This window comes from Acetobacter sp. P1H12_c (assembly GCF_018811975.1).
Classification (GTDB): Bacteria; Pseudomonadota; Alphaproteobacteria; order Acetobacterales; family Acetobacteraceae; genus Acetobacter; species Acetobacter persici.
Genome location: NZ_JACRVR010000025.1, coordinates 1 through 44,968, shown reverse-complemented (window position 1 = coordinate 44,968; position 44,968 = coordinate 1). Strand labels below are relative to the sequence as shown.

Below are 44,968 nucleotides of genomic sequence, written 5' to 3'. Positions count from 1 at the left end.
GAAGCGGTCTGGCCGGATGTCATTCAGCCGGTCCTTTCATAAAGCCGGGGGGCATGGGGAGTAAGGGGGAGGTCAGGGCCATGACCCGGAAAAGATGCCCCATCTTTTCCGGTGCGGCCAGTCTGTCCGCGCCGCTGCGCAGAGCGTCCGCGTCCTGCGGGCTGGCATGGGCGGCAAGCTGCTCCGTGCGTTCCATCAGCCCTAAAGCACGCAAAAACGCCCCTTGTGTGACAGCGCCCCAGATGGTCGCTCCCGCCTGCCGGGCAGCGGCAGCAAAAGCGGTAAAATCCACATGGGTGGTCAGGTCGGCCTCTCCTGCCGCGTCCAGAGGTCTGGCAGGGCGGGCGTGGCGCAGGGCTTGCAGAGAATCCCCGGTCAGACTGGAGTTGTGGCCGTAATCCAGAAAGAGGGCAGCGCCCGGCGTGTGCGCAAAACGCTGCCCGAGCAGGCGGCCGATGTCCAGTGCGGGTTCACACAGTTCCACCACGCAGTCCGGGTCCAGCGCGCGGCCATCCGGCAACTGGGGAGCCGGGCAGGGCACGCCGCAAAAGGTGGCATCCTGCACGTAATGTTCCTGCCAGCCTGCGGGTGTGTGCAGAAACTGGCGGATAGGCAGGGCATCCAGAAATTCATTGGCAACCAGAATCAGCGGACCATCCGGCAGACTGTCCAGCCCGGTATGCCAGACTGGCGCTAGTCCCGGCACACGGGCTGCAAAAGGCGCCAGCGCCTTTGCCTGCGCCTCCCGCATCAGGGGGGAGGTTTCAACCAGATGCACCTCAAGCGCGTGTGCAAAGGCGGGCACGCGGGAGGTAATCAGCCGGAGCATGTCGGCCATCAGCGTGCCGCGCCCCGGCCCGGCTTCGGCAAAGATCACACGGCTGGGGCAGCCCATACTGGCCCAGACAGTTGCGGCCCATGCGCCCAGAAGTTCCCCGAAAACCTGAGAGATTTCCGGCGCGGTAATAAAGTCACTCAGCAGAGGATGCGTTGCGTAATACCGGGCATTGGCCCGCGCCATAAAATGGTCCAGCCGCTCCGCCCCTGCCGGGGGCGCGGAGGGAGCAGGCGAGGACTGCGGATCGGGCGGGTACGTGGGCATGACGCGTGCCTCTTCAGGCCCCGGCGTCTGACGAGGGAGCCGGGTCCTGCAGGCCGGTATAAGCCGGGCTGCGGCGGGCATGCAGCATCAGCGCCACACCGGCGGCCAGCATGGGGACGCACAATACCTGCCCCATGGTTACTCCGCCGGGCAGGAAGCCCAGAAACGCATCCGGTTCCCGGAAAAATTCGCAAAAGCTGCGCGCGCAGGCATAGCCCGCCAGAAACAGCCCGGCCAGAAAGCCCGGACGTTCCCGCACGCTCTGCCTGCGGGAGACAAGAAACATGACACTGAAGAGCAGCAGCCCTTCCGTCAGTGCTTCATACAGTTCGGACGGGTGGCGGGGAATGGGCCCGGCATTGGGGAAGATCATCGCCCAGGGCAGGCTGGCGGGGGCTTCCCGCCCCCACAGTTCCCCGTTGATAAAGTTGGCAATACGCCCCAGCCCCAGCCCGACGGGCACAGCCACCGTCACGCGGTCCGCAAAGGCCAGAAAATTGATCTTGTTGCGCCAGGCAAACAGCGCCATGGCCACAATCACGCCCAGCGCACCGCCGTGGAAGGACATGCCGCCTTTCCAGACCTGCAGGATACTCAGCGGATGCGTCAGGTAATAGCCCGGCTGATAAAACAGCACATAGCCCAGCCGTCCGCCCAGCAGCACGCCAAGCGTCACCCAGCCGAGAAAATCATCCGCCTGTTCCGTCGTGGCGGCGCGGGGGGCAAGCGGCACCAGCCTGCGCAGAAGGGAAACCCCCAGCACAATGCCCACAATGTAGGACAGCGCATACCACCGGATGGCCAGCGGCCCCAGATGCACCAGCACCGGGTCAAATTGCGGGAAGAGAAGAACTGGCAGCATGCAGGGTCCTGTGGGGGCGAAAGATCAGAGGGCTGTCAGGCGGAAAAACCCGGCCGTACAACAGATTAAGTGGGTCAGCAGGCGCACTCAGAGATACGGGTTCTCCGTTGCCAGATAGTTTTGCACATACTGGCGGATGCCGTCTTCCAGCGTGGTGAACGTGCCTGTATAGCCCGCCGCCCGCAGGCGCGTGAGGTCCGCCTGCGTGTAGGACTGATACTGCCCGCGCAGGCTGTCCGGCATGGCAATAAATTCGACGCGGCGGGGGCAGCCTGCGGCATCACACACCGCATGGGCCAGATCCAGATAGGACCGGGCAACGCCGCTGCCGCAGTTGAAAAGCCCGGAGACGGAGGGCGTGTCATACAGCCAGAGCATGACGTCCACCACGTCGCCCACCCAGATAAAGTCCCGCATCTGCTGGCCGTCGGCAATGTCCGGGCGGTCGGAGCGGAAGAGACGGGCCGGGTTGCCCGCTTTCACCTCATCATACTTCACCTTCACCACAGAGATCATCTTGCCTTTGTGGTATTCATTCGGGCCGTAGACGTTAAAGAACTTCAGCCCGGCCCATTGCGGGGGCTGCGGGGCGTGCTTCTTCAGCCCGGCCATCACATGCTGGTCAAATGTATGTTTGGACCAGCCATAGAGGTTGAGCGGGGTCAGCCGGTCCAGCGTCGCCGGATCATCCGAGAACAGCTCCGGCCTGTCGGCGGCGCCATAGGTCGCGGCGGAGGAGGCATAGATAAAGCGGGTGTCCGTGCGGGCGCACCAGTCCCATAGAGTCTGGGTCAGGGCGACATTGGTCCGCCAGACAAGGTCGGCGTCCCGTGCCGTGGTCTCGCTGATCGCGCCCATATGGAACACGGCGTCCACTTTCGGGCCGGTGGCCAGAAACGCCTCAAGCTCTTCCGGTGCGATAACGCGGGAGGGAGCATGGGCTGCCAGATTCCGCCATTTCAAGCCAGAACCCAGCCAGTCCACCACCACGGTTTCCACGCCCCGCTGTGCGAGGGAAGCCTGAAGGCATGAGCCAATGAAACCGGCGCCACCGGTGATGATAATCATGGGCGGGAATTATAAAGAACGCGGCCTCTCCCTCCAAGATGTGAGACGGATTTTCCCCTGTTCTTTTTACCGTGCAGGAAATATTTCGCATCTGGCGGATGTTTTCGCGTAAAGAGAAGCAACACACAGAACCGTGAGGGGGTATAGGCTCCTCTGGAATGGATCTGTTCTGATGCGTTTACCAAGGATTTCCTGATGAAGAAGCTTCTCATCCCAGCGATTCTGATTGTTGGCCTTCTGGCCATTTTCGGGTCCAGCTATAACCGCTTCATGGCGGCGGACCAGAATGTGCTGGAGCAGACAGGCCAGTTGCAGAACGAGGTGCAGCGCCAGTCTGACCTGATCCCCAATCTGGTCAACACCGTAAAGGGCTATGCCACGCATGAGCATGACACCCTGACAGACTACGCCTCCGCCCGTTCCGGTGAAACGCCGCTGAGCCGGATTGACCCGCGCACCGTGGACAACGCCACCCTCCAGCAGAAAATTCTGGAAGCCCAGACCCGCAACGCCAAGGAAATCAGCGCGATTAACGCCGTTGTGGAACAGTCCCCGCAGTTGCAGGCCAATCAGGACTTCACGCGCCTGATGGTGCAGCTTGAAGGCTCCCAGAACCGCATTACGGTGGCGCGCCAGCGTTTGCAGCAGGCTATTCTGTCTTATAACCAAACGGTCATGCACTTCCCCGGTAATCTGGTGGCGGGCATCATGGGGTACCATGCGCGCGTCTATTATCAGGCCACGCCGGAAGCTCAGACCCCGCCGGTTGTTGATTTCTCCAAACACTGAAAACCAGCGCGTTGAGGCATAACAGCATGCGGCAGGATCATCCCATGTTCCGCTGGCCAGAAGGGGGCGGACTGCGGCGCGCCTCCCGTGTCCGTCTGTTCGGGCTGGTGGCCCTTCTGGGGCTGGTCCTGTTCGGGGCGGGGCCTGCCCCGTTTGTCTTTGCCGATGCGCGTGCGGAGGCCCCGGCAGACAATGGTGTGCTGCTGCGCCAGTGGGTGACGGACCCGCAAGGCGTTCTCTCTGCGGATGAGAACGCAGCCCTGTCCCACAAACTGTTCCAGCTTTCCCAGACGCTCCCCGGTAATCCGCAGATTCTGGTCTCTCTGCCCGGCCATGTGGATGATATCAGCCTGTATGCCAATGAGGCCTTCCACAAGACCGGCATTGGCAAAAAGGGCGTGGATAACGGCCTGCTGGTGGTGCTGGATATCCCGGACCGTCAGTCCCGCATTGAGGTCGGGTACGGGCTGGAAGGTGTGCTGACTGACCTGCAAACGCATGACATTCTGCAAGCTGCCAAACCCGACCTTCAGGCGGGCCATTATGCTCAGGCTGTCAATGGTATTGTAGACGCTCTGGCGGATGTGCTGGCGCATGCTGACCCGGCCGATATCGGCGGGACTGCGGCTGCCAGCCAGCAGCCGGATTCCCGGACCGATGCTCTGGAGGCCCTGACGGGTCTGGTCGTGCTGGGCCTGCTGTTTGTCCTCCTGCCTGTCTGGCTGATCCGCCGTGCGCGCCGCCGCGCAGCCCTGTATCCGGGGGGCTATGTGCCGCCCGACGTGCAGGCCGAGCGGAGTGCTAAATGGAGCTTTTTCCTGAATCTCGGCCTCAATATCCTGTCCGCCATTCTGCAAAGTCGTGGCGGCGGGCGTGGAGGCGGTGGCGGCTCCTTTGGCGGGGGCGGAAACGGCGGCGGATTTAGCGGCGGCGGTGGAGATTCCGGCGGCGGTGGCTCACAGAGTTCCTGGTAAAAGGGGCTGACTTTTAGCCCCATCGTCTTACACTGAGCCTGCTCTGAAAATTAAGACCGACCTGAGTGGAGGAGAAACCCATGAGTGAAGAAATTACCGTCGTTGCTTTTCTGAAAGCCAAACCGGGTGCGGAGCAGCAGGTGGCGGACGCCATGAAGGCCTGTATCGCCCCGACGCTGACGGAAGAGAGCAACCTGTCCTACGTGCCGCAGCAGGATCAGGATGATCCGCAGACATTTGTGTTTGTGGAGCGCTGGACCAGCCGTCAGGGCCTGAATGACCATATGGAAACCCCGCACTTCAAAACGCTGATCGCCAGCGTGCAGGGCCTTCTGGAAGCGCCTCCCGCCGTGCATGTGCTGAAGCCGCTGACCGCGCTCTGACACTCCACCAAGTTCTGACCGCTTCAAAAACCGGGATGGCCTTACGGCTCTCCCGGTTTTTTTGTGCCTGCCTGCCTGCCTGCCTGCCTGCCTGCCTGCCTGCCTGCCTGTTTGCGCCCTGTGCGAAACGCATATCCGATTCGGGGGGAACGCAACCCTTAAAGCGTATACGATATCTGATAAAAGCAGGTTTGGTATGATAAAAATGCATAGCTTTCGTTTCACGTATGACGTGGAAGAGGCGAAGTGTGTCAGAAATGTATCATTTCAGATGCAAAATATTGCACAGTTCTATTTTGGGGCTTTCGGTTTCGGGGCAAAAACGATTTTAAAAGTATTACGACTTTTATAAAAAATGTTTCACGCTTCTCCATGTTGGGATCAGATTTGATGGCGCACGGACATCGCAAGCTTGTAAAACGAGGTTTTTCTAAAAAAGACCGTGCTTCCCTGTCTTTTTCACTGCTCTATGTTGTGCCTGTTCTCGCCGCGGGTTTTCCCGTTCTGGCTCAGGCGGCGCAGGGTGCCTCTGCTACGGCACAGGTCACTCCGTCTCATGCCAAGGCAGCTAAAAAAACAGCAGCCCGGACCAAGGCTGTTAAAACATCCGCTCCCGTTGCAGCACCGGTCTCTGCGCCTGCGGCTACAGGCGCGGTACCTCTGAGTGCATCCCAGACCAAAACCGCCCGCGCCGCTCTGGCTCAGGCCAACACGTCTGCGACGGAAGCGGGCAAGCCGGAAAGCGTTACGGTTCTCGGGTCACTTTTTAAAGACCCCAACCTTAAAAGCATGTCGCCCATTACGCATATTTCGCGTCAGGATATGCAGCGCCGCGGCTTTGCCAACGTGACGGACGCTTTGCAGTCCCTCTCGTCCAACGGCGCCGGGACCCTCTCAAACGCCTTCTCTGCAAATGGCGCGTTTGCTGGCGGTGCGTCTGCTCCGTCTCTGCGTGGCCTTTCAACCGATTCAACACTGGTGCTGATGGACGGCATGCGTCTGTCTTACTATCCGTTGTCTGATGACGGTGAACGCAACTTTGTTGATACCAACTGGATGCCGTCTTCCATCATGGAATCTGTTGATACCATGGAAGACGCCGGATCATCTCTTTACGGTGCTGACGCGGTCGCAGGCGTTATCAATTACAACACCCGTAAAGAAATCAAAGGGTTTGAAGGCAACGCGGAAGGTGGTCTGGCACAGGGCGGTTTTGGTGGCCACCAGAAGCTGTACGCCACCTACGGCGTGGGTGATCTGCACCGCGATGGGTATAACTTCTACGTCAACTCTGAATATCAGCAGGATGACGCCATCTATAACCGTCAGCTTGGATATCCCTATAATACGTCAGACCTTTCCGGAATTGGCGGGATTAACGGCATCACAAACGTTTCTGATGGCGCAGGCAACATCAATAACTTTGGACCCACGCCTGTGGCGCTTGTCCGCCCCAGTAATGGTGGGACGAGTGGTGTCGGCGCCTGGCAGCTTGCCAATCAGTCCGCCGGGTGCGGAAAATACGGGTCTGTTGTGACGGGGGCCGTTGCGGGGGCTGCCGGCACCAGTCAGGCCTGCTCTCAGAATTCTGAGAATGATTACGGCCAGATTTCGCCGTCTCTGCGCCGTATCAGCGCCACGGCGCATCTGACAGTGGATGTCACGCCCCGGTCTCAGCTGACATCAATGTTCATGTATTCTCAGGCGCTGTCTGAATATACAGGCACATCTTATGCCGCGCGTGCACGCTCACAGTCCCGCAATGCGGATACGCTGAGCACTCCCATCCCGGTTACTCTGCCTGATGGTTCTCCCAACCCGAATAATACGTTGGGTGTGCCAGAACAGGTTTATTACACATTTGGTGATCTGCTTCCGACAACACAGCAGTTCAGCCAGAACTTCCGTGGTGCTGTGCGCTATAACGGCACGGCGGCTTCTCACTGGGGCTCAGACTGGAATTATGACGTCAACTTTACCGGCATGAACACCATGTTGCAGCAGACCATCACGGGTGCGCCAACAATTGCCGGTATCAAAAACGCCATTATCAACGGAACCTATAACTTCCTTGACCCGACGCAGAACAGTCAGGAAGTTCTGAATTCCATTGCGCCGAAAAACGTCATGAATGCCCGTTCTCAGGAATATTCGGGTGACATGCATGTGTCCAAAGGGCTGTTCCGCCTGCCCGGCGGTATGGCAAATCTCGCAATTGGCGGGAATATCCGGTACGAAGCTCTGAACGACCCGAGCGCCAACCCCTATGACCGCAATAACCCGGACGCACAGTATGTCGGGTATATCAACCCGTTTAACGCTGCTGGCAGCCGCTGGGTTGAAGCCGGGTACTGGGAACTGGGTCTGCCGTTCCACAAAATGGTACAGGCCGATATTTCCGGCCGGTATGACCATTACGCACAGGGGAGCGGGTTTGGCCGTTATTCTCCTAAAGCGGGCCTGTCCTTCACGCCGGTACGCCAGCTGACGCTGCGTGGCACGTTCTCCCGTGGCTTCCGTGTGCCCAGCTTTGCTGAAACCAACGGGATGAATGTTGCTTACACAACCTACAACGTGACCAACCAGAACTTCATCAACCAGCATCTGAACGCAAACGGCACGGCAAACAGCTATGCACAGGCTTACAGCCTTGGGCAGAATACGGCTGGTAACCCGAACCTGAAGCCGGAAATTTCAACCAACTTTACGGGGGCTGCTGTTATCCGCCCCACAGACTGGCTGAACTTCACATTTGGATATTACTACATCAAAAAGAGCAACTACATTGCACCGAACCCGCTTGGCGCTACGGCTATCGCCAATGCGTGGCTGAGCGGCGGGGATGCCGCTGTTCCAGCAGGCACCAGCGTCACGCCTGACGTGATCGATACCCAGAACCCCACAGGGCAGGTCCGCCCTTACATGGTTAATCTGGCCTATCTGAACACCCGCAGTCTGGTAACAGATGGTGTGGATATGAAGGTAAATGCCAATGTGCGTCTTCCGGGCTTCCTGCGGGATGTTCGCCTGATCAGCACGGGGCAGGCTACGTATGTTCGCTCCTTTAACCTTACTATGCCTGATGGTCAGGTGCAGCACTGGGCTGGTACTCTGGCACCGTATAACGCGGTTTCGGCTTCCGGCACGCCGCGCTGGCGCGCCAACTGGTCCAACACCTTTATCTGGAAAAACCTCTCTGTTACGCCGACGGTTTACTACACCAGCGGGTACAAGAACGTGGCAGAAGACACCAACGGTGTTGGTACCCGGAGCTGCGCTGATAGCGCTAACCTTCTGGTTGGCAGCGCCTATGCCCCGAGCAACCAGTGCCACATTAAAAACTGGTGGGATGTGGACCTGAACGTGACGTACCGTATCAACGACAGATGGCGCGTTTACACCACAGTGTATAACCTGCTGGGCTTCCGTGCCCCTGCCGATTACGGGACGTATGGCTCCTATCTTTATAACTCTTCATGGGCTGAAAAAGGTGCCATCATGCGCTCCTTCCAGTTTGGCGTAAACGTCACTCTGTAAGACAAGAAAAGAGAGTTTCCGGATGCCGTAAACAGTATCCGGTAATCTCTCCATCAGCGCAGACCTGCGGGGTCGCAAAGTTGCCAGAGGAAAGAGCCATCTTTCCTCTGGTTTTTTTATGGACCATTCAGGATGTTTTTTAATGCACACCCTGCCTGTCGCGAGGCTGCTCTGTGCAAACATCCCCTTTGCGTCCTGCGTCAAACGAAAAGACCCTGAGCGCACCCTGCTTACAGGTGTTTGTCAGGAGAGTGTCTTTCTCTTTTTGCGTAATTCTTTTGCGTAAAAATGATCGTGCCGATCGTCCTGCCAAGAGCAAGACAATCAGTTATTCACGCCCCACGCGGCCGGAATGAAGGAGTGAAGCAGCACGCTCTGCCAACTCCTTCACCACTAGCTTTGCACTGCGACTGTGCAGGATAGGAAGCTGCTGTGTGGTGGCTGGAGCTATCGAGGCGTTTGCTAAAGAGTATTTACTGCACAGGAAAGTTATCGTCAGGTTCAGTCAGGATACGGCCTGCACCCGACAGAGAGACGCCCCTGTGGCAGGTAGTCCTTTCTCGACCTCTCACAGTGTTTGATGATCTGTGTGATGGTCAGCAAAAAAGCCAGAGGAAAGAGATGTCTTCCCACTGGCTTTTTTATAGCCTTTCCGGGGTATCAGGCGGTGAGACCCCGGACGATGAAGAAGCAGATTACCGCATCACAAACTGCTGCACCGCCACCATGATGCCAAGGCAGATGGTCAGGAACAGGCTGTGTTTAAATGTGCGGGCCAGCACAACGCCTTCCTGCCCTTTGAGGGAGGTCACGGCCACCCCGGTGGTGATGTTCTGCGGGGAGATCATTTTCCCCATTACACCGCCGGAAGAGTTGGCGGAGGCAAACACCACAGGGTCCAGAGAAAGCTGATGCGCCGCCGCCACCTGAAGGTTGCCGAACAGGGCGTTGCCGGAGGTGTCGCTGCCGGTCAGGAACACGGCAATCCAGCCAAGGAACACGGATACAAACGGGAACAGGACCCCGGTGGACGCCACGGCGTAGCCCAGTGTGTACGTCATGCCGGAATAGTTCATCAGAAACGCCAGACCAATCGTCAGCGCTACTGTGACGACGGCCAGCCAGCCCTGCCGTGCGGTCGTGACCAGCGCTGCCCAGATTTTACGCGGGGCAAGGCGGGTGAACAGGGCTGTCAGCAATGCAGAGAGCAGGATGGCTGTGCCAGTGCCCAGCGGCTCAAAGTTCCAGACTGCCGCATAGGGTTTCTGATACAGGGAGATAAAGACCTGATGGTCCAGCCCCGGCCATTTGATGGGCATGGCGCCAATTTTGGCAATGTGCAGCGCATCCCACACTACAACAACCAGAACAACCGTGATCCACGGAATCCAGCCCTGCCAGTGCGGGCCGTTCCAGTCGCCCTCTTTGCGCGGAGCCTGTTGCAGAATGGCGGCGTCAATCGCATGCGCCGGGTCAGGCGTGGGCTGCCAGAGTTTCAGGAAGACAATGGTCGCCAGAAGAGAAACGCAGGAGGAGAGCACGTTGGTCAGGCTGTACGTCACCCAGCTTGATGTCACCACCAGTGTCAGCGCAAAGCTGCCGCTGGCAACCACCAGCACCGGCCAGATCTGCCGCAGGGTGGACCAGCCCGCATACAGCACCATCACATAAAACGGGATGAAGAACGCAAACGGCGCAATCTGGTGGCCAATGGTCGCGCCCAGTGTATCAGCGGGCAGGCCGGTGATGGAGGCAAGCACGGTAATAGGGATCCCCAGTCCGCCGAAGGCCACCGGAGCGGAATTGAAAATCAGTACATAGGTCAGGGCTTCCAGCGCGGGAAAGCCGAGCATGATCAGCAGGGCGCTGGTAATGGCGACAGGCGTTCCAAACCCTGCCACCCCTTCCAGCGCTGCGCTGAAGCAGAAGCCCAGCACCACAAGCATAATGCGGCGGTCATTGGGCAGATGCGTGATGATCCATTGCCGGAAGGCATCAAACCTCCCGCTTTCCTTGGCAATGTTGAAAAGGAACAGCGCCGTAAGCGCAATCCACATAACCGGCAGGAAAGAAAAAATGACCCCGTTGCTGATACTGGCGACGGCCAGTGACGCTGGCAGCCCCCAGACAGTAAGAGCCATAATCACCCCGACAGTCAGTCCCCCCAGCGTGGCCTGCCACGCCGGCCTGCGCAGCACACCCATCAGAACCAGTGTCGTGAGAATGGGGGCGGCAGCAAGGATAAAGGAAAGAACCAGAGAGTGACCTGCGGGCACGAGAGGCTGAATAAACATGATCGTCTCTTTAGACAGGATTAATTCCCAGAGTGGGATGGTCCTATGCGTAACGCGCAAGGCTGCCAGATGCGGACTCACGTTTGAGTGTAGGCGGCTGCTCAGCCGCCGGAAGATGTGACGGAAGGCTGAGAAGAGCCGTTTTCATTAAAATGACATAATAGTAACCTTATCACTATTCCTGATGTTTTAGTGGCCGCAGACGGTTTTCCGGCGGAGCAGGCAATCCACAGGCGCGGCCAGAGGCCCCATGGTCCGGGCGCGCAAGGTATGAGGCAGAGTGTGCGGAATCGACCATCCAGACGTGTAGTGTGGATGCTGGCTACAGCCTTCGGGCTCGGGGCCGGTGGGCTTCTGCCTGCGCAGGCCCGCTCCTACCACGCTGTGTATGACCCGAATGCCGCCTATGACCCGGACGCTATTTATGACATGGGCACCGTCCAGACCGCGCATCCGGCCTATCGGGCTCCCGGCCCGGCGGAAGACCCGTGGGGGCCTTATATCCGTCAGGCGGCCCGGCGTTTCGCGATCCCGGAAACGTGGATCAGAGCCGTCATGCAGCAGGAATCCGGCGGCAAACAATATCTCAATGGCGGGCTGACAACCTCCGGAGCCGGAGCCATGGGGCTGATGCAGCTTATGCCCGCCACCTACGCGGATATGCAGAGCCAGTACGGTCTGGGGGAGGACCCTTATAACCCGAAAGACAATATTCAGGCCGGGGCCGCCTATATCCGCCTGATGTATGACCGCTACGGCGCGCCGGGCTTTCTGGCAGCCTATAATGCCGGGCCGGACCGGGTGGATGATTACCTGAATAATGGCCGCCATCTGCCGGATGAAACGGTGAACTATGTCGCGGCCATCACACCGCATCTGGGCGGCGGTGTGGCCGTGCGGGGTAAATGGGCGCCGGTTCCGGTGCAGAGTATAACGCAGGTCGCGTCTTCCGATGCCTATTATGCCAAAGCTGACCTCTCCCGCACGGCGGATGGCTGCCTGAGAGACCCCGATGCCGCGTATGATCCCTCAGCCCCCTGCCTGATGGACCGGGATACCCCGCACCCTGACCCTGTGCCCGAAGCACCTGACCCGGCCCCCGTTGCGGTCGCGCAGGTGGAAACGCCCCAGCCGGCGGAGCCTGCGCCGCCGGCTCCTGTCCAGACGGCAGCGTTATCGTCTGACATCCAGCCAGCCATGAGGGGACGCAACGCGTCGCCGTCCTTCACGCAGAGCAGCAGTCTGCCGCCTGCGCGCGTGCAAAATGCAGTTTATACGACGACAGCATCCTCTTCGGACCATATGTTGAGGCTGCCCGCCTCCTATTCGACCGCCGCTGGAGCCAGCCGCCCACCGGTGCTGTCTTCCGCAGTCGTAACGCGCCCTTTGCAGACGCCGTCGCCTAACGGAAAAGGGGGAACGGTGCAGGTCGGCGCATTTGCGTCCTATGCGGAAGCACGCCACGCGGCGGAACGTGTTAACCGTGTTCTGGCGTCGCGCTCCATGCAGGCAACTCCCACAGTGCAGCCGGTCTCTGTGTCTGGAAAGGCCATGTATCGCGCACAACTTATTGCCAGTGGCGGTGCGCAGGCATCCGGTGTCTGTCAGATTCTGCGTGCCCGGTCCATGCCGTGCTTTCCGGTGCGCAATAGCTGAGCAGAAAAGATTTTAGAAAGCTAATTTTCTTAAAAAACAGTTTTCAGAATTTCCCGGTATCCGGGAGCGTTGAAATGCCTTTTCATCGCCCCCGGATACGGTATTAGAAAATCTTACTTTACCTGATCGTCCGGGTTGTTTTTGTTATAGGAGGCGGTCAGGGCAGCCAGAGTGTCTGCGTCGGGCTCGCCTAGCGGCATCTGGTAGAGTGTTTTGCCGTAGCGGCGGGAGAGTAACCCCCATGTCGCCTTGTCCTTGTCAGAAAATACAACATCCAGTTGATTGTCTGCACAATCATGCGGTTTGCACAAATGCCCGACCAGATATGTCTTGCCGTTCTGCTTAAGCGTTTCCGCAGGAGACGAGGTGGCGGCAGCGCGCGTCACCCACTCCGGTAGCGTTGTCATGCTCTGATAAGCATGGCGATAGTGAGCAGTTTTTGCCAGATCGGCTGAGGTCTGTGTGCTCTGGGCAAAGGCGGGTGTTGCAAGGCAAAAAGCCAGCATCATAAAGGGAAGTTTCTTCATTCTTATTGCTCCTGTCAAAACGCTGTAAGACGGTGACGCCATGACTATAAACCGGTTACACTCAAACACAGAGTATAAAACGCGGATATGGAAAATCTGATGAACACTTATGCGGGACTGGTCACAGTCCTTAACAGTCTGAACCAGCGTGCCCATACCGCGTTTGATACATTGCGGCAGGGGCCGGACTGGCAGGTGCGTTCTGACGTCACCATTCCAGCGCTCCGGCATGCGGCTTTACTGATGCTGGTGAAAGATGAGGCTGATTGTCTGGGGCTGAATTTACGGCACCATTATCGGCTGGGGTTCCGGCGGTTTTTTATTCTCGATAATAACAGCACGGATGGCACTGATCAGGTCATCGCGCATTTCCGAAAAGATGCTCCTCAGGCGGATATTTTTTACGCGCAGGATTATCAGAAGCCCTATTATCAGGCGGCAAAAATGCAGGCCCTGCACCAGTTTGCAGAAACCTACCTGCGGCATGATGCCAACCCGCCAGACTGGATATTTTTTGTTGATGCCGATGAATTTATCACCTGCTGCCATCGGGGCCAGAATGCTGCGGAAGATTTTACGCGCATGGTGACGGACCCGGAGGCGCGGCTGCTGATGTTCCACTGGGCGCAGGCCGCACTGGTCACCAGCACACGGCCTTATCGGCTTACGTCTTTTGGAGGCTCTCTGGCGGAAACAGAGTGTGTAGTCTGGCCCGCAATGCGGGAGGAGGTGACAAAGGTGGCCTTCCGGACCGGTTTTGGTCTGACAACAGGGCAGGGCAACCATTTTGTCGAGCAGCCTGATCTGGTGGAGGGCCATACCCGGCTGATGATGGATGTGGGGTTTTGTATGCTGCATTTTCCGTACCGTTCCATGCCGCAGATTGAGAGAAAGCTGCTGAATGGCATGGACGCTTTGCGGGCAAGCCATTTGCCACCGGAAATGGGCCAGCACTGGCGTGTGCAGTATGAGCAGTATCAGCAGGGTGGTCAGGAGGCTTTACGCAGAATACTCGCACAGCATCTGGCTCTTTGCCTGACGACCGGGCAGGAGCAGGCCCCGGAGAGCCGTTAAGTTTTCAGAAATTTTGGGAAGAGCGGGAGAAGGCTGCTTTTTGCCAGGGATGCCGCGATCGGAAGTCTGGAGCGAGAGAAGCCTTAAGCCGCAAAACAGGATGCAGGCTCACAGACTTTAAAAAGAAGATTTCCAGATCGTCTGCATTCGGCACAAGCCGTAAAGGCCAGAGCCCGCGCTTTATTTCCAGAACAAAATCTGGATCTTAGCGGCATCACAATTTAAAAAGGAAAGTGGTGCACCCGAAGAGACTCGAACTCCTAACCCCCAGATTCGTAGTCTGGTGCTCTATCCAGTTGAGCTACGGGTGCGCCTTGACGCGGTGTTTAGCCGAGGGCGCGGGGGGTGGCAACCCCCAAAATTCACACCGGGCGATTTTTTTTAATCATTCCCCATAAAGTTCTTCCAGGCCCGGCCTTCGGGGCGCTTCAGCGTGACATGCGCCCGGCATTCCGGCGTGCCGTAAACGCCTTCAAATGTATCGCCCACCGGATGCGCTTCAAACACCATAGGGAGCTGCTGGTGGTGAGAATCCTGTAAAATGAGCTGCGCATGATAATGCTGCGTCTTCTTGTCCGGCACGCCGCGCAGCACCAGCGCCCCCATTTCGGGCGTGAACGTGATGTGTTTGGGCTGGATCTGCATGAGCGAGACGGTGTGGACCGGGCAGTTATGCCCTTTCTCGGCCACCAGCGTGCCGATCCATTCCCCATACGGGTCATCCGCAGCCGGGCCAGCCGCACCGCACAGCAGGGCCAGCACGGCAACACCTGCCAGCGGCAGGGCGCGCGCAGACCCGAACGCTGACTGGCCCACAGACGGACGGACAAAGTGGCGCACGCGCTTGCCGGGCAGAAGAGAGAAAGGATTCATGAACACGCTCCTGTCAGAGAGAAATCCGGGGCTGCCTGCCCCGTTCAGAGGGCGCTCCGGCAGCCTGTCTTTATGAAATGATCCTGCGGAGAGTCTTATTATAGGGTGACGTCCGCGCTGCACCGTTTTATATGCGCTCTTTAGCATACAGCCGCCCCCGCTCCGGCGCACTCTTCCCGCGCTCTGCCCGGTGGTCGCTGTCCGTCGTTTAGAAAGCCGCTCAGGCGCTGACCAGAAAGACAGTAGCTCATGCCTGCCGATGCCACCATCCCCGCTTCCTCCACCAAACTGGACGAGTCCCTTCATCAGGACCGTATTCTGATCCTGGATTTTGGCAGTCAGGTGACACAGCTTATTGCCCGCCGCGTGCGGGAAAGCGGTGTCTATTGTGAAATCTGGCCGTTTACCGCCACGGAAGAGCGCATCCGCGCCTTCGCGCCGCGCGGCATTATTCTCTCCGGCGGCCCCGCCAGCGTGACAAACCCGGATTCTCCCCGCGTGCCGGAAGTGGTGTTTGAGCTGGCTGTGCCGGTTCTGGGCATCTGCTACGGCCAGCAGGCCATGTGCCTCCAGCTTGGCGGCCGGGTTGAAAGCTCCGACCACCGCGAGTTTGGCCGTGCCTTTGTTGATATTGTGGAAGATTGCGCGCTGTTCCGCGGCGCATGGGCCCGTGGCAACCGTGAGCAGGTTTGGATGAGCCACGGGGACCGCGTGACGGAACTGCCCCCCGGCTTCCGGATTGTGGCTGTAAGCGAAGGCGCACCGTTTGCCGTTATCGCGGATGAAGGCCGCCGCCTGTATGGCGTGCAGTTCCACCCGGAAGTGGTGCACACACCGCACGGGGCCGCGCTGCTGCGCAACTTTACGCATAATGTGGCGGGCTGCTCCGGCACATGGACCATGGCGGGCTTCCGGGACATGGAAATTGCCCGCATCCGGGAACAGGTCGGCACCGGCAAGGTGATCTGCGGTCTGTCCGGCGGGGTCGATTCCTCCGTGGCGGCCGTGCTGATCCATGAAGCAATTGGTGATCAGCTCACCTGCATCTTCGTTGATCACGGCATGATGCGCGCGGGGGAGGCTGAGGAGGTGATTGAAACCTTCCGTGGCCGCTTCAACATCCGCCTTGTGCACCGGGATGCGTCCGAGTTGTTCCTGCGTGAGCTGGACGGCGTGACAGACCCGGAAATCAAACGCAAAACCATCGGCCGCCTGTTTGTGGAAGTGTTTGAGGAAGAAGCCACCAAGCTGGGCGGCGCGCAGTTCCTCGCACAGGGCACGCTGTATCCGGACGTGATTGAGAGCGTGAGCTTTACCGGCGGCCCGTCTGTCACCATCAAATCGCACCACAATGTCGGCGGTCTGCCGGAACGCATGAACATGCAGCTTGTCGAACCGCTGCGTGAACTGTTCAAGGATGAAGTGCGCGATCTGGGGCGTGAGCTGGATATTCCGGAAGTTATCGTCGGGCGGCACCCCTTCCCCGGACCGGGGCTGGCTATCCGTATTCCCGGCAACATCACGCAGGAAAAGCTGGACCTGCTGCGCAAGGTAGACAGCGTCTATCTGGAAGAAATCCGTGCCGCTGGCCTGTATGATGCCATCTGGCAGGCTTTTGCCGTCCTGCTTCCGGTCCGCACCGTGGGCGTAATGGGGGATGGCCGCACGTATGATCAGGCCTGCGCCCTGCGCGCCGTGACCAGCACTGATGGCATGACGGCGGATGTCTACCCGTTTGACATGGGCTTCCTCAACCGCGTGGCAGGCCGCATCGTCAATGAAGTCCGCGGCATCAACCGCGTGACGTATGACATCACCTCCAAACCGCCGGGCACGATTGAGTGGGAGTAACCCTCCCACCCGTTGCATAACGGGTCAGACGCTGAGTAACGCAAAAACTGCCGCCCGGGGTCATCTTTTCAGGAGGTCTCCGGGGGCAGTTTTTGTCGTTTTCAGGCAGAAAAAACTGGTCTGTTCTGCTGTCTGAGCAGGCGATCAGCCTTAGAAAGTGCTCAGAACCCCACGCAGGCCGGAGTCACCACGACGCCTACAGACTGTTGCTGGAACTGTTCCTTATAGCGGCTGCGGATGGTTTGCAGCCGGGTGGCAACGTCCTGTGTCGGTTCGGTCAGGATCATCACCAGTCGGGCGGGTTCCTGCGTTGTCTGGCCGGTTGCCGGGTTCTGCCACTGGCCCTGTGCGGACAGCACGGAAAGCCCCGCGGGGAAGGCGGGTGTGAGGGTGTTTTTCACAAAATCCCGCCACTCAGAGGCAGAAATTGCCTTTCCATGCGGGCGCGTCTGCCCAAAGAGCAGCGTAATGTTCAGCATCGCATGGCTCTGCAAGGATGCGCAGAGCGTATGCCCCTGTAGCGCATTCTGGCTGGCAGAGGGGGCTGCAATGGTGGAGCCCGTCTCCAGCGCCGGAGTGGCTGGCGGCGTACCTGTTGCCGCCGGAGCATGGACGCTGGATGTGCCGACAATGCTCTCCGCGCCCGGCGCCACAAGGGCACTCCCGCATCCGCTGAGAAGAACGGCCATTCCGGCCAGCGCACCCCACCGGTGGAGGCTGCGTGAAGGAAGCAGGGGAGAGCGGACCGGCATGGCGACGACCTCTTGTTTTCCGGTTACTGATCCAGCCAGGGGGCAACCGGCAGGTTTTTGCCCCGCAGGAAGGTGGGGTTAAACAGTTTGGACTCATACCGCGCGCCGCCGTCACACAGGATCGTCACAATGCGGTGCCCCGGTCCGAGTTTCCGGGCTGTGCGGATGGCGGAAGCGACGTTAATGCCGGAAGACCCGCCAACAGACAGACCTTCATCAATCAGCAGACTGTAGATAATGTCCAGCGCTTCCGGGTCCGGAATCCGCTCGGCATCATCAATCGGTGCGCCTTCAAGGTTACCCGTCACGCGGGACTGGCCAATGCCCTCGGTAATGGAGGAGCCGGAGACGGACAGATCATTATCCTTCACCCAGCCATACAGGCCGGAGCCTTCCGGGTCGGCCAGCACAATGCGGGGGGCTTTAACACCCGCCTTGCTGGCGGCGTCATGCAGGCCCATGGCCGTGCCTGCCAGCGTGCCACCCGTGCCACAGGCACAGGTAAAGGCATCAATCTTGCCGTCCATCTGCTGCCAGATTTCCGGTGCAGTGGTGCTGCGGTGGCCTTCCCGGTTGGCAAGGTTGTCAAACTGGTTGGCCCATACATACCCGCCTTCTTCCGCCAGACGGCGGGAGACATGCACGTAATTGCCTTCATCCCGGTATGGTTTGGCAGGCACCAGCCGCAGGTCCGCGCCAATCATGCGTAAAAAGCCGATTTTCTCCTGACTCTGCGTCTCCGGCATCACGATAATGCACTTATAGCCGCGCGCATTGGCCACCAGTGTCAGCCCGATGCCGGTATTGCCTGCCGTGCCTTCCACCAGTGTCCCGCCGGGTTTCAGCACGCCCCGGCGTTCCGCGTCTTCAATAATGGCAAGCGCTGCGCGGTCTTTTACGGAGCCACCGGGGTTCATGAACTCCGCTTTGCCGTAAATCTCGCAGCCGGTGGCTTCAGATGCCTTGCGCAGGCGGATAAGCGGCGTGCCGCCCACTGCCCCCGGCATATCATGGGAAAGAGTGTGCCAGCCGGGGCGGGCAGAGGGGTTTGCGCTCTCAGTCATCTGGTTGCACTTTCTCGCTTCGTTCAACAGGCTCGCATCTGCGCGCATCAGATCGGAGGAAGTCTGTCGTATTCAGAGCCGGATAACAAGTACGGGCTGTTTATCGCCCGGCGTCCGGCTCTTCTTCCGCATCAAACAGCACTTCCAGAATGGCGCACCAAGGGTAACGCGAGTCATAGCTCTCGCCGCTGGGGGCAGAGATGTGGCCGGTGGCGTCCGTCGGCACATGCGTCAGCGCTACGGCATCATCGATATTGCCGCCGATAATGCTGAGCTGGCGGCCAAAGGGCTGCCCGTTCTGGTTGGTGGCCACCACATACCCGCAGTGGGCCGGGAAGCCATAGGACGTCGGCAGGCTGGAGAAATGCACGGATGTCTTGGCGCGGCCACGGCCCACGCAAATCAGGTCGCCCTGCTTGGGCACATAGGTTGCCGGGTCCTGCGCCCGCAGGACGGAAGACTGCCCGGAGGCCGCGGCATTAATATAAGTGGAATGGTTGGGAGAATACGGGAAGCGGTTATTGGCTCCCGCCACGCGCATCACGTAGGAAATAAAGGCGGCGGACCACGCATAGTCGCCATCATGCACAAAATTGGTCAGGCGGCCGCTGGCATCGTGTTTGCCGGTAAAGGTGGATTCCGTCACGTCCGGGTCCATCCCGATCCACCAGTATTCCCCCACCCGCTGCCACAGGCCGGGCGCGCGTTCGGGTTTGACGGAGGCAATCTGGGGTTCGGGCCGTAATTCCGGGTCATCATCATTCACCGGGCTGCCAAACAGACGCCATTCGCGCATGGCAATGGCCACAACATCCTGCCGGTTGAAGGGTTCATAATTCCGGGTTGCAAAGTCCGGCACATGGCCGGAATAGCCGTACCCGTAGCCTCCGGTGCCAGCACCTGCGGTGGTGGCAGGCGTGGGGCTGGCCCCCGGCACCTGTGCGGGCTGAGCGGCGCAGGCTGCCAGACATAACGGGGCCAGCAGGGCAACAGAGAGCTTGCGTGACAATCTCGTCTCCATCCAGACAAATCCCTCCGGCATGCCCGGAGTGTCAGGAGCCCTTGCCGTCAAGAGCTCACCTGTTCTGCATAAGCTGCCCCGGGGCGGCGGAAAAGAGGGAGACGCTGTTTTCACCGCATCCCTGTCTCCTTTTTGCCGCGTGTGTGGCGTCACGCCTCACCTGTCTCCGGGGTTCAGGCCGCAGGGTCTGCTGTCAGGTCTACTGTCAGGTCTGCCGTCTGGCCGTTGACGCACCGGAGGGCATCCGCCGGGGCCAGCCCGACAACAAGGCCACGGCCACCGCCGTTAATATACATAAGGTCCAGCTTCAAGACGCTCTGTTCAAACACCACCGGCACCTGCGTGCGTGAGCCAAAGGGGCTGATCCCGCCCACCTGAAAGCCCGTCAGCGCCTCGGCTTTCTCCGCCCCCAGCATACGGGCGTTTTTACCGCCAAACAGGGCGGCAACCTTTTTCAGGTTCATTTTCTGATGCACGGGAATAACCGCACACACTACCTGCTTTTTATCAATCTCGACCATCAGGGTCTTGAAGACTTTTTCATTATCAATCCCGATCCCGGCTGCGGCATGCAGGCCGATCTTTCCGGGGTCCGAGACGTAGTCGTAATCATGCATGGTGTAGGCAATGCCATGGGCTGCCAGAAAGTGGGTTGTCGGGGTTTCTATCGTCTCAGACATGCTCTTGCCCTTTCAGAATGGCATCATGGCGCGGACTGTATTGCGTCGTATAGCGTTTATCAGGCGCGGGCCGGAGAGCGTCAAGAAAAGGGCCGCGCATAGGGGTATGCACAAAAAAATGCAGCCCCGGCCTGCCAAAGCCGGTGCTGCGGATAAGGTGTGCTGTGTACGCCAGAAGGGCAGGAGGGCACCAGAGTGCGCCTGCCCTCCTGAAAAGCCATTACGGGCTATTATTGTTCAGGGAAGAGCGTGCGCAGGCCCGCCTCCGTTGCCGGGCAGCAGCCACGTTCCGTAATCAGCCCGGTCACAAGCCGCGCAGGCGTGACATCAAAGGCCGGGTTGGCCGCCGGGCTGCCATCGGGCGTAATCTGCACACGGGTCTGCACTCCGTTTTCCCCCCGGCCGGCCACGTGGGTAATCTCGGACGCTGCACGTTCTTCAATAGGGATTTCCGTCACGCCATTGGCCACAGTCCAGTCAATGGTGGTGGAGGGCAGGGCCACCCAGAACGGCACGTTATTGTCCTGTGCGGCCAGCGCCTTCAGATAGGTGCCGATCTTGTTTGCAACATCTCCTGTGCGGGTCACGCGGTCTGTGCCCACAATCACCAGATCAACCTGACCGTGCTGCATCAGGTGGCCCCCCGCATTATCCGCAATCACGGTATGCGGCACGCCATGGCTGCCCAGCTCCCATGCTGTCAGGGCAGCCCCCTGATTCCGTGGGCGGGTTTCATCAACCCACACATGCACATTCAGCCCTTCATCATGCGCCATGTAGATGGGGGCGAGTGCCGTGCCCCAGTCTACCGTGGCAATCCAGCCTGCGTTGCAATGTGTCAGCAGGTTAATCTGCGCGCCTGCGGGGCGGTTTTTTGCAAGTTCACGGATCAGTGCCAGTCCGTGGCGGCCAATAGCTTCGTTCTGGGCGGCATCTTCATCACAGATGCGGCCTGCTTCCGCGTAGGCTGCGGCAACGCGCTCCTGCGGGGCAGTAGGGCGCAGGTGGTTCAGCATACGGTCAATCGCCCAGCGCAGATTTACGGCTGTGGGGCGTGTTGCGGCCAGCATGGCAGCATTGTCTTCCATGGCGGCATCGCTGGCATCCTGCCGCAGGGCCAGCGCCAGCCCGTAGGCAGCTACAGCGCCAATCAGCGGGGCGCCGCGCACCTGCATGGTGCTGATGGCATGGGCAACCTCCTGCTGCGTGGTCAGACGCAGGATATCAAGGGAGAAGGGGAGGCGCGTCTGGTCAAAAATATGGATGGACCAGCCGTCTTTTTCATTTACCCAGACGCTGCGATACGGCGTGCCGTTAATCTTCATGAGACCTGTTCCTGTCAGGATTGGGGATATGCGCTGATAATACCGGAGAGTTCACCAGACCACCACTCCCGCCTGCCATAAGTGTGATGGCATGGTCGGAGCAGGGCTATGCGGGGCCGGGGGCTGATCTGTAAAACGTGGGTTATTCTTTTCGGTTCTAAAGTATTTTTTGCATTTTCTGTGGCTTTTGTTATGAATGACGTGAGTTTCAGGTCATCGGGGCGCCTTTCAGGAGCCTTTCCTGAAAGAGATAAAAGACGCAATTCTATAATCCCGTTTGTAGATCTTGAAGTTTTTCAGGCGGGTGTGAAAGTGGAGTTTTGAATGAGCGAAACCAAAAAACGCCGCGCCACGGCTAAGACCACCGTATCTGCCGCCGCCGCAGCCCCTGCTGCCCCGCGCCGGACGCGTAAGACCCCCGCAAAAATTGCGGCCGTTGAAGAAGAAATTGCGCCGAAGGCCCCTGCCCGCAAGCCGCGCAAAGTCGCCGCTGCAAAGGTGACGGAAGCTGTTAAGCCGGCCCGTGCGCCCAAGGCTGCAAAAGCTGAAGCCGCGCCGAAGAAAAAAGCAACTACCACAAAAGCTGCTGCCAAGCCCGCAACCCGTGCCCCGCGCAAGACGGCAGCCGCTGCTGTTGTGGACGCCAAACCGGCAACCCGCGCTCCCCGCCGCAAAGTTGCGGAAGCCGCTGTGGACGCTCCGGCTCCCGCTCGTCGTGGCCGTCGTCCGGCTGCTGCTGCGGTTGTTGAGGCCGCAAAGCCGGTCAAGGCTACCCGTAAGGCTGCAGCCCCGAAGCAGACCGTTACAAAAACTGCTGCGGCAACCAAAGCTCCGGCTGCGCCCAAAACCCGCACACCGCGCGCTAAAGCGGCTCCGGCAGAAAAGAAGGTGCGCCTTTCCGCTGTTGAAAAACTGCGTATTGTGCAGGATACCCGCCGCCAGAAGCGTTATGACCGTCTGGCTGCCGAAGCGGCTGAAGCGACAGCCAAACCGGCTGCAACGCGGGGCCGTAAGGCTTCCAAAACCCCGCGCAGCAAGAAATAAGTTTTTCTGGTCTGGCCCCCATATACGGGGCCAGACCCGTCATATTTTACCGCCATACGCTGCACACCAGCGGACAGATGGCTTTTCAAGCACACTCCTTCCCCGGAAAATCTTCTGATTTTTGTTTAAAATGACACAGAGTTTTCTGTTGTGTGTTTTCGTTTTGTTCTGTTTTCGTTATCACGAGAGTCCACGAACTTAACGATTATCCTGCCTCCGCTGTGAGGATTCCCGAAAACTGAATTTTTTCGTGTTCCGGCTGGCCGCGTGGTCGGCCGATTGCGGAGAGATATTGCGGACAGACATGGAAGCAGATTGTGTCCGGTATCAGGCTATCGGGCACAGCAAGCAGGTCTTCCTGTGCCCGGCATGTTTGCGTGCGCTCAGGGCGCTTTTTCTCTCAGCCTTTCTGAGCGAGAGTCTTAACCGGAGAGGAAGCCACCGCCGGTTTTAAAGACCCTCTGGCAGCCTGTCTCCGGCCAGCTCACGCGCTGCACGGAGTTCCCCCACCACAGTCCCGTTCCAGTTTTTCAGCGGACGCCGCATGAAGTGGTTCAGAACGGGAGCGTCTTCTCCCCCAAAGCGGGCAATCAGGGCTGCGGCGGCCACTTCTGCCGCCCGCACCCCGCCATCCCGACATTTGATGGCAATACCCAGACCTTTTTCCGGCAGGGCGGCAATCATCACACCTTCCGCGCCCATTTTGGTCAGCACACGCGGGGCCAGATCCTGCATAACGAGCGTATCAAACTGGTCTGTGCCCGCAATCATGAAGGGCGCGGCGGTCATGGCGTCCCGCAGACGGGCGGCGGCAGCGGCGCGGTCCGCACTCAGCCCGGTGCCCGTGGCAAAACGGGCAAAGCCCAGAGCAAGGGCGGAAAGCGGAATGGCCCATGTGGGAATGGCGCAGCCATCTGTGCCCCGGTTGGCGTCGGTGTGGGGCACGCCGGTCACATCCGTCAGGGTGCGGGCCATGGTCTGCATAATGGGGTGTTCGGGGCGGCTGTAATGGGCCGGGTCCTGCCCGGTGGCGCAGGCAAGGCAGATAAAGCCCGCATGTTTGCCAGAGCAGCAGTTATGCAGCGCACAGGCTTCCTGCCCCGCGGCGGCCAGCGCGCGGGTGGCGCGGGCATCCAGCGGCCAGTGTGTACCACATTCCAGCACGCCGTAATCCCAGCCGGTACGGGCCAGCATCTCGGCAGCGACGGCAACATGCGCAGGCTCCCCCTGATGCGAGGCACAGGCCAGAGCCAGAGCCTCCGGCGGCAGGGCGTATTTGTCCGCAGCCCCTTCCGTCAGCAATGGCAGAGCCAGCAGCGCTTTGACTGTTGAACGGGGATAGATGGGTGTCTCCACATCGCCCGTGGCAAACACGGTTTTTCCCGAGGCATCCATGACAACCGCCGCGCCGTAATGGCGGGATTCTACCCGGCCTCCGCGTGTCACCTCAGCCAGAAGCGTGTCGCTTTGCGTGTGTGCTGTCATGATACTCTGCTCAGTCCTGTTCCTGTCTGCTTCCGCTCAGCAAATAACACGGAGCGGAAAATTCGGCGCTGTGGTCCGGGTCTGGTTCCAGCCACCCGGCCACCATGGCGCGGCGCACACGTAGCACCACGGGCGTTGTGGCGAAAAGTCCCGGCGGGTCTTCCGTCATTTTCATCAGCCAGTGGGCTACGCCGCCGCGTTCCGTCAGTAAAGGCGGGTGGATTTTGCGCAGGGGCAGCCCGTTATCCAGAAGCTGGCTGGCATCCTCTGAGTCCGTCACCAGATACAGCCAGCTATCCGGGGCTGCCTGCGCGGAAAAACCTGAGGCCGGGACCACGGAAAGACGCAGTTCTTCCGCGTCAAACCGTGTGCGGGGTGGGCGCGGGCGTGGCGGTAGCGGGCTGGTAAACAGGTCGGCCTGCAAAGGGGGTTCCGGTTTTTTCACGCCCTCGGGACGGGGCCGCGCAGCCCGTGTGGTGCGGCGGGCCTTCGTCTTGCGGTCTGCCGCCACAGTCTCATGTCCGGGTGGCGCACCCAGCAGGTCAGACTGCGCAGGTGGGCGGCCCGGCTTTCTGGTCATGGAGAAGAGGGCGAGGCCTGTTTCTGTGCGGTCTTGCGGGTCGGGCGTGCTTTGGCGGCGCACTCCGCACACAGGCCCACCACTTCAATAGAGGCCCCCTGCATGACAAAATTCTGCTCCCGGCAGATACCGCGCAGTGTGTTCAGCACGCTGGAGTCCGCAATTTCTGTCACACCCTTGCAGGACTTGCAGATCAGAAACTGTGCCGTATGCAGGCATGTCTCGTGATCATGGTCGTGGCAGTGGTCCGGGTTGTGCGTATGGGGGTCACGTAGCAGGTGCGTGCAGGGCACAAAGGCGGACAGCCGCTCAATCCGGTGGATCAGCCCGTGGTCCAGCAGAAAATCCAGCGCGCGATAGACCGTTGGCGGGGCAGGGCGGCGGTCCGGTGTTTTGATTTTTTCCAGAAGGTCATACGCGCCAACCGGCGTCTGTGCGTCCAGAATCAGGCCAAGAATTTCCCGGCGCTGCTGCGTCATGCGCGCGCCCTGCCGGGTGCAGAGGGCATCGGCGCGGTCAAGCTGGGCTGTTGTGGCGGGGGAAAACGCTGTCGGGGTCATGCGGTCCATACAGTCTGCGCGGCAGAAATCACGGTGTATCCCCAGTCCGGCCTGAGGAGAAGCGCTATCTTACGCGTGCCGGAGAGTGAACGCAAAACAGACCAGCTCTTCAGGTTCTGGTCAAACGCGTCATGTTATAATATCACATTCTTCCGGGGCGCCTTTGCGGTCGTGTTCCCCGGTCTAAAGTGTGATGCCCCCGTTCCTGATGGCCCAGCCGATCGACAAGGATCAGCCTGATGCGTTTTCCTGCCTCTGTTCTCTCCTGCCTGCTGCTTGCCGGTGTGTGGCATGGCGCTGCTACGGCGGCGGAAACGCCTGTTGTTGTCGCTGCGGAAAATACGTGGGGGGATCTGGCCGCACAGGTGGCGGAGCCGGATATGCACGTCACGTCCATTCTGAACACCCCGACCCTTGACCCGCATCTGTATGAACCAACCCCGGCGGATGCCCGGCTGGTCGCGCAGGCTACGCTGCTTGTGGCCAATGGCGCGGGGTATGATGCCTGGCTGGACCGTCTGGCGCAGGCCCGGCGCGGGCCGCCGGTGCCCATGATCAAAGCGGACGGTTGGACCGGCTGGCATGAGGGCGATAACGCGCATCTGGCGTATAACCTGCCAGCCGTCGCGGCTTTTGTGAGCCGGTTTATTGCCGCGTGTCAGGCGGCAGACCCGCAGCATGCCAGCGCGTATGAAGCGCGGGGCAAAACGGTTCTGGCCGCCATCGGGGGTGTTGTGCAGCATGTTGCCACCCTGCGCGCGCAGGTGCAGGGCCAGCCTGTGGCAGCCACGGAGCCGGTTTTCACGCCGCTGGCAGACAGCCTCGGTCTGGTGATGAAGGAGCAGGCCTTTCAGGTGGCCGTCATGAATGATGTAGAACCGCCAGCCTCCGCCGTGGCGCAGTTTGATGCCGATATCCGCCAGCATGCCGTGCGGTTTGTGGCTTATAACGCACAGGCGGACCGCCCCTCCGTGCAGCGGCTGATCGCACAGGCGCACAGTGCCGGGGTGCCGGTGCTGCCGGTGCGTGAGATCATGCCGCCCGACACCCACTGGCAGGACTGGATGCACAGCACTCTGACGCAGGTTGCGCAGGTGCTCGGCCAGCCTTCGCCATGAGGTCAGGCCACCCTATCATGCCGGACACAGCAGCGGAGAGCGCACCGGACAAGGCCGCCGCCCAGTCTGTGCGTCTCAACGCTTCCTGCGGGTTTCCGCACGAGGGGCGTGCTCCGGAAAGCATTTGTCTGAAGGATGTGACGCTGGCCCGCGGCGGCCGGGTCGTGCTGAGCCAGATCAGTCTGGCAATCCCGCAGGGGAGTTTTGTCGGCGTTTTGGGGGCCAACGGGGCGGGGAAAACCACCCTGTTTCACGCTCTGCTGGGGCTGGAGCCTGCGGTGCAGGGCGCTCTGTCTGTCAACGGTCAGCCCGTGCGGCGCGGCAACCGCGCTGTGGGGTATATGCCGCAGATGCGCAAGCTGGTTGGCGGGCAGTTTACCGGCTGGAGCATGGTGGCATCTGCCCTGCACGGGCAACGCTGGGGTCTGCCATGGTACAGTCGCGCCGGGCGGGCGGCGGTGGATGCCGCCCTTGCCGCCGTGGATGCGCAGGATCTGGCGCAAAGGCCGGTTTCCGCGCTGTCTGGCGGGGAGCGTCAGCGTCTTCTGCTGGCGCAGACATTGCTGGATGATCCTTCTGTCCTGTTGCTGGACGAACCGCTTGCCAGTCTGGACCCCGCCCGTATGCGGGAGACGGTAGAGCGAATTCACACCCTTGCGCGCACGCGTAAAATGACGGTGCTGATGTCCGCGCATGATATCAATCCGCTGCTCGGCATGATGGACCATGTGCTGTATCTGGCCCGTGGCCGTGCGCTGCTCGGCACGGTGGATGAGGTGATTACCACCAAAGCCCTGACAGCCCTGTATGGTGCGCCGGTGGATGTAGTGCGGGCCGGAGGCCGCGTGTTTGTAGTGGCGGAAGGCGGCGGCTCCGCCTTGCAGGAGCATGACTGCGGAGGGTGCGGCGCGCATGCTTGATTATGACTTCATGCGGACGGCCTTTCTGGCGGCGTTTCTGGTTGCGCTGGTCTGTGGTCCGGTCGGCTGGTTTCTGGTGCTGCGCGGGCAGACGTTTGCCAGCCATGCGCTGTCCCATGTGGGGTTTGCCGGGGCGACCGGCGCGCTCATGCTTGGCCTGTCTCCCTTTACCGGTCTGGCCGGGGGGGCGCTGACAGCCGGCGTTCTGATGGGGCTGGCCGGGGAGCGCGTTGCCGGGCGGGATGTGATGATCGGCCTTGTTCTGTCTGTCGCAATGGGCGTGGGGGCCTTGTTCCTGCACCTGCTGACGCGCTCAGCGAGTGCGGCCACGGCGCTGCTGTTTGGCGATATTCTGGGCATCAGCCCCGGAATGCTGGGCTGGCTGGCGCTGCTGTCCGCCGGGTGTCTTCTGGGGCTGGGGCTTATGGCCCGCCCACTGCTGTTCGCCACCCTGCAACCGGAAATGGCGGAAGCTAAAGGTGTGCGCCTTCAGGCTCTGGACGTGCTATTTCTGGCACTCGTGGCTCTGGCTACGGCGGAATGTGCGCAGATTACCGGGGTCTTGCTGGTCTTTACGCTCATGGTGGCCCCCGCGGCTACCGTGCTGCGGCTTGGCCTGTCGCCGCTGGCCGGGCTTGCGGCGGCAGCCGGGCTGGCTCTGGCGGAAGCATGGGGCGGGCTGAGCCTGTCATGGTATACAGACTGCCCGACCTCCTTCTGGATCGCCCTTCTGGGTGGTGCGGGCTTCCTGCTGGTCGGGCTTGTTCAGCGGCTAAAAGCCTGAGGGCAGCGGCCTTACTGCGGCCCGACTGCGGCCTTTACTGTGGCAGGGACCAGTCCAGCCAGCCCCACAGCAGAATGAACAACGCCAGACAGATATGGATGATGATCAGCACCCGGACGGTAATAACCGGCACATCATCTTCATGTTCCATTTTGGGGCGAGGTGCCATGCGTCAGGGTCCTGTCAGATTAAAGTGCCGTGTGCGGCAGGGCATGATAGGCCCGGTTGAAATAGACAAGCCCACCCGCCGTCTCGTGCATACGCAGGGCTTCCACCACCCCGAATAGCACACTATGCGTGCCCACTTCTACAATCTGGCTCACGCGGCAGTCAAACGTCGCCACGGCTTCTTCCAGAACGGGGGCGCCCGTCGCCAGCGTGGTCCAGTGGCCAACGGCAAAACGCTCCGCCATGCTGTTGGGGCTGGCAAAATGGTTGGACAGATCCTGCTGCGTGCCGGACAGGACGTTCACGCACAGCGGGCCACCCACCACAAAGGCTGCCCGCGCGCGGCTGGTGCGGTTCAGGCAGACCAGCAGGGTCGGCGGGGTATCGGTCACGGAGCAGACAGCGGAGGCCGTAAACCCCACGGGGTCTTCCCGCGTTCCGGTGGTCACAATATTAACAGCAGCACCAAGTCTGGCCATGGCGTTGCGGAAGGTACTGGTTTCCAGCGCCAACATCTGCTCTCCTTCATCACACTCCAGACGCAGTGTTTTGTGCATGAATATAAGAGGAAAGCAATGACCGAAGCCGCCCTTTCCGGCACGCCGACTGTCAAAACTGAACGCATGGGGCCGGTTGGCCGTATCCGGCTGGACCGCCCCGCCAGACTGAACGCGGTCGATCTGGAAATGGCGGAAGGGATAGCCCGCGTGCTGGAGGCCTGGCGGGATGATGCGGAAATCACGCTCATTCTGCTGGACAGCACAAGCCCGCGCTCTTTTTGCTCCGGGGGAGATCTGCGCGCCCTGAGCGAACTGATCCGGGCTGAGGGGCCGGAAACCGGCGTTGCAAAAATCAACCGCGTGTACCGCGTCATGCGGCAGATTGCGGCCTATTCCAAACCCATTGTCTCCCTGCTGGACGGGATTGCCATGGGCGGCGGCATCGGGCTTGGGGGGCATGTGTCCTACCGGGTGGTGACGGAGCGGTCCGTGCTGGCCATGCCCGAAACCAGCATCGGCATTACGCCGGATGCCGGTGGGTCATGGATCCTCTCCCGTATGCCCGGCGTATCCGGCCTGCGGCTGGCTTTGCTGGGGGAGCGGATGGACGGGATGCAGGCTGTGCAGAACGGCTTTGCGGATTATCTGATCCCCTCGGACAAGCTGCCCGACGTTGTCGCGCAACTGGCAACGCAGCCGGTGGAGGCTGTGCTGAAAGCCCATGCGCGCCCTGTGCCCGCCGCTCCGGCGCACCCGCTTGAGGCATGTTACACCGCGCCCGATCTGGTGCAGGTTTTGCATAATCTGGATGATGATGAGAGTGAGGTTGCCAGACAGGATCTGGATGCGCTCTCCCGTTTGTGCCCGTTTTCTCTTCAGGTCACATGGGCCGCATGGCACAAGGCGCGCACGCTGGCCTCACTGGATGACGCCTTTGTGCAGGAGACAACGCTGGTCGGGCATATGATGCACCGCCCGGATTTTGTGGAAGGCGTGCGCGCCAAGCTGATTGATAAGGACAATTCCCCCCGCTGGCAGCCCGCGACCCCGGCGGAGGTCAGTCAGGAAGACGTCGCCCGCTGCTTTCAGGCGGCCTGAGGCCAGCCTTAGGGGGTTCACCTGCTCTGGGGTCTGAGCGCAATCAGCAGGCACACAAGTGCGGCCCCCAGCAGCGCGCACAGGCTGCCCAGTAAAAACACCTCGGCATAGCCGGAGCGGTCCGCCAGAAACCCGGCCAGCGGCCCGGTTGCGGCATAAGCCAGATCCTGAAATGCGGAATATCCGCCAAGGGCCGTGCTGCGCATGGGGGCGGGCACCAGCCGCACCACCTCCACGCCGAGGGAGGGATAAACCATGGAGCAGCCTGCGCCTGTCAGCAGAGCTCCGGCGAGTGCGATTTCCGGAGACGGCGCGCCCCAGATCAGCGCCAACCCGAGTGCTTCCAGCACAAGAGACGGCAGAGCCACTTTCAGGCCGCCAACCCTGTCCGGCAGATGCCCGCACAGCATCCGCATGCCTACAAAGGCCGCGCCAAAGCAGGTCAGCCCCCATCCGGCATAAGACCATCCGGCCTGTAAAAACCGCAGGGAGAGAAACGCCCCAAGCGCTGCAAACCCCACGCCCTGCAAAGCGACGACGATGCCCGGCCCACGGATTTTGTTCAGAATGGCCCAGAACGGTTCCCGGTGGCCGGTATGCAGGGGGGCTGGCGGCAAGGTGCTGATCAGCAGCAGACCCGCCAGAGGGAGGGCCGCGCTGAGGCCCATCAGCACAGCAAAACTGAAATGCTGATACACAATCAGCCCCACCGGGCCACCCACGGCAAACGCGCCATACATGGCGGCCCCGGTCCACGCCATAACCCGGCCTGCCTGTGGCTGCCCGGCCAGCGCAATGCCCCAGCCCATCATGCCCACAATGCACAGGCTCTCACCCAGTCCAAGGAGCAGGCGGCCCGCTATCAGCACACCATATCGCCCGATGGCAGGCAGAGCGGGCAGGGTGGAGAGCAGGCACAGCCCGCAGGCCAGCGCATAAAAAACCAGCCCGCGCCGCATGCAGCGGTGCCCGCCGGAGGCATCGGCAATCTGCCCGGCATAATTGCGGGTGAAAATGGTGGACAGAAACGGAATACCCACCGCCAGTCCGGCCAGCACGTTGGTAAAGCCCGGCCAGGACATGACATACACCGGCACGGCGGTCAGAGACAAAGCCACGCTGAGGTAAGAGAGGAAAAGCGCCAGAGTCAGTCTGGGCAGAAAGGTGCGATCGGTTTTCATGGATGCGGCAGACCGTATAACGCCCGCACCGTTCTGGCCAGAGGGGGGCCGCTCAGTTGGCGCGCTGAGGCGCAGGGGCGGAAACAGCCTGCCATGCAGCATAAAGCGGCGCGAGTTCCGGGCAGGGGCACCGGCCCTCCCGGCGGCCATACAGGGTGTAATGTACCGCGCCGGACGGACATTCACCCTGCATGACGGCAACGGCAACGTCCGGATTCTGGCTCAGATACCAGTCCTCACAAAAAGGCGGGCAGGCGCCATCCCGTTCTTCCCAGTAGCCCTGTGTTACGTAATGTTCCTTGGCGGATGGGATATGCCCGGCCCGGAGGGCTTCTGCCACGTCCGGATTGCTGCGGAGATACGCCTCTTCATGAAAAGGCTGACTGCGCAGGTAGCTCTCAATCAGAAAAACAAAAAGCGCGTGGGGAATGGCCATCGCGGGTTCTTCAAGCGGCACCTGAGAAAAACCAAGGCGGCTGGTCAGAAAGGAAGACGGGATCATACGCCCCTCCATGCCAGATGTTAATATTTCCTTAAGATGTGACGGTACGGGCTGGCTTGGCAAGAGACAGTTCTGCAAACAGGGAGTGTGGGCAGATCACGCTGGCCTGTTGCGCAAACTGCCTTAAACCCGCATCACAGTTTGCGTGCCGGAACAGTGAGGAGGGCAGAACGCGTGGATCTGGTAGAAATACAGAGCCTGCACAGGGTGTCCGTGGCGGAGGTCACGTCTCCCGCCTTTCAGCTTGCCCCCCCGCGTGTGCTGAACCCCGATTATATTCCTGCGCACATTCTGGACGCCATGCGGCCCGGCTGGTTCACCGGCGCATTCCCCGCAGGCCGCGTGTGGGTGACAAAACTGTTTGATGTGTATGTCACGCAGGAAGGTCTGGTGTTTACGCAGGATAAAAAGCTGGTGCAGGAGAGTATCACCCAGCATACGCCGGAAGAGTGCGCACAGGGGCTTGCGCAGATTATGCAAGCCGGGCAGACGCAGAGCGTACAGCATGTCACCCCGTCCTCCCTCCTGCTGCGCAAGCGCGGGGAGCAGAATTACGGGCACTGGATGGTTGAACTGCTACCAAAACTCTGGCTGGCGGAAGAGCATTTACCGCTCTGTTCTCTGGTCGTGCCGCAGGCAGGAGGGAATTTCTCCCGTGTCCTGCGGGACAGTGTGGCGCTGAGCACAGGCTTTGTGCCGCTCTATCACCCTATGAGCCCGCAGGATGTGTCCTTCTTTAAAGAACTGGTGCTGGTGGATGGCCTGAGCAATCACGGCGTCTATATGTCTCCGCTGGCCTTTTCCCGCACGGACGCCATGGTGGCCAGCGTGCCCGGCGCGCAGGTGCGCAAGCTCTATCTCACCCGTAAAAACCGGGCCAGACGCATCAGGGATGAAGACAGTCTGATGGACTTCCTGCAAGAGCAGGGCTTTGTGTGTCTGGACCCGTCTGACCTGACGCTTCTTGAGCAGATCAAGATTTTTAAAAATGCGGAGTGTGTTGTGGGGGTGATGGGGGCGGCCATGACCAACATCATGTTCTGCCACAAAGGGACCAGAGTGATCAATCTGGCCCCCGGCACCATGCCGGATACGTTTTTCTATTTTATCGCGGGCCTGCGCGGGCTGGACTATTACGAAATCCGCGGAAAACTCTGCGAGGAAAGCGAAAGCTGGGATGTCCCGTTCGATATTGAGCGGGACCATCTGGCGCATGTTCTGAGCCTTGGCCCGCAGGGTCAGGCAAGCTGACCCTGCACTCCGGTTGGCTGTTTCCGATTAGTAGCTGAAGTTAATAAACCCGCCGATTGTGCGGCGCGCATCCGGTGAGGTGTAGTGCAGATACCCGGCCGTCCCGTAAAGCTGGTAGCCGGTTGAGAAATACTGGTTGAACATATTGCGCACATACAGCCCGACCTGAAGCCGTTTGTTGAGCGGCAGCAGGCTGACGCGCAGATTGACAAGACTATACGCCGGAACTTTGGAATAATCCGGCTGGCCAGTCACCGTCCATGTCGTGCCGCGATAGGCGTAGTCAAGATGCGCCTGCATACCAAGATGCGGGGTCAGGTCATGCTGGTAGTCAATAAAGGCATTGGCGGACCAGACCGGCGCATTGGTCAGGCGGGTATTGGTATAGTTGGCTTTTGTGCTGGCAACGTAATCCGTAAAATGCGCATCGGTAAAGGAAACAGATCCGGATAATGTCAGATCAGGAATAGGCTTATAGGCCACATTGCCTTCAAAACCCTGACTGACCAGCCCGCCCGCATTGCCGATCGCACTTGTCAGAATAGTCGTGCCATTCCCGGCCGGGACAGGCGTCAGCACAGTCGCCTGGAAGTCGGTAAAGTCTTCACGGAAGGCATCCACGTTCAGGCGCAGCCTGTGGTGCATCCATTCAGACTTCATCCCGGCTTCATAGGATTTCACGGTCTCTTTATGGTACGGGTCATAATTATTGCCGACAAACGCAATCCCTGCGGGCTTATAGCCGGTGGAGAAGGTAAAATAGGCCATGACGTTGGGGTTGAAGTGATATTCAGGAGAGATCCGGCCTGAAAAGTTCTGGCCCGTCATCTGGCCCCAAGGGTAAACTGGTGCGTTATGGGTCGGCGTAAAAGTGGGATTATACCCCGTGACCGCCTGCGCGTCCGTATTGATAAAGCTCAGCCCCTGAGAATTTTTGTCATGGGTGTAACGCCCGCTGATGGCGATATCAAAATGGCGGGAAATATTGAACTTTAACTGCCCGAACGCGGCCAGAGATTCATTGCGCGACTGGAAGAGGGAGGTATTGCCGCTATACCCCACAGCGCCAGAGTTATTGTACAAATTCGCGGCCGGAACGCCATCCACATAAAGCGGTGCGCCTGCCGTGCCCCACTGATACTGGGTCTGGCGTGCGTCAAGACGGTTGAAGAAGCCACCGGCCAGCCATTCCAGAAAGTGCCCTTTGGGGGAAGAGAAGCGAATTTCATCACTGAATTTCTGCGTCGTCAGATGCCCAAAATTGTAAGGGTAATAGGCAGAAACATCCAGCGGCACGAGGTCAACCGGCGTGTTGTTGTTATACAGCGACTGACGCCATGCGCTGATGAAGTTGAGGTCGTTTTCCCCGATTTTCGTATGGATTTTCAGGGCCGCGCCATATTCTTCTGAAACGATATTCCCGTAGATAGGGTCAGCCGTATCCGCATTTTTTGAGTTGGGATAAACACCCAGAGAATTGAGGGCGGAGGTTACGGCAGCACTCTGGCCACCCACCGGTGTGCGGACGCTGCTGTCCCAGTGGTGGGCATAATCGCCCTGCAAGGTAATATCCAGATTATCCGTGGCCTGAACATAGAATTTGCCACGGCCACCATATTCATTGGTGGAGCCAACCAGCTTGTTCAGCACGACGTTGCGGCCAAACCCATCCTGCGCGTTATCAAAGCCGGAAATACGGAACGCGGCCTTGCTGCCAACCGGAATATTCACGGTTGCATTCAGAATACGCTCATTATGCTCACCGTAACTCGCACTGGTCCGGGCTGTAAATTTGTTCAGCACCGGCTTGCCGGTGGTGACGGCAATAACGCCGGATGTGGAGTTCATGCCAAACAGCGTGCCCTGCGGGCCCATCATGATATCAACATTGTTGATATCCACCATGCCAATCATCCCGTTGGCGCGCTGGGCATCCATCACCACATCATCCACCACAACGCTGACGGATTTTGCATTGGAAAAATCGAAAGATTCACTGCCAACACCGCGAATCTGAAACGCAGCGCCCTGTGTGGGGTCATACTGCACGCCCGGTGCCAGATATTGCAGGTCAGTCAGGGCGGTATAGCCCGCGTTGGCAAGGGTCTTGCCATCAATATGCTGGATGGAGATCGGAACGTTCTGGTTGTTTTCAGCCCGGCGCTGGGCTGTCACCACCACGGATTCCAGAGCAGAATTCGCACGGTCTCTGGTTTTTTTCGTGGCTTTGGCCGCGCGCGGCGCGCTGGCCTTATGCGGTGCCTGCCGGGGCTTCTGCTCTGCGGGTGTGGCAGTGTCTGTTTCTGCCCAGACCTCGCACGGAAAGGCGATGCCACAGCACAGAGCAAACCTGAAAAGCGTCTTTTTCATAAGAAGATTTTTCCGACACATGTTTGGAGCAGCACCAGATGACTGAGGTCTACAGGCATGATTATGTGCACTCTTCAGTCATAAGAATTTCGAATGGGTATCCCCTTACAAAAATTCATTTCTGGATAGAAGAATGATTCTCTTTTCGTAATATAAGTTTCACAAAGCTCTTCTGATCTGTGTTTATTCTGAAAAAGTGTGAAATTTATTTTATTTTTTCTATAAAAATTGGTTTGTGAAATAAATATGAAACTATGGAGCCATTTCTTTACTTTATTCCGCTCCATTATTATTCCGTGCAGGCTATGCGGCCCTCACAGACCTAGCCCGTTCCCATTCTGCTGAAATTGGACGTTTTCATGAAACCAGTTTTTTGTGCGCTTCCTGCTCTTCTCTGCGCTTTTTCTGTTCTGTCATCCCCGGTAAGCTTTGCGGATGACACACTTAAAATGAACCAGATTCAGGTTATTGGTACGCACAACAGCTACCGGCGCAGTCTTTCCCCCACCACACTCGCATGGCTGAAAAAACTGTCACCGGAAATGGCGGACGCGCTGGACTACCAGCATGGGTCCCTGAAAGCGCAGCTGGATGGCGGTGTGCGCCAGCTTGAAATTGATATCTATGCTGACAGTTCCGGCAAACGCTACGCCCATCCGCGCGGTGTGGAATGGGAGAAAAAAGCAGGCTTCACGCCTGATGCGGACCAGAGCGACGCGACTGACAAGCAGGGCACCGACTTCAAGGTCATGCATATTGTCGATATTGATCAGCGTTCCAGCTGTGAACCGCTGCGCCAGTGCCTGACACTGGTCAAGGAATGGTCAGACGCGCACCCTAATCACCTGCCTGTCTATATTGATCTGGAAACCAAGCAGGACGTGCCGCTGCCCGGAGGTAAGCTGCCCTTCACTCAGCCGGAACAGTTTACAAAAGCCACGTATGACAAGCTGGATGCGGAACTGCTCTCTGTCTTCGGGCGGGAAAATATCCTGACCCCGGACGACGTGCGGGGTTCTTACGCCACGCTGGAAGAAGCTGTTTTAAAACGTGGCTGGCCTGCTCTGGCGTTTGGGCGCGGCAAGGTTGTTTTCACGTTCGACCGCCCGCATGACACAGTGCGGTATGTGGCTGGGCACCCCGCCCTGCGTGGCCGCGTTGTCTTCACCAACGGTCGCCCCGGTGACCCGGACGCTGCGTTTACGGAAGCGAATGAAGGCTTTGTTGGCAAGGCCGGGAACGGGAGTGCGGCGGTCGATAATACAGCCGCCCTTAAGACCATTCAGTCTCTGGTGAAAAAGGGTTATCTGGTCAGAACCCGTTCGGATGCCAATACGGTGGAAGCCAGACAGGGTGACGTGACCCGCCGGGAGACGGCCTTCCAGTCCGGCGCGCAAATTATCAGCACGGACTATCCGGCGTTTGAAACCGCACCGTGGAATAACTACTCTGTGTCTTTCCCCAACGGCGCTGTGGCCCGCTGCAACCCTGTCAACGCACCGGCAGGCTGCACGGCAGCGGACGTTACGGAATAACCACGTCCGCCTGTTTTAGCCAAAAAGGATATTGCGCTGCGGCACAAGGGCAGAGACGGGGGCATTGGCTCCCGGCATGTCGGCGGTGAGTTGCAGCGGCCCGTGTCGGTCAAAAAAGCCCGGCACGGAGCGGATGATATAGGCCGCCTGCTCAAGGCAGGAAATCACACGGTCCCGCGCCAGTGCCGTGCCGGCATGGTCCGGAATGGCGCTGATTTTCTGGGCCGCAAGGCTCAGCCCCGCTGCCGTTTTGAGCGGCGCACTGTGCAGGTAGCGGAAGGAGCCAAGGGCGTCTTCCAGCAGGTCATGTGTCTGGCCGTCGGGCAGGGTGTGGCCCGCGTTCCAGCGCAGCCGCACAATCAGCCGCCCGAGTGAGAGAGCGGCAAAGGCGGCATCCGTATAGCCCTGCCGGTCCACGTCATCCGTCAGAAAGGAAAAGCGCATCATCATGCGCGAGATTTTCTGAATCTGGAATCCTTCCCACGCCACCCACATCACTTTGCGGTTTTGCGGGGCAAGGGCCAGACGCTGCACGCTGCGGGTGAGGGAAGAGACCAGCCGCGCCGCATCCAGACGGTGGTTGGCGGGCAGAATAACGCGGAACACCAGCACCAGCAGCACACAGGCCACGGCCATGGTCAGCCAGTTGTTGGTCAGCGTCAGGTCATCATAGGTAATGGGATTGTTGACAGCCAGCATCATGGTGAAAAACACCGCATAGCCAAACGCCCCGATGCTATAGCGGGGGTGGAACTGCAACCACACACCGGGCAGCAGAAACAGGCAGATGGTCAGCCACAGCAGCGGATAACCGTCAATCTGTGGCAGGCCCAGCGTGTGGCACAGAAAACTGGCGGGAATGGCCAGCGCGGTGCCTGTGGCCATCAGCGGGCTGGTTTTTGCGGCGGACGGTGTGGTGGATAGCAGGCTGGACGCCGCCACCACAAACAGCATCAGCATGGGCCCCGTGCTCCAGTGCAGCACGTACCACATCATCCCGGCCAGCAGCGCAATAAACATGCCGCGCGCGCCGTTCCGCAGGGCCATGGGCCATTCCAGATACGGGCGCAGGGGCATGCGCGCCCGTGTGGGGCGGCGGATTGTCAGGTCATGCAGGGCCTGATCCAGTTGCACCAGCACATCCCGCGTATTGTCCAGAGACGCCAGCACTGTGGAGGATGGGGTCTCAGTCTCCAGACGGTCCAGCGCGTGCAGGGTGGCGTGGATACAGGTGGAAACTGGCTTCGGGTCGTCCTGCCAGCCGGGCTTTTCCGTCAGCTCAAGAATGCGTTCCAGCGTGGCGGCAACTTCCTGATGCACCGCGCAGGAGGCTCCGTTGGCCAGAGAAAGATTCAGCCAGTACGGGTGATAGGTCACAATCAGGCCGGTCAGGCGGCTCAGGCAAATACGCAGGCGGTTGACGCGCGCCTGCATGTCCCTGTCATCCGCGGCGGCGTATTCAATCGCCGGGCCAAGCCCCGCCATGCGCGCCAGCAGGCGGCTGCGGCTATCATAGAGCGGGGGCGGCAACGCCCGGAAGGAGGGCGCCGGGCCGGTGCTTTCCAGGCGTTCAATCTGTTCTGCCGCGTGGTCCGTCGCATCCTCAAGGGTGGCGTGCTGGCTTTCCGCTGCGTGAAAAGACAAGGCATGGCGTACCGTTTCCCGGAACGCATCGCCCAGCGCCGTCAGCACGCGGCTGGGTTTATGGGGGGAGGTGAGCATGAACACAAAGGCGGTTGTCACCACCCCGGTTGTCACAGCGGAAAGCCGCCCCATAGCCGCCAGAAAAATATGTTCCGGGTTGGCAAAAGCGGGGGCCGAAACAATGACAATCGTATAACCCACCAGCACGGCGGCATAGGCGCGGAACAGCCGCAGGAAGGTGGCCACCATACAGGCCAGCCCCACAAACACGGACAGTGCTGCAAAATACAGCACCGGAGACTGCACAAAGGCCGCCATCACGCCCACGCTGATGGTCGCGCCAATCACGGTGCCAATCACACGCCACACACTTTTGGAAACCATGGCCCCCACAGTGGGGTTTGCCACAATCAGCACCGTGGTGGCGGCACTCATGGGGGACTGGAGCTGGAACATAAAGGCCAGAAACAGGGCAATGCCAATGCACAGGAACACCCGTGCGGTATAGGCGGCGGTGCTCAGCGTGGCCTGCCACTGTTCATCCTCGGCAAACAGGGCGGGCATCAGGCGGCGGATGGTATCTGAAAAACTGGAGGACATGGCGGAGGCTATTCCGGGCGGCGTCAGGTGGGCAGAGCGTGAGCGGTGGTCAGAAGGGCGTCCATCCGCGCCACAAGTCCCTGTGCGTCCTGCGCGGACAGGCCCTCCTTCATGCTCAGTTCAACCTCTCCGGCCACCTGATGGAACAGGGCGCATTTTTCCCGCCCCGCCGCCGTCAGGCTCAGGCATTTGGCCCGGCGGTCCTGCGCGTCGGGCGTGCGGGAGAGCAGGCCTTCCTTTTCCAGCAGGTCCAGTACCCGCACCAGCGCGGAGCAGTCCGTATCCATCACCAGTGCGAGGTCCCGCTGCGTGGTGCCTTCCGGCATCATCATCAGGTAGGCCAGAGGCCGCATGACGGCCACGGTCATGCCGTGCGGGCGCAGGGCGCGTTCCAGCCGCGTGCGCCACACCGCCGCCAGCCGCATGACCCGAAAAGTGAGCGCCATGGAGCTGAATGCGGAATCATCCAGAGCAGGCAGGCCGTACTGAGGCACCGGAAAACCTCTATTTTGTTAGGGTGGGAATATTTGACATGTAAAATATATTGGCAGCAATATAACAGACCCCATCGGCCGGTCAATATCGTCCGCGGGAGTGGGCAGTTCAGAAGAGAGTGAGGCTCATAAATCCGCCCAGCAGCACCATGCCCCACAGCGTGATCAGGATCATCCGCCGCCTGATCAGGTGCCGCACCAGCAGGCGCATCAGCGGGTCTGGCCCGGCTGGTACGGTCAGGGCGTCCGGCTCGGCTTTTCTGTAAGGCGCGTCCGCCTGTGCTACGCCCACGGTGCTGATCAGCTTCTGGCGGAACAGGTCGAGATCTTCTTCCCGGTAGAGCTTTTTCCCGTTGCCCGAAATCCTGCGTGGCCCGCAGGCCAGAAGCGCCATGACCAGCAATGCGTTCTGCCCGATCCCCAGATAGCGCGAGGCGTCCGGGCGGGAGAGCACGGTCCGGCCGGGGAAGGTGATCAGAGATGCTGTTGGTGTTTCAGAGGGCGTCATGGCCAGACCAGTCCTGTGCAGAGCAATCTGAAATAAAGCGGAGCGGAGAGGTGTTTCGTATAAAAAACGGCGGGAAAAAATCCGTCCGGCAAGAAGATCAGTAACAGAAAAAAGATGCTCCTGTAAAAATGGCAGGAGTATGTTGGCTAATTGAGAATAAATATCATCTGAGGGAAATCCCGAAGCGCGGGAATTTCAGGCTGGAAGCCTGCCGGATACGTCTTTATAGACTTAAACCCTGATGAAATAACAAAAAGGACCATGGCTCTTCACAGGCTGATGGTCCGCCCGGTTATGTACACTGTGGAAAAGGACCAACCATGAAGAAAGACTGGCCCTGTGCGCCCGTCAGTCTGCAAAATGTCTCGCCTAACGCAATGCGGATGGCCAGATTGCTGCGGATGTCCCGGCGTGATGTGCTGCTGACAGGTATGGGCGCTGCCGTTACGTATGGCGTCGCCAGTGGTGTTGCCGGGGCTGAAGAAGCCCCCGCCGCCCCTGCGCAGGGCGCAGACCCGGTAGCAGCGCAGTTCATGGCGGTCTCTCGCCTGCTGACGGATCGCTCCACGCTGGACCTGCGTATCGGGAATGCCCTCTATGCAGGAATCGTCCAGAGCGATGCCGGACGGCAGGCGCAGATCAGCGCGCTGCATGAGCTGATGAGCAAAGAGCAGTTCTCCAGCGCCACCGCGTTTGCCGCCGCAGCGGAAAAGGCGGACCCGGCCCTGAAGGACGCAATTCATGACATCCTGACCGGCTGGTACCGAGGTGTCGCGGATGGCAAGGTGGTGGTCTATCGCTCCGCCCTGATGTTCGACATCACGAAGGACGCCGTCTACCCCAAAACCTACGCCACGGGTGGCCCGTTCTACTGGACCACGCAGCCGCCGGAAGTGGACCGTCCCACATGGCATCCAGCCCTTTCACCCTCGAAATTCGTCGTAGAACCGACCTGAGAGCGGGAATATCAGCCGTATGCCTTCTGAACAGACTCTCTCCGCCGATGTTGTCATTGTCGGGTCCGGTGTTGCCGGAGCGTCCATTGCCAATGAACTCGCGCGTGCCGGAATTTCCGTCATTGTGCTGGAAGCAGGCCCCCGTGTGGACCGCCAGCATTTTGTAGAGAATTTCCGTAATCTGGAAAACAAGCCCTCCTATCAGGGGCCTTTCCCGGCGGTGCCGTGGGCCAGACATCCGCCCAACCAGATCACGCCGAATGATTATCTGCACACGTCCGGCCCGAATGCGGAAGCCTACCAGCAGGTGTATCTGCGCATGATGGGCGGCACGACATGGCACTGGGCCGGGTGCGCATGGCGCTACCTGCCCTCGGACTTTGAGCTGAAAACCCGCTACGGGCAGGGGCGTGACTGGGCCCTGAAGTATGAGGATCTGGAGCCGTTTTATTATCAGGCGGAAGTGATGATGGGCGTCTGCGGGCCGGACCCCGCCAGGGAGGACCTCGGTTCTCCGCGCAAACAGCCTTACCCGATGGACGCGCTGCCCATCTCCTACGCCGCGCAGCAGTTCCGCAAGCTGATCAGTGAAAAAACGCCATGGCGCGTGGTGCATGAGCCGCAGGCCCGGAACACCCGCCCGTATGACAGCCGCCCGACGTGCGAGGGCCACAATAACTGCATGCCTATCTGCCCCATCGGGGCGATGTATAACGGCAGCTATTCCGTGTACCATGCCGAGGCTGCCGGGGCGAAGTTCATCCCCAACGCCGTGGTGTATAAAATCGAGCGGGACAGCGCCAACAAGCGCGTGACCGCGGTGCAGTATTATGACCCGGATAAAAATTCCCACCGCGTCACCGGCAAATATTTTGTGATTGCCGCGCATTGTATTGAAACCGCCAAACTGCTGCTGGTCTCTGCTGATGAGCAGAGCCCGGATGGCGTTGCCAACAGTTCAGGCCATGTGGGCCGGAACATGATGGACCATACCGGCGTGCAGGTGACGTTTATCAGTGGGGATAAAGCCCTCTGGCCGGGCCGTGGCCCGCTGGAAACCAACGTGATCGACAATTTCCGTGACGGCGACTGGCGGAATGAGCGCGGCGCGTATCTGGTGCATATGGTGGATGATAATCAGGTGGACCTTGCCACCCAGCTTGCCATTTCCAAAGGTTATGTCGGGCGGGATCTGGAAGAACAGATCCGTTATCTGGCTTCTCATACCGTGCGTCTGTTCAGCCATAACGAGGCCCTGCCGGACCCGGATAACCGCCTGACGCTGAGCAAGACCAACAAGGACATTCTCGGCATCCCGCATCCGGATGTTTATTACAAACTGCCTGACTACACCGTGAAAAGCTGTGACCACACACGCAAGGTGTTCAAAGAGCTGATCGGCCTGATGCACGGCACGGATGAACAGTGGACACCGGGTTACTTCCCGCAGGATCATCCCTCCGGCAGCACCATCATGGGCACGGACCCGAAAGATTCCGTGGTGGATGGCCATTGCCGGACGCATGACCATGAGAACCTTTTTATTGCCAGTTCCTCAGTTTTCTCAACCGTGGGCACGGGCAACATCACTCTGACGGTCGCAGCGCTGGCGCTGCGTGTTGCAGATACGCTGAAAAAAGAACTGCTTCATGCCTGATTTCAGAACTCTCCTGTGTTCCGCTCTTATTGCCGGAACAGCCCTTGGTGGCGTGGCGCTCGCACCGCTGGCCGCCGCTACCTCAGCGGACAAACCGGCCGCCCAGCCCACAGTGCCCGCGCCTGTGGCGGAAGAGGGGAAGCCCGTTGCGGGCTCTGATGCTAAAACATCAGACCACACGCCAACCTCTGAAAAACCGGCTCCTGCCGGGGAGGCCGCAACACCTGCTCCCTCAGCACAGGCGGGTGGCCCCCCGGCCAGCCAGCCGGACAGTGCCGAGGCTGAACTGGCGCGGGGTGCCTACCTTGCGACAGCAGCGGACTGCGTGGCTTGTCACACCAAACCGGGCGGGAAACCTTTTGCGGGCGGCCTGAAAATCGCCACCCCGATGGGTCAGGTGGTTGCCACCAACATCACCCCGGACCCGGACCACGGAATTGGCCGGTATACGGAAGCGGATTTTGAAAACGCCGTGCGGCATGGCGTGCGCAAGGATGGCTCCTATCTGTATCCGGTCATGCCGTACGTGTCTTACGCGGGCATGACGGATCAGGACGTAAAAGCCCTGTATGCGTGGTTCATGCATGCGGTCAAACCGGTGGCGGAAGCGCAGGAGGAGACAAATCTGTCCTTCCCGGCCAGCATCCGCCCGGCCATGATGGCGTGGAACTTCGTCGCCAGTAAGGAAACGCCGGAAACCGGGGATTCCAGCACGTATGACCCGCTTCGCCGGGGCCGTTATCTGGCCAACGCGCTGGAGCATTGCGGCACCTGCCACACCCCGCGTAACTTTATGCTGAGTGAAAAGCAGGACCATTATCTGGCCGGGACGTCCCTTGGCGCATGGTACGCGCCCAACATCACCTCCAGCAAAACGGGCGGCATCGGCACGTGGAGCGAGGATGATCTGGTGGCGTATCTGCGCACCGGGCATGTGGCAGGCCGTGCGCAGGCCGCAGGCCCCATGGCGGAAGCCGTGGAGCACAGCACCAGCCACCTGACGGATGCGGACCTGCACGCACTGGCCGCCTTTATCCTCAAGGTTGCCCCGATGGAGGATGAGGCCGACCACACCGCGCGTGATGCGTTTGGCAAGGCGGTGAACGAGCCGGATATCCGCACCAAAGGCCCGCAGCGGATTGATGATCTGGCGGAAATGGATGGCCCGCACATCTATGATGCCAACTGCGCCGCCTGCCACGGGCGGGACGGGGCTGGCACGCAGGACCATTATGTGCCGTCCCTGTTTGCCAACTCCACCGTGGGCGCAGGCCGCCCGGACAACCTGATCATGACCATCCTGAAAGGGGTGGATCGCACGGCGGGCAAGGAACATGCCTTCATGCCGGGCTTTGATGGTCAGTCGAACGTGCAGCGTCTGAGCGATGCGGAAATTGCCGCACTCGTGAACTACGTGACCGCCACCTTCGGCTCCGGGGATCACCATGTCACGCCGGAGCAGGTCAAAAGCCTGCGGGGTGACAGCAAGCCGGTGAATCCGTCGGCCAAGGGGCAATAAGGGGGGAGTCACAAACCCCTCTGGCAGGCCGGGCGTTTTTCTGAGCGCCCGGCCTGTTCTGCCAGCCTGCTCTTGTCTGCGCGCTCTCGCCCTCAGCAGACTGCCGCGTTATCAGACGTAGTGCTTTTCCGGGCGCGCTTTTCCAGAAAATACGCTATGCACACCACCCTTTGAAGAGATCCGGGGTTAAGGGGAAAGCTGTGTTCGGTTCCTTGTCTGTTTCAACACGGATTGGCCTCATCGCCCTGTGTGCCGCAACCTTTACAGCCATCACCAGTGAGATGGCTCCGGTTGCGCTCATGCTGGAGATGGCACGCACTTTCCACACCAGCACCGGCCATATCGGGCTGGCCGTTACGGCGTATGCGCTGATTGTGGCCGTTGCGGCTGTCCCGCTGACGGTTCTCACCGCACGGGTGGAGCGGAAGCGCCTGATTCTTGTGGCGCTGGCAGGGTATGTGCTGTCCAACCTGATAGCAGCCTTTGCGCCCACTTTTGCCGTGCTGTGTCTGGGCCGTACCCTCGGCGGCGGCGCGCACGCGCTGCTTATGTCCATTGTGTCAGCCTATGCCGCCCATCTGGTGCCCAAAAAACTGACAGGCCGGGCCATCTCCTTTGTGTTTGGCGGGGCCTCCATGGGGGGCGTTCTGGGGGTGCCGGGG

At 59.9% G+C, this 44,968-nt stretch carries 40 protein-coding genes and 1 tRNA gene; 18 read left to right on the top strand and 23 right to left on the bottom strand.

The window, feature by feature from the left end; translation table 11 throughout:
• Nucleotides 1–19 precede the first annotated feature (19 nt).
• The 3 genes from KP699_RS11830 to rfaD all read right to left on the bottom strand — a co-directional run bounded on the left by KP699_RS11830 (nt 20) and on the right by rfaD (nt 3,032).
• The gene (locus KP699_RS11830) at nt 20–1,102 is read right to left on the bottom strand and encodes a class I SAM-dependent methyltransferase (protein ID WP_215762761.1); all 1,083 of its coding nucleotides are present in this window, start codon (nt 1,100–1,102) and stop codon (nt 20–22) included.
• Nucleotides 1,103–1,115: 13 nt separating this feature from the next.
• Nucleotides 1,116–1,964, bottom strand: a complete 849-nt coding sequence (gene lgt, locus KP699_RS11825) for a prolipoprotein diacylglyceryl transferase (RefSeq protein WP_215762760.1) — start codon at nt 1,962–1,964, stop codon at nt 1,116–1,118.
• A gap of 87 nt (nt 1,965–2,051) precedes the next feature.
• Complete coding sequence (gene rfaD / locus KP699_RS11820) at nt 2,052–3,032, bottom strand: ADP-glyceromanno-heptose 6-epimerase (RefSeq protein ID WP_215762759.1); 981 nt, start codon at nt 3,030–3,032, stop codon at nt 2,052–2,054.
• Between the two features lie 195 nt (nt 3,033–3,227).
• Between rfaD and KP699_RS11815 the strand changes: the two genes are divergently transcribed.
• The 4 genes from KP699_RS11815 (at nt 3,228) to KP699_RS11800 (ending at nt 8,715) form a co-directional block, all read left to right on the top strand.
• Nucleotides 3,228–3,821 carry a LemA family protein gene (locus KP699_RS11815; RefSeq protein ID WP_215762758.1) on the top strand — a complete coding sequence of 198 codons (594 nt, stop codon included), beginning with the start codon at nt 3,228–3,230 and terminating at the stop codon, nt 3,819–3,821.
• 44 nt (nt 3,822–3,865) lie between these two features.
• Nucleotides 3,866–4,795: a YgcG family protein gene (locus tag KP699_RS11810; RefSeq protein WP_215762757.1), complete on the top strand. Its 930-nt coding sequence runs from the start codon at nt 3,866–3,868 to the stop codon at nt 4,793–4,795.
• Between the two features lie 80 nt (nt 4,796–4,875).
• Nucleotides 4,876–5,178, top strand: a complete 303-nt coding sequence (locus KP699_RS11805) for a putative quinol monooxygenase (RefSeq protein WP_077931001.1) — start codon at nt 4,876–4,878, stop codon at nt 5,176–5,178.
• A gap of 390 nt (nt 5,179–5,568) precedes the next feature.
• Nucleotides 5,569–8,715 carry a TonB-dependent receptor domain-containing protein gene (locus KP699_RS11800; protein ID WP_212375076.1) on the top strand — a complete coding sequence of 1,049 codons (3,147 nt, stop codon included), beginning with the start codon at nt 5,569–5,571 and terminating at the stop codon, nt 8,713–8,715.
• A 695-nt stretch (nt 8,716–9,410) separates the two neighbouring features.
• On the opposite strand, the gene KP699_RS11795 is transcribed toward KP699_RS11800, so the two are convergent.
• Nucleotides 9,411–11,009: an L-lactate permease gene (locus KP699_RS11795; RefSeq protein WP_077931003.1), complete on the bottom strand. Its 1,599-nt coding sequence runs from the start codon at nt 11,007–11,009 to the stop codon at nt 9,411–9,413.
• Nucleotides 11,010–11,324: 315 nt separating this feature from the next.
• Here KP699_RS11795 and KP699_RS11790 point away from each other — a divergent pair, with 315 nt between their 5' ends.
• The gene (locus KP699_RS11790; protein WP_215762756.1) at nt 11,325–12,665 is read left to right on the top strand and encodes a lytic transglycosylase domain-containing protein; all 1,341 of its coding nucleotides are present in this window, start codon (nt 11,325–11,327) and stop codon (nt 12,663–12,665) included.
• 113 nt (nt 12,666–12,778) lie between these two features.
• Here KP699_RS11790 and KP699_RS11785 read toward each other — a convergent pair whose 3' ends face one another.
• Complete coding sequence (locus tag KP699_RS11785) at nt 12,779–13,192, bottom strand: Ivy family c-type lysozyme inhibitor (protein WP_215762755.1); 414 nt, start codon at nt 13,190–13,192, stop codon at nt 12,779–12,781.
• 99 nt (nt 13,193–13,291) lie between these two features.
• On the opposite strand from KP699_RS11785, the gene KP699_RS11780 reads away from it, so the two are divergent.
• Complete coding sequence (locus KP699_RS11780) at nt 13,292–14,266, top strand: glycosyltransferase family 2 protein (RefSeq protein WP_215762754.1); 975 nt, start codon at nt 13,292–13,294, stop codon at nt 14,264–14,266.
• Between the two features lie 234 nt (nt 14,267–14,500).
• Here the strand turns inward: KP699_RS11780 and KP699_RS11775 are convergent.
• Both KP699_RS11775 and KP699_RS11770 read right to left on the bottom strand, forming a co-directional pair.
• Nucleotides 14,501–14,577, bottom strand: a tRNA-Arg gene (locus KP699_RS11775).
• A 70-nt stretch (nt 14,578–14,647) separates the two neighbouring features.
• Nucleotides 14,648–15,139 (bottom strand): hypothetical protein, encoded by a 492-nt coding sequence (locus KP699_RS11770; protein WP_252347011.1) that lies wholly within the window; start codon nt 15,137–15,139, stop codon nt 14,648–14,650.
• A 249-nt stretch (nt 15,140–15,388) separates the two neighbouring features.
• Between KP699_RS11770 and guaA the strand changes: the two genes are divergently transcribed.
• Nucleotides 15,389–16,990 carry a glutamine-hydrolyzing GMP synthase gene (guaA, locus tag KP699_RS11765; RefSeq protein ID WP_215762753.1) on the top strand — a complete coding sequence of 534 codons (1,602 nt, stop codon included), beginning with the start codon at nt 15,389–15,391 and terminating at the stop codon, nt 16,988–16,990.
• Nucleotides 16,991–17,151: 161 nt separating this feature from the next.
• Here the strand turns inward: guaA and KP699_RS11760 are convergent, their stop codons facing one another.
• The 5 genes from KP699_RS11760 to mtnA form a co-directional block, all read right to left on the bottom strand.
• Nucleotides 17,152–17,742: a DUF3574 domain-containing protein gene (locus KP699_RS11760; protein ID WP_215762752.1), complete on the bottom strand. Its 591-nt coding sequence runs from the start codon at nt 17,740–17,742 to the stop codon at nt 17,152–17,154.
• A gap of 23 nt (nt 17,743–17,765) precedes the next feature.
• Nucleotides 17,766–18,806, bottom strand: a complete 1,041-nt coding sequence (locus tag KP699_RS11755; protein ID WP_215762751.1) for a cysteine synthase A — start codon at nt 18,804–18,806, stop codon at nt 17,766–17,768.
• 100 nt (nt 18,807–18,906) lie between these two features.
• Nucleotides 18,907–19,827, bottom strand: coding sequence for a DUF2272 domain-containing protein (locus tag KP699_RS11750; RefSeq protein ID WP_025825650.1), 921 nt, complete (start codon nt 19,825–19,827; stop codon nt 18,907–18,909).
• A gap of 173 nt (nt 19,828–20,000) precedes the next feature.
• Complete coding sequence (ybaK, locus tag KP699_RS11745) at nt 20,001–20,507, bottom strand: Cys-tRNA(Pro) deacylase (protein ID WP_215762750.1); 507 nt, start codon at nt 20,505–20,507, stop codon at nt 20,001–20,003.
• A gap of 230 nt (nt 20,508–20,737) precedes the next feature.
• Nucleotides 20,738–21,832 carry an S-methyl-5-thioribose-1-phosphate isomerase gene (mtnA, locus tag KP699_RS11740; RefSeq protein ID WP_215762749.1) on the bottom strand — a complete coding sequence of 365 codons (1,095 nt, stop codon included), beginning with the start codon at nt 21,830–21,832 and terminating at the stop codon, nt 20,738–20,740.
• Nucleotides 21,833–22,156: 324 nt separating this feature from the next.
• On the opposite strand from mtnA, the gene KP699_RS11735 reads away from it, so the two are divergent.
• On the top strand, nt 22,157–22,876 hold the full coding sequence (locus KP699_RS11735; protein ID WP_215762748.1) for a histone: 720 nt from the start codon (nt 22,157–22,159) through the stop codon (nt 22,874–22,876).
• A gap of 450 nt (nt 22,877–23,326) precedes the next feature.
• Here KP699_RS11735 and KP699_RS11730 read toward each other — a convergent pair whose 3' ends face one another.
• The 3 genes from KP699_RS11730 to KP699_RS11720 are packed head-to-tail and all read right to left on the bottom strand — an operon-like array spanning nt 23,327 to nt 25,501.
• Complete coding sequence (locus tag KP699_RS11730; protein ID WP_215762747.1) at nt 23,327–24,361, bottom strand: asparaginase; 1,035 nt, start codon at nt 24,359–24,361, stop codon at nt 23,327–23,329.
• Between the two features lie 10 nt (nt 24,362–24,371).
• The gene (locus KP699_RS11725) at nt 24,372–25,004 is read right to left on the bottom strand and encodes a hypothetical protein (protein ID WP_215762746.1); all 633 of its coding nucleotides are present in this window, start codon (nt 25,002–25,004) and stop codon (nt 24,372–24,374) included.
• On the bottom strand, nt 24,938–25,501 hold the full coding sequence (locus tag KP699_RS11720) for a Fur family transcriptional regulator (RefSeq protein ID WP_212354821.1): 564 nt from the start codon (nt 25,499–25,501) through the stop codon (nt 24,938–24,940). Before KP699_RS11720 ends, KP699_RS11725 begins: the two co-directional genes overlap by 67 nt.
• A 239-nt stretch (nt 25,502–25,740) precedes the next feature.
• Here KP699_RS11720 and KP699_RS11715 point away from each other — a divergent pair, with 239 nt between their 5' ends.
• Genes KP699_RS11715 through KP699_RS11705 form a run of 3 tightly spaced genes read left to right on the top strand, consistent with a single transcriptional unit; the run spans nt 25,741 to nt 28,323 of the window.
• Nucleotides 25,741–26,619, top strand: a complete 879-nt coding sequence (locus KP699_RS11715; protein WP_212375055.1) for a metal ABC transporter solute-binding protein, Zn/Mn family — start codon at nt 25,741–25,743, stop codon at nt 26,617–26,619.
• Between the two features lie 17 nt (nt 26,620–26,636).
• A complete protein-coding gene (locus KP699_RS11710) occupies nt 26,637–27,539 on the top strand; it encodes a metal ABC transporter ATP-binding protein (protein WP_215762745.1) in 903 nt (300 codons plus the stop codon).
• The gene (locus KP699_RS11705) at nt 27,532–28,323 is read left to right on the top strand and encodes a metal ABC transporter permease (protein ID WP_212359748.1); all 792 of its coding nucleotides are present in this window, start codon (nt 27,532–27,534) and stop codon (nt 28,321–28,323) included. The genes KP699_RS11710 and KP699_RS11705 overlap by 8 nt, the downstream gene beginning before the upstream one ends.
• 34 nt (nt 28,324–28,357) lie before the next feature.
• On the opposite strand, the gene KP699_RS16645 is transcribed toward KP699_RS11705, so the two are convergent.
• Both KP699_RS16645 and KP699_RS11700 read right to left on the bottom strand, forming a co-directional pair.
• Nucleotides 28,358–28,492 (bottom strand): hypothetical protein, encoded by a 135-nt coding sequence (locus KP699_RS16645; RefSeq protein WP_256442351.1) that lies wholly within the window; start codon nt 28,490–28,492, stop codon nt 28,358–28,360.
• A gap of 19 nt (nt 28,493–28,511) precedes the next feature.
• A complete protein-coding gene (locus KP699_RS11700) occupies nt 28,512–29,006 on the bottom strand; it encodes a flavin reductase (protein WP_215762763.1) in 495 nt (164 codons plus the stop codon).
• 60 nt (nt 29,007–29,066) lie between these two features.
• On the opposite strand from KP699_RS11700, the gene KP699_RS11695 reads away from it, so the two are divergent.
• On the top strand, nt 29,067–30,089 hold the full coding sequence (locus KP699_RS11695; RefSeq protein ID WP_215762744.1) for an enoyl-CoA hydratase/isomerase family protein: 1,023 nt from the start codon (nt 29,067–29,069) through the stop codon (nt 30,087–30,089).
• Nucleotides 30,090–30,106: 17 nt separating this feature from the next.
• Here KP699_RS11695 and KP699_RS11690 read toward each other — a convergent pair whose 3' ends face one another.
• Both KP699_RS11690 and KP699_RS11685 read right to left on the bottom strand, forming a co-directional pair.
• Nucleotides 30,107–31,270, bottom strand: a complete 1,164-nt coding sequence (locus KP699_RS11690) for an arabinose transporter (RefSeq protein WP_215762743.1) — start codon at nt 31,268–31,270, stop codon at nt 30,107–30,109.
• A 52-nt stretch (nt 31,271–31,322) separates the two neighbouring features.
• Nucleotides 31,323–31,772, bottom strand: coding sequence for a hypothetical protein (locus KP699_RS11685; RefSeq protein ID WP_215762742.1), 450 nt, complete (start codon nt 31,770–31,772; stop codon nt 31,323–31,325).
• 174 nt (nt 31,773–31,946) lie between these two features.
• On the opposite strand from KP699_RS11685, the gene KP699_RS11680 reads away from it, so the two are divergent.
• Entirely contained in the window at nt 31,947–33,023 is a 1,077-nt protein-coding gene (locus KP699_RS11680; protein WP_215762741.1) for a DUF563 domain-containing protein, read from the top strand.
• A gap of 27 nt (nt 33,024–33,050) precedes the next feature.
• Here KP699_RS11680 and KP699_RS11675 read toward each other — a convergent pair whose 3' ends face one another.
• A complete protein-coding gene (locus KP699_RS11675) occupies nt 33,051–35,393 on the bottom strand; it encodes a TonB-dependent receptor (protein ID WP_215762740.1) in 2,343 nt (780 codons plus the stop codon).
• Nucleotides 35,394–35,752: 359 nt separating this feature from the next.
• Here KP699_RS11675 and KP699_RS11670 point away from each other — a divergent pair, with 359 nt between their 5' ends.
• Nucleotides 35,753–36,928 (top strand): phosphatidylinositol-specific phospholipase C1-like protein, encoded by a 1,176-nt coding sequence (locus KP699_RS11670; protein WP_215762739.1) that lies wholly within the window; start codon nt 35,753–35,755, stop codon nt 36,926–36,928.
• A 15-nt stretch (nt 36,929–36,943) separates the two neighbouring features.
• Here KP699_RS11670 and KP699_RS11665 read toward each other — a convergent pair whose 3' ends face one another.
• From KP699_RS11665 to KP699_RS11655, 3 genes are all read right to left on the bottom strand, one after another.
• Nucleotides 36,944–39,172 (bottom strand): FUSC family protein, encoded by a 2,229-nt coding sequence (locus tag KP699_RS11665; RefSeq protein WP_215762738.1) that lies wholly within the window; start codon nt 39,170–39,172, stop codon nt 36,944–36,946.
• A 23-nt stretch (nt 39,173–39,195) separates the two neighbouring features.
• On the bottom strand, nt 39,196–39,618 hold the full coding sequence (locus KP699_RS11660) for a MarR family winged helix-turn-helix transcriptional regulator (protein WP_077931785.1): 423 nt from the start codon (nt 39,616–39,618) through the stop codon (nt 39,196–39,198).
• 157 nt (nt 39,619–39,775) lie between these two features.
• Nucleotides 39,776–40,174, bottom strand: a complete 399-nt coding sequence (locus KP699_RS11655; RefSeq protein ID WP_215762737.1) for a hypothetical protein — start codon at nt 40,172–40,174, stop codon at nt 39,776–39,778.
• A 320-nt stretch (nt 40,175–40,494) separates the two neighbouring features.
• Between KP699_RS11655 and KP699_RS11650 the strand changes: the two genes are divergently transcribed.
• The 4 genes from KP699_RS11650 to KP699_RS11635 form a co-directional block, all read left to right on the top strand.
• The gene (locus tag KP699_RS11650; RefSeq protein ID WP_215762736.1) at nt 40,495–41,130 is read left to right on the top strand and encodes a sorbitol dehydrogenase family protein; all 636 of its coding nucleotides are present in this window, start codon (nt 40,495–40,497) and stop codon (nt 41,128–41,130) included.
• A gap of 19 nt (nt 41,131–41,149) precedes the next feature.
• A complete protein-coding gene (locus tag KP699_RS11645) occupies nt 41,150–42,787 on the top strand; it encodes a GMC family oxidoreductase (protein WP_215762735.1) in 1,638 nt (545 codons plus the stop codon).
• Nucleotides 42,780–44,306 (top strand): cytochrome c, encoded by a 1,527-nt coding sequence (locus tag KP699_RS11640; protein WP_215762734.1) that lies wholly within the window; start codon nt 42,780–42,782, stop codon nt 44,304–44,306. The genes KP699_RS11645 and KP699_RS11640 overlap by 8 nt, the downstream gene beginning before the upstream one ends.
• A gap of 200 nt (nt 44,307–44,506) precedes the next feature.
• Nucleotides 44,507–44,968 (top strand): MFS transporter (locus tag KP699_RS11635; protein ID WP_308164919.1); only part of this gene is annotated, 462 nt, incomplete at its 3' end.

Excerpts from the sequence above, each read along its gene's own strand:
- KP699_RS11830 (WP_215762761.1), bottom strand. The coding sequence starts at position 1,102 with ATGCCCACGTACCCGCCCGATCCGCAGTCCTCGCCTGCTCCCTCCGCG.
- lgt (WP_215762760.1), bottom strand. The coding sequence starts at position 1,964 with ATGCTGCCAGTTCTTCTCTTCCCGCAATTTGACCCGGTGCTGGTGCAT.
- rfaD (WP_215762759.1), bottom strand. The coding sequence starts at position 3,032 with ATGATTATCATCACCGGTGGCGCCGGTTTCATTGGCTCATGCCTTCAG.
- KP699_RS11815 (WP_215762758.1), top strand. The coding sequence starts at position 3,228 with ATGAAGAAGCTTCTCATCCCAGCGATTCTGATTGTTGGCCTTCTGGCC.
- KP699_RS11810 (WP_215762757.1), top strand. The coding sequence starts at position 3,866 with ATGTTCCGCTGGCCAGAAGGGGGCGGACTGCGGCGCGCCTCCCGTGTC.
- KP699_RS11805 (WP_077931001.1), top strand. The coding sequence starts at position 4,876 with ATGAGTGAAGAAATTACCGTCGTTGCTTTTCTGAAAGCCAAACCGGGT.
- KP699_RS11800 (WP_212375076.1), top strand. The coding sequence starts at position 5,569 with ATGGCGCACGGACATCGCAAGCTTGTAAAACGAGGTTTTTCTAAAAAA.
- KP699_RS11795 (WP_077931003.1), bottom strand. The coding sequence starts at position 11,009 with ATGTTTATTCAGCCTCTCGTGCCCGCAGGTCACTCTCTGGTTCTTTCC.
- KP699_RS11790 (WP_215762756.1), top strand. The coding sequence starts at position 11,325 with ATGCTGGCTACAGCCTTCGGGCTCGGGGCCGGTGGGCTTCTGCCTGCG.
- KP699_RS11785 (WP_215762755.1), bottom strand. The coding sequence starts at position 13,192 with ATGAAGAAACTTCCCTTTATGATGCTGGCTTTTTGCCTTGCAACACCC.
- KP699_RS11780 (WP_215762754.1), top strand. The coding sequence starts at position 13,292 with ATGAACACTTATGCGGGACTGGTCACAGTCCTTAACAGTCTGAACCAG.
- KP699_RS11770 (WP_252347011.1), bottom strand. The coding sequence starts at position 15,139 with ATGAATCCTTTCTCTCTTCTGCCCGGCAAGCGCGTGCGCCACTTTGTC.
- guaA (WP_215762753.1), top strand. The coding sequence starts at position 15,389 with ATGCCTGCCGATGCCACCATCCCCGCTTCCTCCACCAAACTGGACGAG.
- KP699_RS11760 (WP_215762752.1), bottom strand. The coding sequence starts at position 17,742 with ATGCCGGTCCGCTCTCCCCTGCTTCCTTCACGCAGCCTCCACCGGTGG.
- KP699_RS11755 (WP_215762751.1), bottom strand. The coding sequence starts at position 18,806 with ATGACTGAGAGCGCAAACCCCTCTGCCCGCCCCGGCTGGCACACTCTT.
- KP699_RS11750 (WP_025825650.1), bottom strand. The coding sequence starts at position 19,827 with ATGGAGACGAGATTGTCACGCAAGCTCTCTGTTGCCCTGCTGGCCCCG.
- ybaK (WP_215762750.1), bottom strand. The coding sequence starts at position 20,507 with ATGTCTGAGACGATAGAAACCCCGACAACCCACTTTCTGGCAGCCCAT.
- mtnA (WP_215762749.1), bottom strand. The coding sequence starts at position 21,832 with ATGAAGATTAACGGCACGCCGTATCGCAGCGTCTGGGTAAATGAAAAA.
- KP699_RS11735 (WP_215762748.1), top strand. The coding sequence starts at position 22,157 with ATGAGCGAAACCAAAAAACGCCGCGCCACGGCTAAGACCACCGTATCT.
- KP699_RS11730 (WP_215762747.1), bottom strand. The coding sequence starts at position 24,361 with ATGACAGCACACACGCAAAGCGACACGCTTCTGGCTGAGGTGACACGC.
- KP699_RS11720 (WP_212354821.1), bottom strand. The coding sequence starts at position 25,501 with ATGACCCCGACAGCGTTTTCCCCCGCCACAACAGCCCAGCTTGACCGC.
- KP699_RS11715 (WP_212375055.1), top strand. The coding sequence starts at position 25,741 with ATGCGTTTTCCTGCCTCTGTTCTCTCCTGCCTGCTGCTTGCCGGTGTG.
- KP699_RS11710 (WP_215762745.1), top strand. The coding sequence starts at position 26,637 with ATGCCGGACACAGCAGCGGAGAGCGCACCGGACAAGGCCGCCGCCCAG.
- KP699_RS11705 (WP_212359748.1), top strand. The coding sequence starts at position 27,532 with ATGCTTGATTATGACTTCATGCGGACGGCCTTTCTGGCGGCGTTTCTG.
- KP699_RS16645 (WP_256442351.1), bottom strand. The coding sequence starts at position 28,492 with ATGGCACCTCGCCCCAAAATGGAACATGAAGATGATGTGCCGGTTATT.
- KP699_RS11700 (WP_215762763.1), bottom strand. The coding sequence starts at position 29,006 with ATGTTGGCGCTGGAAACCAGTACCTTCCGCAACGCCATGGCCAGACTT.
- KP699_RS11695 (WP_215762744.1), top strand. The coding sequence starts at position 29,067 with ATGACCGAAGCCGCCCTTTCCGGCACGCCGACTGTCAAAACTGAACGC.
- KP699_RS11690 (WP_215762743.1), bottom strand. The coding sequence starts at position 31,270 with ATGAAAACCGATCGCACCTTTCTGCCCAGACTGACTCTGGCGCTTTTC.
- KP699_RS11685 (WP_215762742.1), bottom strand. The coding sequence starts at position 31,772 with ATGATCCCGTCTTCCTTTCTGACCAGCCGCCTTGGTTTTTCTCAGGTG.
- KP699_RS11675 (WP_215762740.1), bottom strand. The coding sequence starts at position 35,393 with ATGAAAAAGACGCTTTTCAGGTTTGCTCTGTGCTGTGGCATCGCCTTT.
- KP699_RS11670 (WP_215762739.1), top strand. The coding sequence starts at position 35,753 with ATGAAACCAGTTTTTTGTGCGCTTCCTGCTCTTCTCTGCGCTTTTTCT.
- KP699_RS11665 (WP_215762738.1), bottom strand. The coding sequence starts at position 39,172 with ATGTCCTCCAGTTTTTCAGATACCATCCGCCGCCTGATGCCCGCCCTG.
- KP699_RS11660 (WP_077931785.1), bottom strand. The coding sequence starts at position 39,618 with ATGGCGCTCACTTTTCGGGTCATGCGGCTGGCGGCGGTGTGGCGCACG.
- KP699_RS11655 (WP_215762737.1), bottom strand. The coding sequence starts at position 40,174 with ATGACGCCCTCTGAAACACCAACAGCATCTCTGATCACCTTCCCCGGC.
- KP699_RS11650 (WP_215762736.1), top strand. The coding sequence starts at position 40,495 with ATGAAGAAAGACTGGCCCTGTGCGCCCGTCAGTCTGCAAAATGTCTCG.
- KP699_RS11645 (WP_215762735.1), top strand. The coding sequence starts at position 41,150 with ATGCCTTCTGAACAGACTCTCTCCGCCGATGTTGTCATTGTCGGGTCC.
- KP699_RS11640 (WP_215762734.1), top strand. The coding sequence starts at position 42,780 with ATGCCTGATTTCAGAACTCTCCTGTGTTCCGCTCTTATTGCCGGAACA.